Consider the following 57,671-nt stretch of genomic DNA (forward strand, 5'->3'; position numbering starts at 1 on the left):
CAATGTATTCTTGTTTATTGTAAACTTCTCCCTTATGTGACAAACCACCTTCTGTTTAAATCGTTTTTCTCAAAAGGAATTGCAGACGTACATCCACAATTCCCATTTAAACATATGTTTTTAATTCTCTGTCATTCCAAGGTGTACGTTTATTCCACCTTATGTCTGTGCAGTTCACCGTCCTTAATGATTACATGGTAATCCTCAACCTTATACGGTTGAAATATGTCATTAAAATATTCATGTCTGTCATAATACTTTACTCTTTCATAAAAATCCAAGTCTTTTGCAGGAACAAATATTGTATCATCTCCATCATATACATGTTTAATGCCTAATGCTTTCATTGTCTCATCATAGTCTGTGTTATCCATGCTTGTCGGTGCTATTGCCATTTTTTCAAACAGTTTACTTCCTCTTAATTCCACTTTGTATCCCTTATATATTGCATATGGTGTGACACTATAAACCTCACTTACTTCATCAGAAGTTATGGGACGAATTACATATCCGTCTTTCTTAATGCATTTATCATCCATATCCTCCTTATCATGAATGTAAATATATTCTCCATCTCTGTCCAGCCACCTATTAATCTCATATACTGTATTTCTATATACTGTATATATACCACTTCTTAATATCATTTTATTTTTATCCATTTTTTGTTCTCCTTCACATATTTATACTGTTTCACTATCTTTCCATTTTCAATCTTGGTTATAAGTGCATTATCATCATACCTTAGCCCCTCCGTTTTTAAGTTCCACTCCGGTATTACCTTTCCGTTCTTTGCGCCTGTATATCCATTTCTTGTACATGGATTTATATCTTCATTCAGGCCTCCAAATTCTTTCCCATATGTATTGTCCAAATTGATCTTTTTCAAATCATCCGGTATAGTCTTAAACTCCATCTTCCAGTATGACTTGTCTGTTGAATGATATGGTGTATCATTGTAGTCCAAACGAAATGTTTCAAAGATATCCTCAAAGTCACCAACATCATTGTAATCCTCTGCCCTTGATATGTATCCTCGTACAGAAGTATATTCTCCACTTATGTACTTTCCTGCATCTTGTGGCTTAATTATTCTTCTAAGCAGTGTATTCTTATTTATCGTAAACTTCTCCCTAATAGACTTAATTATCTCCTTCTCTCTTTCCGTGTATGTTCCATTATTTAATGGTTTAAGCTTAAGTTCCTGAAACCTGCCTATGCTTATTTCATTCTCTGTCATTCCAAGGTGTATGTTTATTCCACCTTATATCTGTGAAGTTCACCGTCCTTAATGATTACATGGTAATCCTCAACCTTGTATGGTTTTCCTGTCCCATTAAAATATCCATATTTATCATAATACTTTACCCTTTCATAAAAATCCAAATCCTTGGCTGGCACAAATATTGTATCTTCTCCGTTATATTCATGTTGAATGCCTAATACTTTCATTGTTTCATTATAGTCTGTGTTATCCATGTCAGTCGGTGCTATTGCCATTTTTTCAAACAACTTACTTCCTCTTAATTCCACCTTACGTCCTTTATATATTGCATATGGTGTAACACAATAAATATCACCTATCTCATCCGGTGTGACGGGGCGAATATAATATCCCCATTTATCTTTTATGCACTTATCATCTAAAAGTTTATTGTCATCAATAAAAATAAACATGCAATCATTATCCATCCTATGAAGACTATATACTCTTCTTTTATATACTGTGTATCTTCCTCTTCTCAATGTCATCTTATCTTTCTCCATTTTTTACCATAAAACTCATATTGTTTCACTATCTTCCCGTTTTCAATTTTTGTTATTAACGCATTATCATTGTACTCTATTCCGTTTTCCAAGTTCCACTCCGGTATGACCTTTCCGTTTTCCGAACCTGTGAATGCGTTTTGTGTACATGGATCAGGCAACGTATTACTGCCTCCAAATGCATCACCATATGTGTTTTTCAGGTTAATCTTTTCCAATTCACCATATAAAATCTTAAACTCTATCTTCCAGTATGACGTCTGGGTCGGACTGTAATCATGAACTCCACCCTTTGGTGGGTTATAATCCAGTCTGAACGAATAATATATGTCCCTAAAATCACCAACATCACTGTAATCCTCTGCCCTTGATATGCAGCCTTGTACTGAAGTATAGTCTCCACTTATGTATTTTTCCACTTGTTCAGGTTTGATGTATTTTCTAAGCAGTGTATTCTTATTTATTGTAAACTTTTCCCTAATAGACTTAATTATCTCCTTCTCTCTTCCTGTGTGTGGTTAATTTTATAGAAAAGTATCCAGATTTATATTTCACTATGCTTAATTAATTATTCTGTACTTAATTTTATTATTTTTTGCATACTCCTGTGCCACCGTTTTATTTTCACAGTAAATGACGAGGTTATCACAATGCAAAAATATGTTATTACACATTACAATTGCATTACCTGTTATTGTAACTTTTTTCATTCCACTACAAAAAGCAAAAGCATTGTTTTCAATTCTATTTACACCAGAGGGTATATCAATCTCCTTTAATTTGTAACAACCTGAAAATGCTCTATCTCCTATCTGTTTAACAGATTTAGGTATAATTACTTTTTTCAGATTCGAGCACCCCAAAAACACTTCTTCCGTTATTTCAGTCACATTTGATGGAATCCTAACTCTACTAATGCCTGCATTATTATAAAATGCCTGCTTTCCAATTATTTTCAAAGCAATGGGCATGTTTATTTTTTTCAAATTTATGCAAGAGTAAAAGGCTCCTTCACCTATTATCTCCAAATTTTCAGGTAATCTGACTTCCTCCATTGCTCCACATAGTTCAAATGCACGTTCACCAATTTCTCTTACCTTATCAGAAATATTAATCCTCTTTAAACTACTACAGTAACTAAAAGCTTCTTTTTCAATGCTTTCCAAACCATCCGGTAAATTGATATATTCAAGGTTGCTACAATAACTAAACGTACCCTCTCTTATCTCTTTTACCGCATTGGAAATGTTTATAGATTTTAGTAACTTACACCCCCAAAAGGCATTTTTCCCGATATACTTAACGCTTTCCGGAATTGTTATTTTTTCTAAATTTTCACATCCGCAAAAAGCATAATCTTCTATCCTTTCAATTGTACTTGGAATAACAATACTCCTTATTGTATGACACCCACGAAAAGAACTATTTCCGATTATGTTAACTGTCAAAGGTATTATGCTTGTCTTACAGCCTAAAACGAGTTTCCTCTCTTTCTTGTCTATAATGCAATTTTTACCTTCGCCATCACTATATCTTTTATTATCACTATTAACGGTTATTGTTTCCCCATTAAATCCATATGTCATTCCCATTCCTATATTTTCAATATTTTCCGGAATATTTACGCTTTTTAGTTCTCTGCAATTATAAATTGCCCTTTCCTCAATGGATTTTACTGTGTTTGCAAAATTTATTTTAACCACCTTGTTACATTTGACAAAACTGTTTTTCAGTATATTTTTTACGCCTTCAGGTACATCTACAACCGTCTCATCACCTTCATAGTATAGCAATTCACTCTTAACTATTTTAAAATTTCCCATTATATTTCCTCCTAAGTTGTTTCATTAAACAGAAAAATCTATTAATATCGCGTATTGCACCCCATAAGAATGAATTTGTGTCAACGATATTTTTAAATTATCATCTTTTCTAATATATCGCTCAATCCATTTTTCTGCTGCATTCCTGTCCGGAATAATATTAAATTTTTCCGGCATTTCCATAAAGCAACTATAATCAGGCCATATTTCCATGCAACGAATAATATCATCCCTGTTAAACCTGATTTTATATACCTCATCCCGTTCAGTCCTGGCAATAATCATTTTAACATCATCATTCACAATTTCTACATTCTTGCTTCTTCCAGCATATATCTCCCTTATTTCCCTAAAGGATAGATGACTATTTATTTCTATGTTGTCTATCTGCATTTTCATTGTATCTCCTATTTTATTTCTATTATTTTTTCAAACCACTTTGTTTCATATTTTGCATATGGAAATGCAAACTGTACTCCACCACCCAACGTTTTTCCCCAACTTTCTTGAGGTCCTACAATACTAACCTCTAATATTGTATTCTTAGGTAGTTCAACAATTACTAACTTATCTGGTATATTTTCTAGTGCAAAAAAATCTTTTATTTGTTTAGCAGACATTTTTAGTTTCCCTTCTGAATTGAACATACTCTCTCCATCAGAGACAAATAGTTGTTTTCGTATATCTTCTCAGTTTCATTTTACTCTCTCCATTTTTTCACGTCACTTTATTAAGTCTTTTATATTTTTTCAAAAATGTTTCTAGAAATTGAAACAACTTTTTTCAAAAGTAATTGTGGCTACATAGCCACAATTACTCGAAGAATCAATCTTATTATTCAATTGTCTATATGTACCTTCTAAAATGTAAGTCTATTCCACCTTATGTCTATGTAACTCACCGTCCTTAATTATCACATGGTAATCCTCAATCTTGTATGGTTTATATATTCCCTTAAAATATTCGTATCTGTCATAATACTTTACTCTTTCATAAATATCCAAATCCTTGATGGGCACAAATACTGTATCTTCTCCATTATATTCATGTTTAATACCTAACGCTTTCATTGTTTCTTCATAATCTTCATCATCCATACTTGTCGGTGTAATTGCCATTTTTTCAAACAACTTGCTTCCCCTTAATGCCACCTTATGTCCCTTATATATTGCGTATGGTCTGACACTACGGATGTTTCCTATCTCATCTGGTGTAACGGGGCGAATGTAACCTCCCCACTCATCCTGTATGCACTTGTCATCTATAAAATCGTCATCATAGAGTGGAATTACTAATTTATTAATAACACCATCTCTATACAACAATGTTTCTTTCCCATTGTAAGTTATGTAGCTACCCCTTCTCAATCTCATTTTATTTTCCTCCATAAATTTTCTTTTTGTACGTACCTATACTGTTCCACTATCTTTCCATTTTCAATCTTGGTCATCAACGCATTATTATCATATCCTACTCCATCTTTTTTTAAGTTCCATTCTGGTATGACTTTACCATTTTCCGATCCCGTAAATCCATTTCTTGTACATGGATTTTCATCTACATTACCACCTCCAAATTCTATTCCATATGTTTTGTCCAAATTAATCCTCTCCAAATCATCTGATATAGTATTAAATTCTATCTTCCAGTATGACTTGTCTATTGAGTGATATGGTGTGCCTTTGTAATTCAGACGAAATGTTTCAAAAATATCCTTAAAATTTCCAACATCATTATAGTCTTCTACCCTTGATATATACCCTATTACAGCATTATATTCTCCACTTACATACTTTTCAACATCTTCCTGCTTAATATATTTTCTCAGCAAAGTACTCTCATTTATTGTAAACTTTTCCCTAATAGACTTAATTATCTCCTTCTCTCTTCCTGTGTATTTTTCACCCTTTAACGGCTTAAGCTTCAATTCCTGAAATTTATCTATAGTTATTTTATTCTCCTTAAGTCCTTTACATAGCGTCTTACTTAATGACAGAGTGTTTTTATTTTTCAACAATTTCACCGCGTCATCAAGGTAATCTATCATTAACTGAATGCCCTTCTTTTCATCAGTTTCCGGCAGACTGTTGATTACATCAATTACATCGTGAATGTTGCCATTTTCTTCATATCTCTTTATTAATGTTTGTCCGTCTTTTCCAAAGGGTTCCAGTTCATTGGCGAACTTGTCCCCATACTTATTCTTTATACCATACCAGTAATCATCTATGGCTCTGTTTCCGCCTGTATCTTTTCCCCCTCCTGTACCCCCTGTACCTGTATCTTTTCCTGAGCCTCCTCCTATCTCCGAATCGCTTTTTCCTACTCCCGGATCTGTTTTTTCTCCATCTTTTCCGGAGTCGTCTTTTCCTATTTCCGAGTCGCCTTCTTCGGATCCTGAACCACCTGAATCTGAATCTCCTCCTGTTCCGTAATCATCTTCTCCTGTTCCTGTATTATCTGACCCTGAACCTCCTTCTGAGCCGGAACCACCGTCTCCCGGTCCCGGTTTATTCTCTCCCGGATCAGCAGGATCCACGTCCGGTTTATTCTCTCCCGGATCAGCAGGATCCACGTCCGGTTTATTCTCTCCCGGATCTGCTGGATCCACATCCGGTTTATTTTCTCCCGGATCTACCGGATCCACATCCGGTTTTGATGGTTTGACATCCTTCCCTATGTCTATTACTTTCCATTTTCCATACTTTTTAGATATAAATTTGAAAAAAGCTGACTCATCGTAACTTATGCCCTCCATTATTTTAGGCATTGCGTAGTCAAATACGAGTACCATCACCCAGGCTTCCAAAGCCTTCTCAAGTATCTTTTCTGCCGTTTCACGGTTAGGATTTTTCACATAATCCGACGTCCATTCCCCTACATTAATTATTTCCTTTCCGGCGTAATATGCCCCTGTTACACTAAGTATTATCACACATATATCCAAAATGCTGATTCCTGATGCTAAGGATACCAACACATTCATCAGTGCTTCCAATGCGCATAATGCAAAATACTCATATGTGGCTATTGCAAATACCGCTGCGATAGCTACCAACACTGTGAACAGCACCAAACTAATTTCAGATGAACTTTGTCCTCCGCATAAACCACCTGCAATCATGTAAGAAGCTGCACCATTTTCGGTATTTAATACAATATAACCGGTTCCCCGCCAATCGTAGTAAGATATTTCTTTCTCTGGTACTATTACTAGTTTACCATTATTTAGTGCCTTTTGAATTTCCTTTTTGGTATTTTCGTTAATTGAAAGACTATTTAACTTATCCGTATCTTCATTTGCCAAAGTAAGAACGTCTATACCTCTTTCCTTTGCCTCCTCAATAACTGATATGGAAGATATTCCCTGAGTGTCTGTTGCTTCACCTATTACATATCCCTCTAAATACGAACCTATCGCTCCACTTAGCATCATAAAATTCTTTACGTCTGCATTTTCTCTGATAGCTTCATCTTTGTTTTCAGATTCATCCTGCTTCGGTGCAACCCCTAATGTATCAGTATCCACGTCAATATATAATGAACCGTCACTAATGGCAACAGGCATTCCCATCATCCTGCTTACCTTCGGCATGTACCCCACTATGCATTGGCTGATACACCTTGCCCACTGTACCCCGGCCGCCTTTGCCGAGAGCTGTGTGTATAAATCAAGATACCCGAAATACTCCTGACCCACGGTACATGTCAAAACTTCCATTGCCTGAATCAGATTTCTTTTTCCACTTTTAACCTCATCAACACAGGACTGAAGCTCTTCATATTTTGTGTCAAAATAAGTGCTGTTTATGGTATTGTAATCAAATACAATTCCATAAATCCCACCTGAAACAAGGGGATTTTCCACCTTTACTTCATCAGTTCCTGCCTCAGCTATATTCATTACAAGGTTCGTGTATGTACCCGGAATCTGTGAATTACCTTCAAGAACCTTTTGCTCATCTACCTTTATTACCGGCTTCACTCTTACCAGATATGATGGTGTTGAAAATAAATCACCATACCTGTCTATTATTTTTTCATCCTCATCGGTTGCAGGCTCATAACTTAATGTTACATTATGTCCATATAAATCCGCCGTATAAAATGTAATGCTTGCATCCGCAGTTTCAGCAAAGGTTTCCCCGTACAGTGCATTATTAACTGCCAATGTGATTTTATCCATAAAATCATCTGTAAGGTAATTTTCTTCATACGTTATGCTTACTACATGGTAAGGAAGACTGTTAGGCAGATATCCGGTTTCTACCTTCTTTATATTTCTTATTCCTACTGCATCAGCAACTTCCTTTAATTCTATATCATTATTATTTATAAAGTCCTTAAGTTCACTTTGCTTTTGTGATACTTCATTTTCGCTATTTTGAATATCCCCGTTGAATATATCTTTGTAATCTGAATTGATTAGTGCTTCTTCCAATTTTTCTGTACTAGAATAAGTAACGTTTTTTTCTGTATCTCCCCGCAAAAATTTCTCTACCCTATTATCTTCCACCTCTTCTTCATACTGTTTAAAGGACGGGTCAACATCTACCCATACCTTTTCTCCACTAACTTTTCCTGCACCCCTGTATGAATCATATGGAACCAGCACCTTTACCCAGGCATGTTCTATTCTCAATTTAGTAATCTTGCCTTTTCCATTAATTCCATAATTAGTTGAGACTCCCAGCATTGACATTGCATTAACAGCTGCTTTTTCTGTCTTAACTCCAAGCCAGTTCATTGCCTTATTTATTTCAATATCAACATTGCCTGTTACAAACTTTGCTTCATATCCCTTATATCTTAATAATGCAATCAGTAACGCCGCCTGATCCAGATCATTTCCTGCTTTTTGCTCATATGTTCCTATGGCACCAAGTCTTAAACCGGTATACTGCCTATACTGAATATTGTTTCTGACATATTCATATATTTCTGCCGGTGTTTCCAATGAATCGGCTATTTTTTGTATACTTTCGTTAATTTTAAGATATGACTCGTTGGCAGCTTCCGTAGAATCAGCACTATAATTTATGTAATTAGACTTAACCATCTGCTCACCAATTATTTTTTCTGATTCATACCCCGTTGCCCTTCCATGAGCCTCATCGTCATTATCCACCTTTGGCTCATCATACTTTTGCATATCTTCTATTTCAGATTTTATTGATGCAATCTCAACATTAACTTCTTTTTCCGAAACAGTACCTGATTTCATTTTTTCAGACAGCTTTTCAATTTTTTCTGAAACCCTGTTAAGACCATTCATTGCCAGTTTTTCATAGCTGTCGGCTCTTTTTATTATTTCTTCCGATGTTGTATTTTTCTTTGCGTTCTTAACTTCCTTTTTTACTGTTTCCTCTGTATCCTTTATTAGTTTTCCAAGATTATTCAGTGTGTCTTTTTGTTTTTCTCCCTCTGTTGAACCTTCTAATTCTTCCATCACTTGTGAAATATCGCTATATTTCTTTGCTGAAGCCACCCTTATCTGTGGTTTTTCCCCCTTCATCTCATTACATGCAATTGTCTTATCCGACTTACTTTCTCCCGGCAAAATGTCCGGTGCATAAGTAGATACTACCATTATTGCAACAATAAGTGACGCTGCTATTATTGTATTATATAATTTATTTTTAAACATGCTTAATGACATTACTGTACCCCTTCTTGTTCTTTCCTGTTGTTTTTCTTCAATGCTACGCAAATGATAATTAAAGCTATACATTGTATCAGAATCATTATCCTAATATTATCCCTGGTAATAAAATCACCTGTTGTAGGACTTAATATGGACTTACCGTTTTCCATATATTTCACTGACTCTGACTCTTTTTCTTCCTTAACACTTCTGTTATCTATACTTGCAACATTGTTTTTTGCTTTGTTACTATGATTTAAATCCGTCTTAGAACCACCCCTTTTATTGGCAGTTTCTTCTTTGTTTTTGTTATCTTTGACAGTATTTTTATCATCCTTACCCCTACCCGCATTTTTCTCTTTCACAAACACTGCCTTTATTCTTACGCCTTTATCCGGCATAACTATGTTTATTTGTGAACTATTTACCTGATTAATGTCCAATGATATATCTTCACTTACCCACTTATCAAATACATATCCCTTATTGGCTTTAGCATTTAAGGTGACTACTTTGTTCTTCTTGTATTCCCCACTTTTATCCTCTACATTTCCTCCTGTTCCTGCCGTAACTTTCAATATATATATGTGTTCCAAAATATCTATTCCTGCTACATCAAGGGCTGTCATTTCTCCATTAATCTCCGCCATATATATGGCAATATAACTTCCCTCTTCATAGCTCTTAGTTTTAACAGTTATCTTTTCACCAGCTTCGTTACTACCTGCAAGTTCCATCTCACCGTCAGTTATGTAAATTCTGTTGGCATCATCCTTATTGATTAATACAATTCTTGTATTTGTTTTTTTCTTTTCTAAATTGTTATAATCAGTTAAATTAATATCTGCCGTAATATCATCCCCAACATATACTCTATTGTCAGATAATGACATTTTTCCTGTGACTTGTCCCTTATTTTCATCCATTATTGTTTCTTCCGGTTTATTGTGGGACAATATACTGTTTCCTTCTTTTTTCTCGATTTTAACAGTGCTCTCATCCTCACTTTCATCTTCATTTTTTATATCCGGTATAGCTGAACTTTTATTGTTTGAAACACCAATCTTTATGTCATCTAAGTTAATTTCTATGTTCTCATCATTTTCATCAACGTAAGAAAATTTTATGTCTTTAATTAAATTTATATCTTTCTCAAAGAACATATTTGAAATGTCATATTTAATGTCTAAATTCCGGTCCTCCCCCACTCTTAAATAATTTCTATTGTAGATTACTGTTGTTGTACCATCTTCATTTTTTATCACTTCATCAGGTTTATTATCAAAACTTATTTTTGAAAATGGAATATCATTTTCCAGTGTCATGGAAAGTTTCACATTTCTTCCTGCCATTTTGAAAATATCTCCCAGTAATTCCCTAACACTACTGATAATTTCGCCGTTATCCTTTGAATTAACCCAGCGTCCTCCACCTACTTCTGTGATATACTCCATTATTTCCTTTGCTTCTTCGATTTTTTCCATCGAATAATCATTTTCCAGATAAACACCATAAATATTAATATTCTTTTCTCTGATTTTATCTTCATCAAGTGTCTTGCTATCTATCCCTTGACTTCTCGTTCCATCAGTAAATAAATATATTACCCTGTCTCTGTCATCTTCGTCAAAAAAACCTGAAAAATAATTTATGGCATAATACGTGAATGTTCCACCGTTCGGTTCTTTGCCATAGGCTCTCTCAAGCCCCCAATTTATTTCCTTTTCATTATTTGTAAAATCTCCAATGTATCTGTTCAAAGTAACATCAAACATTGCCACTCTGTCTTCCGGCTGCTTGTTATCTATTATTAATTTCGCACCATCTACCGCTTTCTTCCAATCCTCTTTTGACATGCTTCCGGAACTGTCAAGCATTATCATTATGTCCATTGGTTTTCTTTTAATTGTTTCCGATAAACCTTTTCCTGATAATGAAAAATCAACATTTATGTTGTCCGTTGTGGTGTCAATGAAGTTACTGCTAACCTTATAATCTATGTCAATTCTATTTTCGTCTGTGGATGAATATATCTTCACATAATTGTTTTTGGTCTTTTGCTCCACACCTTTTCTTAATATTTTCGTTTGAACCCTGACAATGGTTGTATCTTTTATATCCGGAACATATGTAAAATCATCAAAAATAACTTCCTTTAAATTCTCTCCACCAATTTTTTTATTTTCCGCCTTGTATAAAACCTTTTCATTGTCCCCAATAATACTTACCTCTGCGGTTATTTCATCACTTACATTTGATAAAACATATGCTGACGGCTGTATTATTATTTTTTTACCTGAATTAATTTTATATGCTTTTGGAGAAATATTACTATTAACAGATTGAACTTCAAATGTTTCTAATACTTCAACAGCCTTTAACCTGCTTGCTATAACCTCTCCTTTGATGTTATCAACTATTGAAACTAGAACTTCAAAAGTACCAATATTATTTTCTGTATTCCATAAATAGGTATTGTTCCCTTCTGTATTCAACATTTGTGAATAACCTTCTTTTCCTGATACAACAACAATTACCTTATAATTGTCCTTCATTCCTATAATATCAGGTGTTATTTTAACTTCTGAATAGGCGCCTATTCTTTCCTTCTCAGAACTTATCTTTATTCCTTTTATTAATACATTACCTGTATTTAGCTTTCCGGCTGCTTCTTCATACTCATTTACCAAACTAATGTAAAGACTTGTAAGTTCTATATCTTCAAATAAACTGCCATCTTCAGCCACTTTATTTGAGATAACTGAAATTCTGTTTAATGTATCATCATCATCCTCCGCCAGCGCCAGTGAACACATAAGTGAATTTTTCATTGTTTCCTCATCAGTTCCCCACAGTGTGTTATCTTTTTCGTTACTTTTTATGTACTCCCTGCATTTTTTTAATGTTTCTTTTCCTGCCTTGTTAAATGAAGCTGTATTTCCCTTAATAACCCTGTATACCAAAGCTGTAAGGTAACTGCTGGATTTTTCTCCCGAAAAAGCAAATCCACCATCTTCATTTTGGCAAAGATTAAGATAATTTACAGCTTTAGTTATTTTTTCACTATTATCTTTTTCGCTTTTCTCCATACACTCCACTGCAAGAATAGTGTCTAAAACATCACTTTTATAATCTTTTGAAATTCCAAACCCGCCATCTTTATTTTGGAGCTCTGCAAACTCTATTTCTTCCTGATTTTTATTTACTAATTTATTATTTTGGGTAATTGCTAAGAATTTTCTGAATATGTCATCGTTACTTTTAGTTTCAGATTTTTTAAGCCATTGTAACGCCTTCTCTTTTTCATCTGCTAAGCTTTCCTCATAAGCTAAGTTTTCCAATATTTGGGATGTTTCATAAAGTTAAATGTTATCACCAAAACTTCCATCCCTGTTTTGTTCTTTTTTAATCCACTTAACTGACTGACATTTTAATCTGTCCATTTCAGCTAATGATATCGTTTCAATTGAAAAAGCACTTATATTTATGTTCATGACTGCCAGTTCCACAATCATCATAAATACAAGTGCATGTGCTAAAAATTTTAATGCTTTGGTATTCATTGGATAAGTCCTCCCCTTTGTTTTTCGAATAAAAACATTATAGAATTTATAAAAACATTTTTCAAGCTTTTCCAGTAACTTTGTATAATACTTCCAATAATATCATATTATTACTATTACATTACAGGCAATTTAGCATAAAAAATATCCGGCAGGATTTCCTGCCGGATAAAAAAATCATATTATTTTATTTTATCATCTGAAAACTTATTCAAAATAAACTGTTATCTTGTCTATTTCACCGTTTCTTACAGCTTCAGCCTTTTCTCCCACAATCTTTGGTTCTGTTGAAACAACTTCTCCATTGATTTCAATCTTAGATACCTTAGCTGCATCCTTTCCAAATGTATTCTTGCCTGTGTTATTTACATATGTAACATCACATGTTGAAAGCAATCTGAAGGTTGCCTTTCCTTCATCAAATAACCAGTTAGCAAGTTTTGGTTCAAAATTAAGAACTAACTTTCCATCTTCGTATGTAAATACCTTGTCACCTATAAACATTTCAATCCACATAGAAATCATTTCTGTTGTAGAACCTGAAAGTCTTGCAACAAATCCTCTTCCATGAACATCCGGATTAGGATTTGCACTTGATGCAAGGAAAGAAGAATTTTCTAATGTGCTTCTTCCATACATATTCGGATCAAGGAACGGTATAAGTGCTCTTGTTATTGTGTCATAATATTCATCATATAAGCCTGCCTTAAGCATAGCAAGAATATATTTATATTCCATATGAAGGAATACATTTTCTCTCTCCTGCCATCCCGGTGTAAATGCACGGCAACGACCATTTTCCATGGAGCATCCTTCAATTGATGCAGATGTTTTGTACATGGCAAGTTTCTTGTCATAAAGATCTGTTTTCTTTACCTTGTTGAACATATCTCTTGCTGTGTCAACATCAACATATCCCATCATTCTTGCAGGACCTTCAAGGAAATACGGAAGAGGAACCGCTTTAAATGCCTTAACCTTTGCCTTCTGTAATCCGTAATGACTAATAACCGGCTCACCATTTTCATCTACTACAGGTTCAAAATCTACGGCTTCATGAGTAAAGTATGTAGGAACAAGACCATTTCCAATTTCTACAGCCTTCTCAATACCCTTTTCAATCTTCTCTGCAAATGCTTCAAAAACTTCAACGATGTGTGCCTTAGATACTGAATCCTTATCTCCACTAAATTCCAGCTTAGTTGCAGCTCTGTAAGCTTCTCTTACTGATGCAACAGCATCCCAATATTCAAAGTCATTAAGGGTTCCTGCATTATATTTGTCCAGCTCTGCCTTAACTGCATCTAAATATTTTGATATTTCAACAGGCATTACTACAAATCCGTCACCACCGAAATTATCTGTAATAAACTTAACAAGTCTCTTCAGTTCAAAAGTTTCAGGTGTTCCTGAACCAAACAATCCCGGAAGTCCATTCATTGCATCGTTCCAGCCAGGCTTTCCACCTTCCATTTCAACACCAATTCCATCCATATCCATCTGGGCGAACTTGCTAAGTGCCAAAATAATCATCTTAACTGCAAGGGTTGTATGAACAGTCTTGCCGTCCTTTTCCTTTAACCAGTTAGTTGCCCACTTGTTAAATCCTTCTCTTGCAAGTTTCTCCTCATCTTCAACTTCCATGCCGTACTGACGTACATCACCCTTTTTGTTAATTACATATTTCTCATCTCTTGGAACAACATATGCAACGCTGTCATAGAATTTATATGTATCATCTCCAAACAGGAACTGATCCTTTTTGTCAGGGAATACTGATAAATAATTATCCACAAGATCCATATTATAATCCCAATGGTCACTCCAGTATCCTTCGCCAAAACCGGCTTCTATATTCTGATTGCAGTTATTTAAAATATTGGCAATAAATTCACCATCATCCACTTTAAGATTTAACTGTAATCTTGCGATTGTATTGGAAATCTGTCCCGGTGTAAATTTACCTTCCACTATTTTAACAATGGCAGATGCATCACCATCAATGCTTTCCTTTACATATGCCTTAACTTCTTCCTCTTTTCCTTCAATAACATTGAAAAGACTTGGACGTACCTCTAACGGATTGTATCCGTCTGCCTGAACTAAACTAAAGAAAGTCTTTACGTTAAAGTCCCCAACATCTTTATTAAAGAACACGTCATTTCTTCTATTCTGTGAAACATCACGGAAGTTACCATTACCCTGAGAATAATACTCTGCTGCAATTGAGAAGAAATTATAATCTCTTTCAGGATCACCATGTTTACGGCTAAACAGGTGAATAATTGATTTATTTCCGTCTTTATTAAGTACATATGGATATCCTCCACGAAGGAAGTTATCTAAATAGCACTGCTCAATATACTGGTCAAACTTGCCTGCTGCAGTATGTGTTTTAACATCTGAAGTAAAGCTTTCAGCTAACTCTTCTGCTTCCACAAATTTGTCCTGTAAATATCCTTCTTTACAGAATGTGTCTATCTTTGCGTTAATCTGATCTACAGAACCTGCAAAGCCCATCATTGTATCAAAGGAGAATTCTTCTCCGTCATCTAACTGTGTCTTAAATGGTGTAAAACCACAAGGTACCTTGTTAGCAAAGCACTGTTCTTTTCCAAGAACATTATCAATGCCACCATCAATAAATCTTACCGGTGTCATAAGGGATAAATCATAACCAAACACTGTATCAACGTCGTAAATTACATCCTGTAATTTTCCGTCCTTAACTGTAAGATAATAGTAACCACCCTCTACATCTGATACCTCAGCTGAATCCTTTGTTGAAGCTCTAAGTGTATAATAAGGAACTTTGTTATCAATATTTTTGATATATGCCCAGCTTTTAAATAAGTTTGACATTTCCTTAAATTCACCATTAGAAATACCATATGTAATAATCTTTGGAAGTCCGTCAATTATCTCTATGTTCTTTTTCTGTCCACTTATGTTTTTAATTGAAACCTGTCTTACTAATGCTCCAATGCTTTCGTTTGGTAAAACATAGTAATTAACTGTTATTTCAATTCCGTATTTTTCATTTCTTTCGATTACTTTAAAACTATTCTTATTCATACGAATCTGACGTTTTGCATCATCTTCATATTTGAAGAATGGTTCATAATATTCTCCGTCTATGGTTAAGAATGTTCTAAAGCCTTTTACTGTTGTATTTTCAAATGCTGTATTTGCTGAATTGAACTCCATAATGGCATTTCCCTTATTGTCAATACCAAAACTGTTCATTCCCTGACCTCTGTTGGTGTAAAAAGTCCACATTGGAATACCTTTCACACCTGCAAGACCAGGAAGAAAACTTGAGAATGCAGGTAATCTGTCATAATCATCAATTACAAAAGTCTTACCTTCAAGTCTGTAATTTTCCATTATAATCTCCTTACGAATATATCTATTTTTTACTTGTTACACTTTCCACATGAACTTCTGTAGACCATCTTTGGAGAAAGCTTAGTTACAGTACCACTCTTATCTCCCTCATCATTTAATAATCTGAAAAGTTCATTGGCACTGGCACTGCCCATTTCTGTAATCGGATTGTGAACTGTTGTAAGTGGAACTCCGTAATAAGCACTTAATGTGCTGTCATCATAACCTATTACGCTTACCTGTTCCGGAACTTTAATTCCCACATCCTGCAATGCCTGTATACATCCCCATGCCATTTCATCATTGGCACAGAACATTGCGTCCGGCAGTTCTACACCGCTAGAAAGCAATGAGCGCATTTCACTATACGCTAAAGATTCTTCATAATAACCTCTTAAAACAATGTTTTCGTCTATAGGGAGATTGTTCTTTTCCATCATTTCAACGTAACCTTCGTAACGATGCTTGTCATCTCCCGATTCATTTCCATGCATATATCCGATTCTCTTGTGACCAAGTTTAATTAAGTGATCAACAGCCATTGTTGCACCTAACTTATCATCTGATAACACACCTGAAATATTTCTTCCTTTGCTGGCCCTGTCAAGGAATACCATAGGAATATTAACTGTAGCTATTCTCTTAACATAATCACCTGTTAAATCTTCATGATAGATAATTGCCCCTGCTACTCCTGATGCAATAATCATTCTATAGATTTCGTCCGGTGAGTTTCCGTTACTTACATAAATATTTAACATATAGTTATTTAATTTACACTGTAAGTGAACAGCCTGTATTAATACCTTATAGAAGTCTCCCTGCAAACTTGTTAAAAAGAGGCCTATTGTATTTTTTCTGTTAGACTTAAGTAATTTTGCATTCATATTTGGAATGTAATGCAATTTTTCTACTGCCAATAATACCTTCTGCTTTGTTTCCTCACTTACGATATCAGCTCTGTTAAAAACATTTGAAACTGTTGAGATTGCCACTCCTGCTTCCTTGGCAACATCTTTTATTGTAACCATACAATAACCTCCATTTTTCTTTAAACATATTTTCTATCCGGCAAAGAGTTTTCCTTCTCTTCGCCGGACAAATCTTTTATTGTTTTACTGGTATACCCTTACATAGTCAACATACATATAATCCTGATATGTTTGTCTTATTCCTGAATTTGTATTGTATTCATTAATCTTTGTCCAGTACTTCGGCGTTACATCTCCACCAAGAACCCCACCTATAGCACAGTTAATGATAAGGTAGAAATCTTTATTATACGGCCATATTGCAGGAACGTTTACACCCTTTCCTGTAGCAACGTACATATCCGGATCATAAGTCCATGTTATTTTTCCGTCAAGGGTAAATGTAACTGAATCAGGTGTCCACACAACACCGTATGTGTGGTATGCACTTGTTGCATCCTTTACAATAGCATTTTTGTACTTATTTCCTGAACTTGTTGACATTCCGTTAAATCTCTGACAATGGATAGACTGTGGTATGGTTGTTTTTGTTTCATCTTTAGTTGATTCAAAAACGTCTATCTCACCACACATCGGCCATTTTCCATATCCTAACATCCAGCCTGCTGCCCATGTTCCCTGACCTTTTGGTAATTTAGCTCTAAACTCAACTTTACCATACTTTAATGAATACATATCCTTAGTCCATATTTTAGTTGAATAATAACGATTAGGTACACATGATTTAGTTTCAGGATTATACTCAAACTGTGGCTTAATAATCAGATTTCCATCTTTTACTTCACTAAATCTCATTTGATAGTTCTGAAGTTCCTTGTTTCCGTATCCGCCGGCACCTGTTGCACCATTATTATTCCATTTTGTTGTGTCAAGCTCTGTTCCTTTAAATTCATCATTCCAAACCATTTTACGAACCTTATCGCTTACAACTCCTGAATATTTGGCACTGGTGTATATTTTCTTACCAACCTTTGAGTATGCCTTGACTTTAAAATAATATGTTTTGCCTACTGTTAAATTGTCAATTTTTGTTCTGCTTACATTACCAACTTTTACAGACTTAAAACCGCTTTTAGCATTTGTGGAGTAATATACATAATAACCTGTTATATACCTGTTACCTGATTTTTCCCACATTACTTCAATACCCTTGTCTGAAGCATTTTTTGCCTTGTCAATTGTAATGTTTGGTGGTGTAACAGTTACAGGAACACTTTTCTTGCTTTTTCCAACTTTAACCACAATTTTACATGCTCCGGGTCTTTTGGCTGTTACTTTTCCCTTTTTAGTTACAGTTGCAATTTTCTTATTGCTTGATGTGAATTTTGCACCTTTTTGTTTTACCTTAATTGTTGTTTTTTTGCCTACGGTTAAAGCAATCTTCTTTCCGGACTTAATAGTTACTTTAGCACTTGCGTCTACCGGATTTACAGCAATAATCGTGGCCACCATGGCTACTGCCATTACAATTGAAGTGATCTGCTTAAAAATCTTCATATTTTTTTGCCCTTTCATTAATATTAATATAGTTATGGGAAAGGTCACATGCATGACCTCTTCCCTGTTGCTTTATTCACCTGTAATACCGGTATTTTCAATACCCTCGATAAACTGTTTCTGAACGAGAGCATATAATACTAATAATGGTGCTATTGCCATAAGTGTGGCTGCCATTCGGTTAGCTTCATTTACCACATTTCCCGTACCACTTGCAGCACCGTTATCAAACAATGCCAGTTTTCCAGGAAGTAATTCTAATGCATCACCCAACATAATATTTGTTGTGTAAGTTTCATTCCAGTTAAATACGAATGAAAACAGGAATACAACAAGTATAGTTGATATTGATAATCTGATTGCTACGTGATAGAACACCTTAAATGAGCCGGCTCCATCAATCATTGCTGCTTCATCTAATGATTTTGGAATCATGTTGAAGAAGTTATAAAATATCAAAATTAACATTGTGGAATAAGTTCCCTGGCCTAACAAAGCCATTAATATCTGAGGAATAGCTGTGTTAATCATCTTAATTCCAATTGCACTTTCTAATGTTCCAAATAACATAATTCTTGGAACTGTTAAAAGTGGAACCGGAAGAATGAATGCTAATATAAGCATTACAAACCAGAAATTATGTCCCTTAAATGTATATCTTGATAATGCAAATCCTGTCATTGCCGACACCGCTGTCTGTGCTATGGCAAGCACTGCTGAAAACAAAATCGAGTTAATCAGTGACGTTGGTATGTTAAGTGTTGATATTGCATTTTTAAAGTTATCCAGTGTAGCATGTTTAGGTATCCAGCTTATTGCCGGGTCAATTAAATCCTTAGATGTCATAATTGCTTTTGAAATCATCTCAAAAATCGGCTCTAAGAAAATAAATCCTATGCATATAAGTACAAAATATATTGCTACTTTAGAGATAATTGCAACACCTTTTAATTTCTTTAATTTGGCAAAGTTGATTTTCTTTATAGCTGACAAATCAATTTTCTTTGCACTTGTATCTTTATTTGCCATATAACTTTGCCTCCTTTGCCTGATGTCTCTTTTGAGCTGCAAGTCTTCTCTTCTGCTGTTTGTCTAACTTCTTTAACTTCTTTTCCTGTCTCTTTCTCGCCTTTATATCCTTTGGCTTTCGCTCTCTGAATAATAAGAATACAATTCCTACGATAATCAAAACAATTACAGTGTATATCCATGCGTAGGTTGCCGCATAACCTAATCCGCTTCCCGTTTCACCGGTCTTTTCTTCAATCAGTTCATACAACGGATTAATTGAATTAAACATACCAAGCTGAATAACTGTAAATATCGTGATAATAAGTCCAATCTGCTTTAACATTGGAATTGTTATCTTCCACATTATCTGCCATGCATTAGCAGAATCAATTCTTGCTGCTTCATAAATGCTTGTATTGATTTTCTGTAAACCGTTTATAAACAGTACAATAGGAATACCTGTAAACCATAAAATTATTGATAACTGGTCAAATATTCCTGCCAATGCTGATGCTAAAGCCGGTGAATAACTGTCAATAATCTGCATTATGAAAATGTTTGAATAAGCATTTGCCTTTTCCACTGCCGCATTGATTTTATCTGCTGCTGTTGCCTCTGCACTTTGAACCTGCATAATCTGTGTCATAACCGGTCCTGACATAATTACAACCGGAAGGAAATAAATTGTTCTAAGTATTCCCTTACCTGTAGTAATCTTGCAAAGGAGATAAGCAATGATAAATGATAATACTACTACAATAAATGTATACGGTACAATCATCTGTAAATACTTAATCAGTGCCGGAAGGAAATCCGTACTTCCTACAAAGGCTTCAATGTAATTGTTTATGCCTGTAAAATGGATTTCATATCCTAATGTTGTCTTTTTAACATTGTTAAAACTTAAGTAAATTGTAAATATGAACGGAAAAAGCGTAAATGCCAGAAATCCGATAATCCATGGAGCCATGAACATATAACCTGTTCTGTCCTGTCTCTGCTGATATGTACGCATTTTCTTTCTTTTCTTAGGTTTTGCCTGTGTCTTAGGAGTTGTTGCTGACTTAATCTTTTCTTCTGCCATTATTTAACACCTCCCTCTATAACTTTTGCACTCATGGCTGCTACTGTTGTATTTCCTACAGTAACATCTTCATCAGTGTAATTTATAACAATACTCTTTTGGCTGCCATCCTTTGAATAGCTGTTTTCTATTACACCATCCTGTAATACTTTTCTTCCATCCCAGTTGTATCCTGCAACCTGTGATAAAGGCTCGTTTACAACCTTATAAATATTCTGAATCAACTCTTCATACTGTTCAAACTCTGTTGAATAGTAATCTGAAGATGTAGTTGATGCTAATAAGTAAGATGGCTGCTTAGTTAAAACAAATGACGGTGAAATGTTATAATCAATCATTCTTAACTGGTCTGTTGCTGAGTAGAATGAGAAGTTAGCATATGGTGCGTAAACTTCCATTGTACCGTGAAGTACCATTTGTAAGAATGGAACCGTATCAGTTTCGTAAACATACTGTGATGTTCCAACCGGTGACTGTAAATATCTGTCCGCATACTTCCATAAGTAAAGATTTGGATTTACAAGATTAACCTTTGTTCCTTTCTTTGTTATGTTTTCAATTGTATCCTGATATAACTTTACAGCCTGAGATACTGTTGTTTCAGCTCCATCACTGTTATATGTGCTGATTAATACATTTGAAGCACCTTCTATTGTAAATGACGGGCTTAAATCTCCCAAATCATCATACAAATCCTGAATCCACTGCGCAGTCTTTTTAGGTGCTGCGTATCCGTATTCCGTTACCGGAACATTCTTTGGAAGAACTTCTGATTTATCCAGTTCAAGATACCGTGTATTCAAATGCTTTGCTGCATTGTTATAGTAACTTACCATATCTTCATTAATTGTAGTAAATTCTCTTGAGAATGAAATATCTACATTCTTCTTGTTAAAGTCTGACATAAGGCTTTCAAAAGCACCCTTCTTTCCAATTGAGCCAGAGAACTTAGTGCTGTTTGGTTTTGCCAGCGTCTGTCCGCCACTTTGCCATCCTATTAATCCTGAATTAATGTTGCTTATTCCATCATCTAAAATTTTGTCCAAGATACTTCTTACATCATCAACTGTTGTAACATCAACTTCCTGTGTTGAGAATACACCCTTCTTAGAATCTGACATAAGGAAGTCAATTCTAATTGGAATATTTCCATCTGCTGTTTTTTCAGTTAATGTTCCATTGTCAATTAAATGCTGTCTGTATGCCTTAGCCATTCCTGTATAGTCTGCTGCCGGCTTTCCGTCGCTGCCGTCACCACTTAAAAACTGATATGTCATTGATATATCAAACTTGTTTGGCTCATCCTGAGTCTTTCTGTATGACTCACCTGCCTGATTTATAACCTGATAAAATTCAGAGTTGAATTTGAAGCTAGGGTATGCATATGTATATCTTACTTCACCTTCTCCTGATGATGAAGGTGTTGCATTAATTGACATATATTCATCACCACTGTCCGCATAAGCTACAAATGCTGCCTGGGTTCCGTCACCATGGGAAATACCAAATACCGGCATTGTAGGATTCTTTACAGGAACTGTATCTCCTAATGAATCATAATATGTAAGCTGTGTTGCAGGGTCTTCCCCATAAACCTTACCTTTATAATCACTGAATTTTGTCTTGTTGTCTTCAAATCTTACCAATGCACCGCTTCCATCAGGAATTAATGCATAACCCGGTGTAATTTCTTTTCCCTTAAGAGTTACCCAGTCCTGCTCATCTTTGTCATATGCTAATGTTGCGCCACCACTTGTTCCTAAGAACGGTGTAATAACAATGTTGCATATTTTATCAATGGCTTTTCCTGTAATTTCTTTATAAGGAATGTTGTATGTTATGTTTCCGTCATCTCCAAAAGTAATATATACATTAATGCCTAAATCTTCTTTCTCAATTTTAAATAAGCATTTTAATACATATTCACCTTTTTCCTTGTCTACTGCTTCAAGTCCTGAATTGCCTTCATCTTCATCATATGATGCTGATGAAACTCTTGAAGTCTTCATAGCCTTACCTGAGCCTGTGTAGTACTCAACAGTAAGAAGCGAGTTTGCATATGCACCATAACGGTCATTAGTAAAGGATGAATCCTTTGGTGTATTGGCAATTGTCTTTACGTCTGCCACACTAATTCCCAAATCATCTGCATAATCTTTAATTTCTGACGGGTCATTATCTTCCTTGGCACTGTTTACCACATCAAAAGCTTCTTCTATCTCTGATGGAAGTGCTATGTCAACACCTGTTTTCCAGATATAACCTGTGTTCTTGTTTTCAATTAAGATAATATCCCTGTCATCTCTGAAATAATATCTGTAATCTCCTTTTTCACAAAGAAGTTCATAAGCATTTGTTTTTTCAAGTCCCGATTCAACCTTTTCAGGAGCCGGTCTTGTATCTCTGTTTGTGTTAAGGAACGCAGCTGCTACCGCAACTCCAAGAGAAAGGACACATAAGAGACATACAACAAGTGCTGTTATTTTTAACTTTTTATATTTAGCGGCCTGTAACATTTCTTATAATCTCCTTTCCTACTGTTAATAAGAAGTCATACAACTGTTCCCACATGATAATAACTACCAGAACTACTATAGCTGCAATTAACATAAACACTGCTGTTATCAGTAAACTTACCACTGTATTTTTGAAATCATAATCATGTACAGTTGAAAGTCCCTCAAATATAACTGCTATGCTCCATACAAGTCCGATAATCATTATTACTGTAAGAATAAATGACTCATTATATGTCAATACATATGACATTCCGATAGTTGCCAACATGCATATCATAACCGGCATTAATCCGTAAGCCGGAATCATGTATACCTGTTTTAAGGTTCCGTCACCATCTGTAATTGATGTTACAAGATAGTTACATACAATAAAGAGAATCAATATTGCAAAGAAACCAACTACCACTGCTCCCATATCCATATCTTCAACCTTTGTATACTGGTAAATAAATCCTTTTGATGTCTGATACAGCATATATACACCGAAAAATACAATGTAAATAATTGTTGCTGCTATCATTGAGCCGTTTTTATGTACCCTTATATCATAGTATCTGTCAATAGGATGCTTTGCACATTTGAAAGCGTATCCGATTTCACCAATAACCGGTGTATTCTTTAATACCTTTCCTAATGCACGTTTCTTTTTCTTAATAATTTTATTCTTATCAATAAATCCAATAATAACCTTAAGTGCAATTAATATAATAAGAATAACAAGAACTGTGCCAAGCCATTTCTGAATTGACTTATTTCTTACTTCCCAGAATGCATCTGAATATCCGTCTCTGTTTCCGGCTATTTCAAAATGTTCCATTGCCTTATCATATTTTTCTGCATTGAAGTATGCCTTTGCTACACCATTGTGTGCTAAAACCGACATCTGGTTAAGCTGTAATACATAATTCCAATCTTTAAGTGCATCATCGTAATCACCGTTTTCGTATTCGTCTAATGCCTTAAATATTGTTGTTGCATATTCTGTAGGTGTGAAGGACTGTAAGAATCCTTTCTTTCCGTCAGCTGTCCAGATATTTCCGTCCCTATCTACTGCTATTGTAGTAAGGGATGAGAACAAACCTGAAATATCAGTATCCTCTGCCTGTTCACCTAATGAGAATATTACTTCTCCTGAGCTTGTGTATACCCAGATAAATCCTTTAGAATCACTTGCGTAAATAATTCCATTATCATCAGCAGTTACATCGGTAAAAGCATCTGAAGATATTATTGCACCATTAAACATATTTTTTCCGTTTGTACTATGTTTCTTTAAAAGGTCACCACCCTTTCCCATACAAACTGAGTAAGCTGTTCCCTTCTTATCAACATATACATTAGAGAATGTTGATGGCAAAGTGTTTAACGCTGCGGATTTTTTCTGCTGTTCTTTTGTATAAATAATTTTTAAGAACACCTGCTGTGGTGTTAATGTAGCTTTGTTTGAGGTAAAGTAACCTAAGAATTCCCCTGTATTAGCCAACTGAATAATTCCGGCATATACACCTTCTGATACGATGTATAAGTTATTTCCGCTATCTACTGTCACTTTACTAGGTTCGTAGTTTGTATCTGCAAAAATCGGTGCCGTTGGTCTGTCATATCTTCTTACATATTCAAAGTCTTTTGTGAATCTGAATACTGTTTTGGCTCCGGTATCTGCAACATATATTTCTCCTTCGTTTGTTCTAAAAATTCCCTTTGGAGTATCAAATCCCGTAAAATCTTTAGATTCAACTGTCTGTTTATTTATGACCTTTACAACTTTTTCTGTGTTTAAGTCAAAAATTACAATTCTTCTGTTTCCGGTGTCAACGATGTATGCCTGATTGTTATCATCAATAATCATGTCCTCCGGATCTGAAAGACCTAAGTCTGTTATGGTTCTGTCCGGCAGGTAAGCATCCTGTGTTCTTACCATCTCACTTTGGTCATCCATTGTATATGTATAACTGGTTGCCTGAGAAGCTGCCACAGGTAAAACTGCCATAACCGTAAATATCAATGCCAGAAACAGAGCCGATGATTTTTTCCATAATTTTCTCATTTATCTGCCTCCTTACTTGATACCTGAACTTGCCATTGTGTTCATAACCTTTGACTGCATGCATATGAAAATTATAAGGTTTGGTAAGAACAGGAATAAACTTGATGCTGCTACCATACCTGCTGCCGCCACCGCATTATTTACACCAATGGAGTTACAATAATATGTTAATGTTCTTAACGCTTCGTTTGTAATGTAGTTGTTTGATGTTTCAACGTTATTCCATACCTGCTGGAATGTAAGCACTACTGATGTTGCAAGAGCCGGCTTTGTAAGTGGAACAATTACCTTTCTTAAAATGGTAACATCTCCTGCACCGTCTACTACAGCTGCCTCAATAAGTGCATTCGGAATACCGTCAACAAACTGTTTTACAAGGAACAAACTTACAGGCATTGCAATAAGTGGAAGAACATGTGCAAACCATGTGTTGTATGCTCCGATTCTTACTATAATTAAGTATCTTGGAATAGCAACCGCTGTGGCTACAAACATAAGTGCCATCTGGTTGACTTCCCATAAAGCTCCCTTTAATTTGAACTTCTTTTTAGAGAAAACATACGCAGCCATAATTGTAATGATTATTCCAAGTACAACTGTTAAAAATGCTACTATAAATGAGTTCAAAAAATATCTTGACATTGGAATACCTGTTGCACCTGATAAGCTAAACAGGTTTTTAAAGTTATCCAATGTAGGATTTTGTACAAAAAGTGTAGGTGGGAATCTAAACAATTCTCCTAAAGGTTTAAATGCATTATTTATCATAAATATTACCGGAAGGATCATAAATATTGATAATGGTAATGCAACTACATGGAACTTAATCTGTCCACGGGAAAATCTTGTAGGATTAATTCTGTTACCTTGAAAATTTGCCATTTATGTATCCTCCTTTCTAATATTCTTCTTTTTCAGTAAATAATGTATTGGCTACCTTACTACATACCCATACGAGACATAACAGTGCAACAGATACTGCCGCCGCATAACCCATCTCGTATCTTACAAATGCGTAATCATCAATGTGGTTGGCTATCAGCTGTCCGGAATATCCCGGTGTCGGGTTTGCTCCTGCTAACTGTACACCAATCCAACCCATGTTAAATGCATTTACAATAGACATAACCGCACCGAATAACATCTGTGGTTTCATTGAAGGTATCGTAATGTATATAATTTCCTGGGCTCTGTTTTTGATACCGTCCACATAAGCCGCCTCGTATAGTTCCTGATCTATGTTCATAATACCTGATATCATAGATAAGAATCCGATACCCATTGAAGACCACAGGGATATAAATATCATAATTCCCATAAAGTAATCTGACGAAATCAACCACTGTATAGGCTGATTAATAAATCCAAGTTTCTGCAGCCATGCATTAGCAAGACCGTTTTGGTCACCTGAGAAGATTGTCTTCCAGATGTACTGAATCATAATCTGACCTGCCATGGAAGGTGTGTACATTGCCAGGGCATATAATGTTCTTGCCCTTGGTGTAACCTGTGCTAATATCCATGCCATTATAAATGACATAACGTATCCGCCTACACCTACTACTATGGCATATAACACTGTATTTGGAAGAACGTATTTCATAAATACTTCATCACCTGTGAGAAGTGTTACATAGTTAGTCATTCCTGCAAACTTTGGTGTATTAATAACGTCAAAGTAAGTGAATGATAAGCCTATGGCAATTATGATTGGTAATAAAATAAATGTAAAAAACAATAATCCGTACGGAAGTAAAAGTAAAAACGAATGAAAGCCTTCTGTCTGGTAAAACTTTTTACTGCTTCTTACTTTTACCTTTTTTGTAGCTACGGCTGTATTACTCATTCGAACTTACCTCCTCTCCCGGATCTGCTTTTGCCTTATCCTGATTTTCTTTTATCCAGTCATATCCCTGGAGTTTGAATTTCTTAACCATTTTTCCGTTTTCATCGTAATAGCCAAGTTCCTTCATTTTACGAACAATTTCTTTATTAACATCATTCTTTGCTTCATCTACTGCGACCTGACCTGCAGTACCGTCAAATACCATTGTTGTCCAAATATTAGAAATAGTTCTTTCCAGTAAATACTGTCCCGGTGTTCTTGTAACGTCTGTTACATAATTAATCTGTTCTGTAATAATCTTCTTGTCAGCTTCATCCATAGGGTTATTTTCCAATGCTGCCCTGTTAGCTGATAACCAGAAGAATGTCTTTCCATATGATGAGCGAAGTGTGTATGTATATTCTGTCTGAACGCTCTTACTTGTCCACCACTTAAGGAATTCCCATGCTTCCTGCTTCTTATCAGATGTGTTAAAGATTGCTCCACCTGTACCGTTTGCAACAAAAGTTCTGTTGACTGTTCCATCTTCCTGTTTTGTACCAAGATACTGTGAAATAGCCCATTTACCGTCTAATTCTTTTGCTCCGTTTTTAATAAGTGTGTAATCTTCCATTCCTACGATACCAATAGGTAATACTGAATATCTGAATGAGTTAAAGAATGTCTGCACTGATGTATCAAGAGAATACTTAGTAAACAAATCACCAAGTAACTGTAATCCCTTAACTGATTTCTTAGAATCAATACCTGTTGTAATCAGTCCGTTATCATCCTGAGTGTATAACTCTCCACCATTCTGTAATATCATTGGCGCTGTCTGATAGAACCACTTATAACCTGTTGTTCCTAAAGAAATGTTGTGATAGAAGTTCATTCCATATCTCTGTAATGTAGGAAGAATTTCAATTAAATCATCCCATGTATTAGGAACCTTTAACCCAAGGTTTTTAAATATATCCGTTCTGTAAACGATTGCATTAAAGTCTGTTGTTTCAGGTATAGCATACATTCCTTCATTATATACATATGATACAAATGAACCTGTAGGGAATCTTCTTGCTACAGTCCAGAAATCATCAAACTTAGTCAAGTCATATAAAGCACCACGGCTTGATAAATCAAATGGTACATATGACATAAGTCCCAATGCCACATCAGGTGTCTGGTCAGCTGCAATAGCCAGTGTCAGTTTGCTGACATCAGGCATTGTTGAAACCTTAACCTTAATATCTTTTCCGGTCTGTTCCTTATAATATGGAACAAACTCTGTATCTACCATCTTCTGAAGTAAGTCAACGTGAGTAATTGCTCTGTTTACCCAGATAGTAAGAGTTTTGCTGTCCTCTTTTGCTCCTGTTGCATATTTATCAGAAGTAAAAGTATTTACCAGTGATCTTACACCTGTCCACATTGAACTTGCCAATGATGGATTTGCACTTTTAATCTGATTCTTTTCTCCATAGATATAGATTCTGTCTAATGTAAATTCATTAGATGTTACCTCTGTTGTAAAGTTACTAAGTGAAACTAATATAGAGTTTTCAGCACCTGTTAAATCTTTAGTATGAAGTGCAATTTCATCAGGATATTTTTTCATTGTCTTAATAAATTGCTGTGCTTCATCAAGATATGCCAATATGGCACTTGAATTTCCATTTGGTGAATAATCCTGAAGCAAATATCTTATATGTTTAATAATTGTTTCGTAAGCATTAAGGTAATCAGAGATTTCCGGAATGTACTTTGTCATTTTCCAGTTTCTCTCTGTATCAACATCACTACCCGTAATTTTTGTAATTTCCAGCTGGAAATCTGTAAGATGCTGCTGTAAAAGAAGAGCATATCTGTATGCTTCCATTACCGGCTCATTTTCCTGCTTAATTGCGATAGTGTGTTTGCCTTCTGTTAAATAGAAATTGTAATTGTTTCCATCTTTGTCTGCCAATGTCACATTTTCATAGCCTGATGATACAGGTTCAAATGCGTAATTGTACATTTCCTCAAATGGAACTTCCCCATCTATTTTTATTGTTTCAAATGACTGGAATTCTTTCTTTCCATTGTCATAGTGGAATGCAATATTGTAATTTCCTGTTTTCTTTACATTAAATGTATATACAATTTCGTTACCTGCTGAATTCCACTGTAATGTATTTAACTTTTCGTGATCTATGTTGAATCTTGTAAGTGATGTATTTGTATCGGTTCCATACACAGCGTCTGTTGAATTTTTCTGTGTATAATAAACTGCATCAATTTCTAGCTGATCATCTTCCGCTGTTACTAACTCTGCATCCTGATGCTGTGCCGCATAGTCTTTATATGATGCAACATTTGTTTTTGCTTCCTGCGCCATTAACTTGCCAAGAGCTAATCCACCTGATGAAACATTTTCGATATTGATTTCATTTTCTCCCTTTTCTAAATAGAAACATAATGGTGTGCTTGATACATATGTATTGTTGTATAAGTATGTATTGGTCCATTTCTGTATTCTGTTCTGACTAGGTGCCATTTCATCACCATAGCTGTCTAAAGGAAAATCTTTCTTTTCGTCGCTTCCTACATATTTGTCAGTATCTACGTCTGTCCATAAAATAGGAAGTGCAATGGTATTCATTTCTGAATACTGCTGTTTTCCATTAATGGTAGCACTGACGGTGTAATCTGATAAGGACTCACCTACTGACATATAATCTATGTTTAAATAATATAATCCGGATTTTTCTACGGATACTTTATATTTGGCAACATCTGTATAGTCTAATTCCACCATGTCTGAATCATATTCTTTAACAGCTTCAGGCGTGGTGTCATCTGTGTTTTTCTTTTTCTCAGCGTAATATACCTTAGCATCTTTGCCGTTTTCTAAAACCGCCTGATGATTTCCCTCACCGATTTCTTTATTTGTCTTAATAAAGTCTGTATAGTAAACCTCTGTTTTTTCACCATCATCAAGGTACGCATTAGCCAATAAGTCATAAGCCTTTTGGACTTTATGATTATCTGCATCCTTTATGTAAGTTACTTTTGTACTAAATACAAACTGATTAAGGCATACAGCTGCAACAATGACACACACTATACCAATTATAATAGCAATAACTTTTCTTTTCATTGTTGTCCTTTCCTTTTTATAAAAGCGGAACTACGTTTTTGTAGTTCCGCAATTACTTATGTATTAATTATTAGTTACGATTATTTTAAGTCTGCGTCCTCAAATCCGTAATATTCTTTTAATGCATCTTTTAACTGTTTCTGTGCTGTCTGAATACGCTTGTTGCATGAATCATTCCAATCTGATAATCTTGACTTAACATTATCTGCCCAATCCTTATCAGTAAACCATGCTCCGGCAACATTTTCCTGTCCGCAGTTAATCCATTCGTAAAGTGTCTTTGTTGTGTCACCGTTTTCTGAAATTGTGCTAGTCCAGCATTTGTCAATGTAATCCCATGTCTTTCCTTCTTTCCAGATTTCAAGAACTTTCTGGAATCCTTCTTTATCAGCATATGCTTTATGAGCGTCAAGCTTGTTCCAGATTTCCATCTGTGCATCGTAATCATCACCTGAAACTACAGGGAATGTATCACCTGCTGCTGACTTAAGCTGACCATTGTCTGACCACTTCTGATCAAATATTGCCTGTCTTGCTGCTGTACTTGCTGTCCAGAATGAAGCAAATGTATATGTAACATCAAGTTTCTGTTTTTCTTCATCACTCCATTCAGATTTCTTGTCATCTAATGAATAGTTGTGAAGACAAATAGGATCCATAATTACCTTAATTGTATTTTCACAGTAGTCTGTTGATGGGTATGGGTAAATGTCCCAGTCAGCTGACTTAATATAAGCGTCGCTATCCTTTGCTGATTCATCAGCACCTGCTGTAAGGAACCAAGGATCTTCAAAGTTTACAAGAGATCTGTTGTTTGTGAAGTAGTACCAGCTATATGCTGAACATTCTTTTACAATATCCTTTGTAATCTTTCCAGCACCTGCTGCAACGTCAATAGACTTTTCAGCCCATTTAGGGAAATACTTAAGAAGTGATTTTACTTCATCACTATTTAAGTCAATTTTGTTTTCTTCCTTAATCATCTTATTAATAGTTGTTGTTCCAAGGTTTACAATATCAACAGGTGTTCCCTTTGAACCCCAGAATGTTTTTCCATCCGCCTTTGAAACAAAACGTGTATATTCATCAATGCTCCAGTCAGGCTTTGGAACGTTAATATTGTTATCTTCTGCTAATGCCTTGTTAACCCAGATTCCACCAGGAATTGTGTATGATGGAAGTCCTGCCTGGAATCCATAATAGTTAAGATTGCTCATAAGTGTTTCGTTATACTTCTTATATGTTGCGTCATCCTTGTATGCTGACAAATCAGCAACTAAACCTTTTTTAATGTCGTTTATTACGTTTGTTGATCCCCAAATATCAGGATACTTTTTGTACTTCGCCTGGAAGTTTTCCATTTCCTGTTCCCATGATGCTGTGTTGTACTGATCAGGGTCACCAACTTTTGACCATAAATTAATCTTAATGTTAGGGTATACAGTGTGGAACTTCTGAGCCACTGCGTATACCTGTGCTACGTTCTGAGCCACAATCTTGCTAGGATCTGATAATTTCTTTCCTGCTGCGCTATCAGGATTTCCGATATCCTCATAGTATTCTCCATCACCGGACCATACCATAATAGATACTTCTCCCTTAGTGTCCTTTGCCAAACCTGTTGTAATGCCGAGATTGTCGCTGCCATCTCCGCCCTTCTTGCTCTCCTTAGAGCTTCCACAACCTGTTAATGCCATTGAAGCACCAAGTGTCAATGTTAATGTTAAAGCTAATGCTTTACGGCCTAATTTTTTCATTTTAATATCCTCCTTCATTTTGAAAAAATTTAATCACCTACATTAGAAACCACATAGTGATTTTCTTTAAAACGATTTTATCACAAGAATATGTACAAATCAACAGTAAAAAACGATTTTACAATATTTTTTATTGTAATATTTTAACAACGGATTGAAAACGCTTTTCATAATTTTTTACTATATTTTCCAATATAATTTTGTATACTTATCAATAATCCCAATATTTAGTGAAACGTTTTCACTAAAACGCCCTATTTGGTGGCTAAAGATTTATTTTTTTTATGAAGTGTCTTATTCATTAATTTCTATTTTTCCGACAAATAAAAAAAGCAGCCACCAACTAAAAGTCAATGACCGCTCTTTTCAGATAAATATTTTATTTTAATTAAGCTTCTTTTCTTTTTCTTGAAAAGACAACGATAACTGCTGCTGCTGCGATAGCTGCTACTGCACAAGCGTAAGGTCCGAAATCTCCGGTTGCTACTGTTGTTGTATTTGTAGCAGGCTGTGTTGTATTGCCACCATTGTTGTTCTGCTGATTGTCACTTGCTGCTGCAGGTGCTGCTAATGAATAATCTGTACATGTGATTACTGTAGCCTTTGCAGCCATATCTCCATCACCGTCTGAAATAGCTGACTTTCCGCCTTCAGCCCATGTGTACAAATCTTTTTCATCATCTCTGTCACCAAAATCTCCACCTAATCCAAAGTAAATTGAATTAGCATCACATTTAGCTGTAAATGTTTCATCAACTGTTACTGCCTGATTTTTTGGTAACTTAACCCATTTAGCAAATGCAATATTTTCCTTAGTTGCAATCTTAATTACAACCCATTTGTCCATCTTAGTTGATTTCAATGTACACTTTAATGTATACTGCTCACCTTTTTTAATATCAACTTTTCCTTTGCCTTCCTGGAATACCTGGTATCCCCAAACACCACCCCAACCGATAGTGTCCATGTTAGCTGTCCAGCCTGTAGCTGAATTTTCCTTAAATGAACCTTCTGATGCTTCGTACCATACATTACCTTCTGAGAAACCTATGTAATGTCCCCAGGTACCTGCTGCGAAACAACTTGCGCTCATGCCTGCAGTTAATGCAACTGTAGCTACTACTGCCGCAATTCTTTTTAATACTTTCATTTTATTTCCTCCTTTATTCAGATAAATATACCCGATATATTGTGAGTATAGCACGAAGAATACCGTAGTTCAATAAATAAAATCATTTTTATTATCCTTTCTAACAATTTTTACAATCTTTTATGTCTTATTCTGTACATTGTCAACAAAGTTGTTGTTTCTGCAATTTTAAACTTTTTTCCTTTGCATATTCATTTTTACCTATAAATATGTTACTATGTTTAAGGCTGTTTTTTAATAGTTTTATCATAATATGAAATCAGTTATTTTTATCTGATTTACATTAAATATAGGAGGTTATTATGATTCGTCTTATAGGAGTTTTTTTATTCCTTGTAGTTTACTTTATTATATCATTACCAATACAGTTAGCTGAACTTATTATTCAAAAATTTAATATGGATATAAGAAATAAAAGCAGTCTTTCTTTTGTACAATGGGGATTGAAATGTGTAATGTTTATTTCAGGAGTAAAACTTGAAGTTACGGGATATGAGAATATTCCTAAGGATACTCCTGTTTTGTTTGTAGGAAATCACAACAGTTTTTACGATATTATTGTTACTTATCCGTTGATGGAACGACCAACAGGATTTGTTGCAAAAAAGGAAATAAAAAAAGTACCATTTCTTAGCTGGTGGATGTATTTTGTAAATTGCATCTTTTTAGACAGAAGTGATCCAAGAGCCGGGCTTAAATCTGTTTTAGATGCGGCAGGTCTTATTAAAAAGGGCATTTCTGTATTTTTGTTTCCTGAGGGAACCCGTTCAAAAGACGGAAATATGCTGGAATTTAAGGACGGTGGTTTTAAAATTGCTACTAAATCAAAGTGTCCCATTGTTCCTGTAGGAATAACAGGTTCTGCAGATGTTTTTGAGAATCATTTTCCTCTTATTAAATCAACTAAAGTAACTGTAACCTTTGCCGAGCCTATTTATACCGCTGATTTATCCAGGGAAGAAACCAAAGGACTTTCCGCAAGGGTTAAAGGAGAAATTCAAAATATTATTTCTAAATAATAACTTTTTGTTTTTTGATGTTTAAAAAATTTTATGCCAATGGGGGTAAGCCATGGGTTTTGACCAATGAAAATTTTACTTTTAACCCTCTCATCTTAATATTTTATTGTAAATTTTTCTGTTAAATGATAGAATAACACAAGAGACAAAAAAGTGGAGGTACATAATGAATATTTTAAACAATATTTCACCAATTATGGCACTTAGCGGACTGACAATCGGACTTATTGTGGTGGTTGCAGTTTTGTTAGTAGCTGTTATTGTTCTTTATTTTATAGGTCGTAAAGCCGAAAAGAAACAGGCAGAGCAGGAAAAGACCATGAAAGAAAATGCTCAGACAGTCAGCCTGTTTGTTATTGATAAGAAGAAGTTAAAACTTAAGGATTCAGGACTTCCGAGTATCGTTCTTGAGCAGACACCTAAGTATGCCAGACGTGCAAAGGTTCCTATTGTAAAAGTTAAGGCAGGTCCAAGAGTTATGAATCTGATTGCAGATGCAAAGATTTACGATCAGATTTTACCAAAGCAGGAAATTAAAGCTACTGTCAGTGGTATTTATATCACTTCATTTAAAAGAATACGTGGTCCTATCTACGAACCGCCAAAAAAGAAGAAACATTTTTGGCAAAAAAGTAAATAAGACAGCACATAAAAAAAGTCCCGATACACCGGGACTTTTTTTATGCATTTTTTAGTTTCTAAGCTGTCTGCCTCTCGGCAAGCTGCCTCTTTAATTCCTCTATTTCTTTTTCATATCTTCTACGTTCTTTTTCTATTTGACTTTGCTTTTCGTCCAGCTTCTCCTGCATCCTTTTGCGTTCAGCTTCTCCTCTTGCTTCTCCTAATGCTTCCCCACTCATTCTTGCATCCCTCATCATGTCATCAATTGCCTTACACATATCCTGCTTTTCCTCCTTCTCTTCAATCTTTATGTTAATGTTTGCACATTCCCTGATTACCACCATGGCACCCCCTTCTTTTAATATTTCGAGATATATACTATTAGTTTTTTTAATTTCTTTATAGTATACACCGGATATAAAAAAAATACAATAGTGAGGATTAGAATCCACTTGCAATCCTCACATCACAGTATCTTTATTACATCTTATATTTATTATAGTATATATTATTTGTTGTGTTGTCAAGTCGTTTTTTAAATTATACATATTTTTTGTGTTTTCTTTGAATAGTTACCGGAAAATGTAAATTTCACCTACACCCGGCTTAAATCAATTTCAATTTCACTGTCCGATATTTTACTGTTGTTGGCATATAATTCATATGCAATTTTCAAATTAATTTTGTCTTTTTCTTCAACCACATTAATATCCTTAGTCAAAACCTCCATAAGTAAGTCACCATATGGCGTGCTGTGCAATGCCTGATTGTTCTTCCCTTTTTCAAAAATCATTTTTCCACTCATGAATCCTGACCTTTTAACCTCTGCAAAGGAATCGTTAAACTTAATTATATTCTTTGTTTTCACTCCGGTTTCATCATCAATGTCCTCATAAGTTACATAATGCTTGCTATTTCTTGTATAATATTTTCCCGGAGTTACGGTTTCAACGCTGTCTCCTGTTTCTTCCACTATCTGAAGTCCCTTTACTTTTACTATTACCTTGCTATTTACCATCCTAGTATTCCTCTATATTTATCTGATTTGCCTCGTCCACATCAAAAGGCATAATTGAATCTGCAAAACTTTCAAACCTGTCAGCAGCATCGCTTACATAAAAGTCACATGTAGGGTTAGCATTAATATCTGCTCTTATTCCATGCTGGGTTAAAAGCTCCCCTAAGCTAATGGCTGTCTCATAGGCAGGATTTACCAAATTAACATCCGGGCCCATTATTTTTCCTATGGTACTTCTTAAAAGAGGATAATGGGTACAGCCTAAAATAAGACTGTCTATGTTTTGTTCCTTAAGTTCGTCTAAATATCTTCTTGCAATCTCATCCGTCACTTCGTCATGAAGCATTCCCTCTTCTACCAAAGGGCAAAACAAAGGACACGCCTTTCCTATAACAATTATTTCAGGGTCAATGCTTCTTATATATTCAGTATATAATTTACTTTTAATGGTTCCTTCCGTTCCAATAATACCAATACGCTTGTTTTTGGTAGTTTCTATGGCAGCAATTGCTCCCGGTTTTACCACACCTATAACAGGTATATCTAATTCCTTCTCTATGGTATCAAGGGCAAATGCACTTGCAGTATTACATGCAACAACAATTGCCTTTACATCCTTTGTTCTCAGAAAATGTACTATCTGCCTTGAATATCTGATAATTGTATTTTTGGATTTACTTCCATAAGGAACTCTGGCGGTATCTCCAAAATATACAATGCTTTCATTAGGAAGCTGTCTTGTAATTTCCCTTGCTACCGTAAGTCCGCCCACACCTGAATCAAAAACTCCTATAGGTGCGTTATTATTTATTAATTCCATAATACATTTCCTCCTATACTTTGATATATTTTACCTTTTATCCCCCGTTATTTCAATAGAATTAAAAGCATTTGTATAAAAAGATTATAAGAGGCAATACTCTAAATACAACCACTAAAGTAAGAGACAAAAATTAACTATGTTTATTAAAAAAACGTTTCCGACACTTAGCCCTCCACCAAAGGGTGGGGCAATACATATTCTATAAGGAGATTGAACAATGAGAAATAAAAGAATATTTTTAAGTTTTATAATTTTTATTGCAGGTATTGTAATGTTTAACTTTTACAAAAGTTCTGAAACTACTGCTACGGTAAAAGCCCTGTCTGAAAGTGCCATACGCTTCCATGTCCGTGCCAACAGTGATTCCCAAGATGACCAGGCCCTAAAAATGGAGGTAAAAGAAAAAGTAGTTGACTACATATATAAAAATACAAAAACCTTAAATACCCTTTCCGAAACAAAGGATTTTATACTAAAAAACGATAATAAAATAAAAAAGCTGGCAACTGAGACTATCCGAAATTCAGGATATGATTACTCAGTATCTTCCAGCTTTGGAATGCAGGATTTTCCTGTTAAAACCTATGGTGATGTTACCTTTCCTAAAGGCCGCTACACATCATATACCATTTATATAGGAGAAGGCATAGGGCATAACTGGTGGTGCGTGTTGTATCCCCCATTATGCTTCGTAGATGCCTCCACCGGGGTAGTTCCTAACTCATCTAAAGAAATGCTTAAGGAATCCCTTACGGAAAAAGAGTATGACACCGTAGTTCAGTATCGTTTTAAATATCTTACCTTTTTTAACAACTTTATCAATTAATAAATTCCGTTAAGTAAAGCTGTTCCGTAAGATTGTTCTGCGTTAAATTTTCCATAACCTTTTCTGCCTTTTCAATATTATCAAAAAGTCCAAATACTGTAGGACCGCTTCCACTCATTATGGAATTTAAGGCACCTCCATTAATCATTATATCTTTTATTTGAGATATAACAGGATATTCAGGCACTGTCACGTCCTCCATTACATTATATAAAAGCTTTGACAGTGCGTACAAATCCTTGTTTCTAATGGCATCTGCCATTTTTTCAATATCCGGGCGTTTCTCAATTGAATCCGGCTTTATGTGTCCATAAACATATGCTGTAGATACGGAAACCGGAGGTTTTGCTATTATAACATGACACTTCGGTGGTGCCGGCAGTGGTGTTAATATTTCTCCAATACCTCTGGCAATAGCCGTTCCACCCATTATGCAGTAAGGGACATCTGCCCCGAGCTTTACTCCTCTTTCCATTAGTGCCTTTTCATCTAAATTGAGCTTAAACATCTCATTAATTCCCTTAAGGGTAGCTGCACAGTCTGCGCTCCCTCCTGCCATTCCTCCGGCAATAGGAATTCTTTTGTTAATTCTGATTTCAATTCCATCATTGATTCCAAATTCGTCAAATAACATCCTTGCTGCCATATAAGCCAGATTTCCCTTTTCATTTGACAAAACTTCTTTATCTGTAGTTACCTTTATTTCACCATTTTTTTCTGTTTTAGTTATAATAATATCGTCGTAAACATTTACCGTCTGCATAATCATGTCAAGGTCATGATATCCGTCAGGTCTTTTTCTTATAACATCTAATCCTAAATTAATCTTTCCATAGGCTTTTAATTCTATCTTATCTGACAACTTCCGTTCCTCCAAAAACTATATTCTCTTAAAGTATACTTTTTTTAACTGTTATTGACAAGATTTAATCAACAGCAGTCTGTCACCCTTTTTGATATGGTCAGTCTTTAATTCATTTACCTCCATAATTTTATCAATGGTAGTGAAATTCTCCTTTGCCAGCTTCCACAATGTATCCCCTGACTGAACCACATACCCTCTCATAAGTGGTGCTGCATTTACCTTTTCCAAATCTATGGATTCTTCTTTTATTTCAGTTATAAGAGCTTTTCGCTCCTCCCTAAAGGCCATTACCTCCATAGCCACTGTGAGCTTTATTTCCACCTCATCTGTGCCTGTCATGTTGCCACTTATCTGCTCCGTCCACCAGTTTACATAATATTTATCACCATTAGTTATTCCCTCTGCATCTATTCTGTGTTCAAAATCCATTTCTGCTGACTTGCAGCATATTGGATTACTGTCTTCAGAGGATATATACATAACCCATGCCTTTATTTTCCCAATAGCCTTTAAGCCATTGTCACTAACTACAATATTTTCAATTTTAATGTCTGCACTATTTCCACATATTTGTAAAATATGTCCCTTGTCGCTGTCTACCTTTATTTTCACTACATTTTTCGTTCTTGAAGCATTTTTTACAAGAAGTCTTTCACATACCTGTTCTGTTTTTATTGGAACGAGATTAATTTCCGGTGCGTACACATCCTCTAACACATCTACCGGCTTTTCCTCATAAATCTTAATGTTCATTTTCAGCAATGCATTAATGTTAATTTCCCGCATTTCATTATCCTGATTCATTTCTGCATCTACCGTAATATTATGAAGCTTTGATGTTATGTAGGAAATTAAATCTTCTCCCGCTTCATTTATTTCCAAAGTTCCACCAAAGTTAACGGTGGTATCTATCCACTGGATTGGAGCACTTTCTTCCTCCGGACTATATAGCAAAAATACCCCCAGTTCTCCGGTAACAAGTACGGCACTATCCGTCATTTTTTCATTAATGTTTTTTATCCTTACATCCTTCCACAGTATTCTTTCAATAGGTGGTTTAGATGAAGGAACCGACAGCTGTTCGTGGATTCTTAAATTATCTGATTTGTCTGCCACAATGGATATTCCGTCAATATGACCGTATTTAGTCATCATGTTTTCCCTGTCTGCTCCTGTCACTGCCTCCACATCTTCTAATTTTTCCACTGTAACATATGCCATTATCTGTATTTTATATATGTAACTTCTATTATCAATCATTTTGACAGAAGATGACATAACCATTAGTTTTACATTTGCATTTCCATCTTCATCTATATCCTGGGCTTTTACAATTTCCTCAAAAGGAATTTCCCCTTCTAACCCATTTACCCTGCCATCATCAGCTCCATAGTAAAGCATCTGATAATTTATTGTTCCATTAATAACAATCTGATTATTTCTCACGGAAACATTATCAACTGTGGCTGTCTCACTTTGATTAATAATGGTTCCTACTTCCGGATATGCCTCTGTAACCCTCTCTTCGTGGTTTACATAAAAAGTTTTTACCTCGTTTTTTAATATTTTACTCATATGAATATTGCTTTTTATTAATTCCATAACTGCCCCCTGACTTTACTATATTCTGTATACCTTCTATAACATATGAACAACCTGATATATTTATTCTACTTTTTAATTGTCGGTAAATATCACGTTTTTGTCATTGTATTTTATTTTAATTACAATAACCGGGTATGTTTTTGTTTCGTTATTGGTGTATTTCTTTGGTCCCAAAAACTCCGTTCTAACAAAAATTGCATTTGAGCTTTCAAATAGTTTCTTTACGGTAATGCTGTACCCTTCATACTTTTGTTTTCCATAACCAATTATAATGTAAGTGTACTTATCATCTGAATATGTTACCTTAAACTCCTTTTCCTTACGTTCCTCTATTATTTGTTTTACCTCCTGTGGCACCTCTGCTTCCGTCACTACAGTAAAATCTATATCCTTTATTTTTTTTCTGTTTATTTTCTGAATACCGCATGAAGACGTTACTACTATGCATATAATAAGAATTAAAATCAGTCCTGTTTTATTTTTCAGCATAATAAATACACCACAATATATCTTTATTAAAATATATTATGGTGTATTTTATTTATGCCCTGTTTTTAAATATTAAAGCATTGAATTTACTAAATTAATCATATATTCGCCAAGTTCCTTATCCTTAGCTTCTGCATCTGCAAAATCCTTACCCTTAACTCCATAGTAGAATTTAAGTTTTGGTTCAGTACCTGATGGTCTTACACAAACCCATGCACTGTCACTTAAATCATAGTAAAGAACATTTGACTTTGGAAGTCCTGTACCTGTAACTTCTCCTGTTTCCATGTTTTTAACTGTGTCAAGTTTGTAGTCTCTTGCTGAAAGAACTTTATAGCCGGCAATTTCTGTAGGAACATTCTCACGAAGCTTCTCAATTGTATTCTTAATCTTTTCAATTCCTTCCTTGCCCTTTAATGTAATAGACTGAACACCGTCACTCCAGTATCCGTATCTCTCATACATTTCAATCATCTTATCCCAAAGAGACATTCCCTTTGTCTTGTAGTAAGCTACAGCCTCGCAAAGTGCCATAGTAGCTACTACTGCATCCTTATCTCTTGCATGTGTTCCAATAAGACATCCGTAGCTTTCCTCAAAACCGAAAGCATAATGACCTTTCTTAGTGGTTTCAAAGTTAAGAATCTGCTCTCCAATATATTTAAATCCTGTAAGAACCTCAATAAGTCTTACGTTGTAATATTTTGCAATATCATTTGCAAGATTTGTTGTAACTATAGTTTTAATTAATGCTGCATCATCAGGAAGCTGTCCTGCTTCTTTCATCTGACTGATTTCATATTCTGCCAATAAGCATCCTGACATGTTACCTGTAAGTACATGATATTCTCCTGTCTTATCATCTCTTACATATACACCAAGTCTGTCAGCATCAGGGTCTGTGGCCAACAAAATATCTGCATTAATTTCATTTCCCATTTTAACTGCTAACTCAAAGGCTTCTTTTGATTCAGGATTTGGATAACTTACTGTAGGGAAATCTCCGTCAGGAAGTTCCTGCTCCTTAACAACATATACATTTTCAAATCCTAATTCCTTAAGAACTCTTCTTACCGGAATATTTCCTGTTCCGTGAAGTGGAGTGTAAACAATCTTAATGTCCTTCTGCATTGCATCAATGGCATCCTGATGTTTAACCTGTGACTTAAGAGCTGCTATGTACTTGTCATCTACTTCTTTTCCAATCTGAACATAGAGGCCTTCCTTAACTGCTTCATCCTTATCCATTGTCTTTACAAGGCTGTAATCACTAATGGCTGAAACAGCATACATAATACCTGTGTCGTGAGGTGGTGTAATCTGTGCTCCATCCTCCCAGTAAACTTTATATCCATTGTATTCTGCCGGGTTATGGCTGGCAGTAACATTAATACCTGCTATACATCCTAATTCCCTAACTGCAAATGAAAGCTCCGGTGTAGGTCTTAATGAATCAAATACATAAGCCTTTATTCCGTTTGCATTAAGGCAAAGTGCAGCTTCATCTGCAAATTCCGGTGACATATGTCTTGAATCAAAAGCAATTGCAACACCTTTGTCCTGACCATTCATCTTTATAATATAATTTGCAAGCCCCTGTGTAGCCTTTCTTACAGTGTAAATATTCATTCTGTTAGTTCCAGCGCCTATAACTCCTCTAAGTCCTGCTGTACCAAATTCAAGTTCAGTGTAAAATCTGTCTTCGATTTCCTTTTCATCACCTTCAATTGCCTTTAATTCAGCTTTTGTTCCCTCGTCAAAGTATGGACTTTCCAGCCAGTTATTATATAACTCTCTGTAACTCATAGTAAACCTCCATTAAATTTATGCTATAAGTATTTTAATACAAACTAACCCCAAATAAAAGACCAAATATATTTTTTTACATATTTTCTATAAATTTGTGTCTTAGGTTTTCCTGTTTTAGAAATTGTGTCAGTTTTTCCTCGTTTTTCTCCGAATACCACGCCTTGTTAGAGTTGTAATAGTAATTAATTATTTTCCAAAACTTTTCCGGATAACTTAGCATGATTTTAAGGATGGTATATTCTTCACTATTTAATGGATTAATTTTGTTATATTCTTCTATGATTTTGTTTCCAAGAGAGATGTTCCAGTTGTTCTTTTCCATTACCTTTCTAAGCCAGTCGTATAAATCCTGAAGCTGAGGTGCGTAATTAATTTTTGACATGTTCACCATAATTATTCCTTCCCCATCAAATAAAATATTGTGGTGGTTGTAGCACCCGTGATTTATTGTCTTCATTAAAACTGCCTCTTCAAACCTTGAGGCATAGGTGGATTTTAATAAGTTATCCGTAGCAATAACAGCCTGTTTTTTGTACTCATCCATTATATCCTGTAGGGACATTTCAAAGAAATTCTTATTTTTCCTCTTCTTTATGTAATTTTTTATGGTAGTAATTTCCCTGTTGTGCCTTTCAAAAACCTTTTCCATGTTTTTTCCCGGATGAAATGCCCTGACATCCTTTAATAGTTCCCTGTTATCCCTTAATATGTTATGAAAGGCTGCCAGTTTTTTTGTTCCTGCTAATATGCTACCTTCATTATTTACATTACATTCCTCTGCATTAAACCATTTTTTTAATATATATGTATAGCCGTCCTCGCTAATGGTAACATAATTTCCCTCATTATTTTCTATTACACAATCACATATAAAACCCTTGTCTTCCATATAGTTGTACAAAATTTTCATTGCCGCCATTTTTTCATTGCTGTTATTGTACTCCTGAAGAATATATTTTTCCTTTTCCACATTACACCCGTAATTTCCCTTTATTCTGTAGGTACTATTTATTTTAAGGTTGTATTGGTCAAATACCGTCAATGCTTTTTCATTCATAAAAAACCTCCTCTTTAAATGGGTAACGTCCCTCCCTATGGTGGAGAACCGGTCATTTAAAGATATGAGGTTTTCTTACTTATTAGAACATTTTTGACGCAATATTAAGGAGTGTTTCTCTTTCATTTAACTGAGGATTGTCTAACACCTTTGCCAAAAGTTCATCTAACACTGTTCCTATTATTTCTCCCTTAGGACAGCCTATTTCAATCAGGTCTTTTCCTGACACTGCCATCTCTGCCTTACATGTACATATGTTATTGTCCATAATGTATTTAAACTGCTGACAGGTATAAAGATATTTATCAAATCCCTTTTTTCTTCCGTAATCGCTTTTTCCCTGAAAATCTGCATATGCCAGTTGGAGATACTGTTCATAAATATCCTTCCCGATTTTATGAACGCTCCATCTTACGGAAGCAGGACTCATTTCCCCGGAAGCAGTTCTGTCATCGTGACATTCAACTAAACGGATAACAAGCTTTATGGTTTTATTATCCATTTTCAGCCTTTTCATAATTTCAGGTACCATAAGGCTTCCCACCTTGGCATGACCATAAAAATGAACCAGGTTATTATCCTTTTTGTCCATTGTCATGGAATCAGGTTTTCCCACATCATGTAAAAGTGCCGCCCATCTCATAACCTTTGTGTCAGGGACATTTTCCATTACCTTAATGGTATGTTCCCCTACGTTGTACATATGATATGGTGTGTTTTGAGGGCATTCCATCATTCTGTCAAATTCTGGCAAAACCACTTTGGTAATTCCTGCTTTATAGGCTGTAATCAGCTTATCAGGGTGATTAGAAGTAATTAGTTTTTCTAATTCTACCCGGATTCTTTCTGCACTGATATTTTTTAAAGTATCTGACAAATCCTTAGCTGCTGCTAAAGTCTTATCTTCTATATCAAATCCCAGCTGAGCTGAAAATCTTACGGCACGTAAAATTCTAAGGGCATCTTCACCAAATCTCTCTTCTGCCACCCCTACACACTTTATAATCTTTTTTTCTATGTCTCCTATTCCGTCAAAGGCATCCACCAGCCCTACTGTGGGATTATATGCCATGGCATTAATTGTGAAATCTCTTCTTTTTAAATCCTCTATCAGATTAGAGGTAAATTCCACAGTGTCAGGATGTCTGCTGTCATTGTATTCGCCATCAATACGGTATGTGGTTACCTCATACCCCACTCTGCTCATCATTACCGTAACTGTTCCATGCTGTATTCCCGTATCAAGGGTTTTGTTAAATAACGCTTTTACCTGCTGAGGCAGAGCCGACGTTGTAATGTCCCAGTCCTGAGGCTGTCTGCCTAAAATGGTATCCCTTATACAACCGCCAACTGCAAATGCCTCATAACCGTTTTTTTCCAAAATAGTTATTATCATTTTTACACTTTTGGGAATCTCTATATTAAAATCTTTCCTTACTTTATAATCATTCATTAATTTCTGTCCTTCTTTTATATGATGTAAGTTTTAAAAGTATTAATTAAGTCTGTTTACAATGCCTTGTTCATTATATCGAGGGCTTTCTTTAACTTTTCCTCTGACACGGCAGAGTAGTTTATTATGAATTTATGATTAAACTCCTCTAATTTATTGTAACAGTAATCTGACACACCGGATATGTTTATATTATTTTCCCTTAAAACTGCCTTAAAGCTTTCGTCATCTATGTCCTTTTTGATTCCCAAAATAAAATGAAGTCCTGCATTTTCTTCTTCTATGGTAACCTTTTCATAAATATCCGACTGCTTTATGGCACCAATTATTTTGTTTCTGTATTCCCTATAATAATTTCTCATTCTGTTAATGTGCCTCTCGTAGTAACCCTTGGAAATAAAATTTGCCAGTGTGTACTGCTCAAATCCCGACACCGTTCCGGAATAAAATCCCAATTTTTTATGATACAAATCCATTAATTCATCCGGCAGTACCATATAGGCAATTCTAATGGAAGGAGCCAGAGTTTTTGAAAAAGTATTCATATATATAACTCTTGTACTGTCCATTCCCACCATGGTTGGTATTGGCTTTCCCGAAAATCTGAATTCACTGTCATAATCATCTTCAATAATCAAGCCATTATTTTCCTTTGCCCATTTTAAAAGCATTTGTCTTCTTTGTACCGGCATAACCCTTCCTGTTGGGAAGTGATGGGAAGGCGAAATATGGACTGCTCCTGCACCGCTTCCTGTTAAATTCTCAGGATTTATTCCCATATTATCAATTTTTAAATGGAGACATTTAACTCCGTTACTTTCATAAACCTTTCCGATTTTTTTATATCCCGGATCCTCTAAGGCAATAACCGTGTTGCGACCTAAAAGCTGAACAATAATGCTGTAAAGGTATTCCGTTCCCGCACCTACAATAACATTGTCAGGGTTAATTTCCATTCCTCTAAAATGTGCCAAATGGTCTGCAATGGCATTTCTAAGTTCTGCCACCCCATTAGGAACAGGACTTGTAAGGAAGGAATTTTCCTGGTCTAAAAGGGTCTGCCTCATTATTCTTGACCATGTTGCAAAGGGAAAGTTATCGTACATTATATGATTAGAGTTAAAATTAACCAGCCACTGTTTTTTATGTTCTACGCTTCTTGCCATATTTTTCTTTTTAATATTTTCACCCAGATAATCACCACTTATTCTGCTGGCATAATATCCACGTTTTTCCTTTGTGAAAATATATCCCTCCACAATAAGCTGGGCATAGGCATTTTCCACAGTTATAACACTTATGTTGTGATTTTTTGCCATTTCTCTTTTAGAGGGAAGTTTCTCCCCTGCCTTAATTTTTCCTGACAAAATATCATCCTTTATGCATTTATACAAATATTCGTACAGAGACATTTTCCCTCTGTTTTCAAAATCATAGGTAAGCATTGTTTCCCCCTGTTTTATAATGAAATTTGAGTTATTCTAATTTTTCATCATATTAATAATTACATTTTTAACATTCTGGTATTAAAAAAAAATCATAATATGATATTAACAACAAGACCATTACTGGATTATACTTGAAAAACATGTAATTGTAAATACACGGATTCTTAATTGCCGCTGACCGCAGGGAGTGGACAATTAAAAATACAAGGAGATTTTTTATGAAACGAGTAATGAGTATTCAGGACATTTCCTGCCTTGGGAAATGTTCTCTTACTGTAGCACTGCCTATAATATCTGCCATGGGTATTGAAACCGCCATTGTACCTATTGCGGTGTTATCTACCCACACTAATTTTGATAATTTTACCTTTAGGGATTTAACTGATGATTTAATTCCAATTAAAATTCACTGGTTAAAAGAAGGTTTTAAATTTGATGCAATTTACACAGGTTATCTTGGTTCAAAGGAACAGGTGGATATTGTATCGGAATATTTTGATGCCTTTAAAACTAAAGACAACTATATAATTGTTGACCCTGCCATGGCTGACAATGGTGAAATGTATTCAGGCTTTACTCCTGATTTTGCTCTTAAAATGACTGCACTTTGCAGCAAGGCTGATATTATTCTCCCAAACATTACTGAAGCAAGCCTTATGCTTGGAGCCAAATATCCGGGAGAAGACGCCGATGTGGATACCATTAAGTCAATGCTTCTACAATTATCCAAGCTGGGTTCAAAAAATGTTGTTATTACGGGAGTTAAAACTAATCCCGGACAGTTAGGTTTTGTGGGTTATAATTCTAATGAAGACAGCTTCTTTTGCTACTCTACAAAGGAAGTTCCAATTAAATCCCACGGAACAGGAGATGTTTTTGCCAGCACCTTCACCGGTGCATTAATGAACGGCTACTCTATATTTGGAGCTTTAAAAATTGCTGCGGATTTCACTTACAAGTGTATACAAAATAACTATAACGACAAGGATTCCGTGGATTACGGAGTGAATTTTGAGGCAGAAATTCCTTCGCTACTTAGAATGATCGGAAAATAATGTGTAATATTAATTAAAATGAATTTCCTTATGTAACCCATATCGCTTTTAACCCGGCATATCATTCATTATGCCGGGTTAAATCAACAAAATGGATATAACAAATATATTTACCCAAACTGCCTTTTATTTTTCCTTTACACTTTTTTCCAAAGCTTCAACTACAGGTTCTAATATGTACTCTATTATTCTCCTTTGACCAATGTTTACATCTACAGTACATGTCATTCCATTCATAAGATTTATTTTTTTATTATCATATTTATTAATCTTTATTTCCGAGGCAAAGCAATAATCTTCCTGTGCATTCAGTTCTGCAACTCTATTAATTTGGATTACTTCCCCTTCTACCATTCCATAATCACCATAAGAGTATGCATCAAGCTTAATATTTACTTTGTCCCCCAATTCAATATCTGCAATATCCTTGTTAGAAATATTAATCTTAACCTTATAATCGCTGTTATTAGGTATTACTTTTAATAATTCCTGATTCATTTGTACTGCAGAACCAACGGATAGATCCGACATATTCGTAACTATTCCTTCTTTTTCTGAATTGATTTCTATTACTTTTCCACTTTCGTCAACTAAATCAAGTATTTTATCTCCCCTTTTTATTGTATCATCATCTTTTACATATACTTTATCAATTCTCCCAGTATAATAGCTAACAACAGATGTTAATCCTTTTGAAGAAGCTACAACACCTCTGCATTCATTCACAACGTCTACTTTACTAAAATATGACCAAATCAATACCGATATAATCATCAAAAAACTTGTCCATATAACGACCATTGCACCCTTATTTGTCGGTTTTTCTATAATTTCAATCAATCCTGGCATAAAATCATACTCTAACTTTTTCCTATTCTTTTTTGACTGTTTTACTAAATACTCAAGTCTGTCATTATCCATTAATATCACCTCGCAGTTGCATATTATATAATTTACAATATATACCTTTTTCCTCCATTAAATTTTCATGCGTATCAAACTCAACCACCCTCCCTCTATCAATAGTCATAATTCTATCTGTGTTTTTCAAGGTAGATATTCTATGAGCAATGATGATTACTGTACGACCTCTACATATGTCTTCTATATTATTCTGAATAATACTTTCCGATTCATAATCAAGTGCAGATGTAGCTTCATCAAATATCAGTATTCTAGGATTATTTACTATAGCTCTAGCAATAGCTATTCGTTGCTTTTGACCTCCAGACAATCCAACGCCTTTCTCTCCAATTATAGTATCATATCCATTTTGCATCTCCGATATAAATTCATGAGCACCGGCAATTTTACTTGCCTTTATTATTTGTTCCATTGAAGCTTCAGGACAATGAATTGATATATTGTATGCAATAGAGCCTGTAAACACAAAATTTTCCTGTAAAACAATTCCAATCTGTCCTCGTAACCACGCTGTGTCTACCATTGAAATATCATACCCATCAATAAGTACTTTCCCTTTTTCAGGAATATACATTCTCTGAAGCAATTTAGATACGGTACTTTTTCCAGAACCGCTCTTGCCTACAATTCCTATAACCTCACCTTCATTAATTCGAAATGACATATCATCAATAACTAACGGTGTATCAATTCTATATCTAAATCCTACATGGTCAAATACAATTTTCCCTTCAATATTGGGCATGGAAACTGTATTTTTAACAAAATTTTCCCGTTTAGCATTAAATATATCTCCAATTCGCTTTACTGAAAGAGACGCCTGTTGATACTCCTGCCATAACTGCACAAAACGTAGTATCGGCTCACTTACTCTACTTGCCAGCATCCTAAAAGCAACTAACTGTCCAACTGTGAAATTACCATCCATTACTTCCAGTGCTCCTAAAAATAGTATTAATAAATCAAAATTTTTTTGTATAAATCTGCTTAAATTATTGGCAACATTGGCAATCATAGAAGTCTTATAACTTGCTTTTACATATTCAGCCTGCAAATTACCCCATTTTTCTTCCAGTTTTGGTTCTAAGGCAAAAGATTTTACAGTTTGAACAGCGGATACACTCTCTACTAAAAATGCCTGTGCATCAGCCCCACTATTGTATTTTTCATCCAGACTTTTCTTAAACATTGGTGTAATGACTAAAGAAAGTATTGCAAAAATAGGTAAAGAAAATAAAACAACCAATGATAATTTTGTACTATAAATGAACAATACAACAATGTAAATAATTACGAAAAATAAATCTATTAGTGATGACAATGGCGTACCTGTTAAAAAACTTCTTATATTTTCCAATTCTCTCACCCTGGCAATTGTATCACCTACTCTCCGACTCTCAAAATATTTTAAAGGGAGAGCAAACAAATGCTTAAATAATCTGTCACTTAGTACAACATCTATTCTATTTGTTGTATGAGTAAACACATAATTTTTCGTTAAATTTAGTACAAGTTCAAATATATAACTTATTGCTAATCCCACGGTTAAAACATATAAAGTCGACTTACTAAAATGAACAAGAACCTTGTCAACCACAATTTGCGTCATCATTGGTGATAACAATCCTAATAATTGTATAATTAATGCCGCTACAAGTACACTTATAAGTTGCCCTTTAAATTTATATATTGTAGGCAAGAACCACTTGAAACCAAATTTAATTTTTCTATTTTCTTTTCCCTTTTTCGAAATTATTATTGCTATACCGCCCCAATTTTCATAAAACTCTTTTAGCTCAATTAATTTTGTTTCCTTAGTTTCAGTATTTGAAATCATAATATGATTCTTGTTCTTCGTTATGATAACAAAATTATTATCCTTCATCTTAGCAATAATAGGAATATTTAATTTATCTATATTATTTAACTTTTTACTCTTAATTAGTTTGCATTTAAGATTTAAATATTTTCCCATACCAAGAATTTTTTCCTCATCAAAGTTCTTATTTGCTGTATTAGTCAAATGCTGAATTGTCTCATTATTCATCTTTATTCCCCAATACTGAACTATTGTTATAAAGCAAGTTAATCCACTGTTATTCATTTTTTCCTCCAAAACTAACCCACAACAATAATGTTGTGGGTCTTATAAAACTTAAGCTTTTTTTATCCAAAAATTATCTGTGAAAATTTTTATATCATCGTTATTTGCACCATTCTTCAATTGTGCTATTCCAGCTTCATCAGACAATGTAGACCAATTATCAACTAATAACTGCGCCATATTACTATTGAGAGAATTATAAATAACATCTCCCGCATCCGATATTTTGGATTCGTCAATCATCGCACCCTCCATTTTATATCGATTATTTTTCTCGCCATATGGTTCAACTAATGATGAGAACGGTGCTATCTTATCTCTATCCTTAATAATATTTCGGAATTCATCTGCGTTCAAAACAGTTCCGTCTGCAAATTCTGCAGAAAACTGTCTGGCATATGAATTCTTGTTATAATTCTTACAGATAATAATTTTATTTGTATTAGCATTTTTTATAATAAGGTTATCCAATAAGCTTTCAAAAGTGACGTCATTTAAATTTATATTACTTTCAAATTTTAACGTATTATACCCCTTTTCATCAGCAATAACTGTTATTCCATCTGATTTGTCTATTACATAAATGTCATTTCCGTTTCCACCTTCTACATAATTACTTCCGGCATTTGGATAAATTATATCATCACCATTCTCACCGTATATTTCATCATTTCCGGTTCCACCATAAATAGTGTCATTGTCATTTCCACCATATATTAAGTCATCTCCATTTCCTCCATTTATGTAATCATCTCCATTTCCTCCATAAATACAATCATTTCCTTCATCACCTTTGATTGTGTCATTACCATCTCTTCCATATAACAGATCATCTCCGGCTCCACCTGATAATGTATCATCTCCAGCTCCAGCATCTATCTTGTCATAACCATTACCTGCATATAACGTATCTGCAAGGCTACTTCCATAAATAACGTCATCACCCGATTTTGCATCAATACTTCCTCCCGGAACAGCAACATATAGCGTTTCTGCTTCATTTGTTCCTTCAAGGTTTCTGGCTATTCCATTTTGATCCAAAATATCAATTACCTCATCATTTGAAAATTTCAATTTGAATTTTCTATGTCTTTCCTGATAAACAAAATTACTTAAAACTACTCTTGTATTGCTATCCTTAATATTAATTATAAAATCTGCAGACGCTGACTCACATTGTAATTCATCCATAGAAATATCATCAATAAATTCAAGCGTATTAATACCATTAATATCCGAAATGTACACCGTATCATAATTTCTTCCTACTATGTATACATCATCTCCATCATTTCCATTCAATGTATCTGTTCCAGCTCCGGCGTCAAGAACATCATTTCCATTTCCCCCATTTATACAATCATCTCCACTATCTCCAAATAGGTAATCATCTCCATCACCACCGTGTATGATATCATTTCCATCATCACCATGAACTATATCATTACCTGCATCTCCATATAATTTATCATTATCATTTCCTCCGTATATTTCATCATCACCACCATTTCCACTAATACAATCTTCTCCTGAATCTCCATATAATACATCCATAAACGCCGAACCATTTACCCTATCATCGCCTCCATTACCATGTATCGTACTTCCATCAAAAATAGCTGTCATAGTATCTTTTTCTTCGGTTCCGAAAAGAGCCTTAAGATAACCTTCTTCCCCGTTTAAATTAATCTTTGTCCCATCATTAAGCATTAATGTATACATCCTATATGTCTCATCGTAGCAATAGTTAGAAATAATCACCTTAGAATTATTTTTGTTACACTTAATAACCAAATCATTTAATACACGTTCAAATATCAGATCATTTATTGATATTTTATCCAAATATTTTATAAAGTTACTGCCTTTATTATCTGAAATTGTTGTAATTTGACTGCCCATTATTTCATATATATCATCTCCGGATGCACCATTAAGTCTGTTTGTTCCTGAGGCTCCATTTAGAATGTCATTTCCTTCTTCTCCAAATAATATATCATCTCCTGAACCACCATAGAGTTTGTCATCCCCTGCACCTCCATAAAGCGTATCCTTTCCAACATTTCCGTATAATGTATCATCATCCGCCCCCCCGAATAATATGTCATTTCCCAGTTCTCCGTATAGTATATCATCTCCTGAATTTCCATCTAACGTGTCATTTCCCAATCCTCCATAAAGTATATCGCTACCATTTGTTCCATACACCCTATCGTCTCCGTCTCCTGCATTTACTATTGAATTGTTAAAGATTGAATGCATCACATCTGAATCATTTGTTCCCACCAAATTTCTAAGAATGCCATTCTCATCATTTAATGAAATTTTTTCACCATTGTCAAAAAACAATGTATAGTTTCTATAGTCTTGAGAATTTACAAATCGTTCAATAGTTATAGTATTTTTTCCCTTTACATTAATTATCAAATCGGAATTTGTGGTTTCATATTGTAAATCCTCCTTTCTTACACTCTTAGGCAATTTTATTATATTTTCACCTGAATAATCCGTTATTTTATTAACACTATTCTCGTCTAAAATAATATATGTATCATCCCCCTTATCTCCAGACAAATTATTTTTACCACTATCAGCTGTCAATATATCATTTCCATATCCGCCTGAAATAGTGTCATTCCCACTTCCACTATATAAAATATCATCGCCTGCTTCACCATACAACTTATCATTACCTGCTCCACCATACATAACATCATTATCTTCCCCACCGTATATAACGTCATTATCTGCTTCACCATAAATTGTATCATTTCCATATCCACCTGAAATAATGTCATTTCCGTTTCCACCAAAGATACGGTCATCGCCTTTACCCGAATTAAGTTTATCATTACCTTCTCCTCCAAAAATAACATCTTCATTAACACTGCCAACTACTGTGTCATTTCCAAGGTTCCCCTTTACAACTGTGTTTTTGTTTTCAATAGTGATAATATCATCTTTGGTTGTACCATCCATAATCACTTCATCTCCATTAATAGTTGTTGTGACCCCATCTCCATTAATAGTTAAAACGTAACTCTCTAATGTTCCCATTAATATATCTTCCAAACGGATATTAACATCATTGTCAAATTTTAATACGTAATTAGCATTTTTTTCCGAACCAATACAGTCATTAATTCTCATATCTATATCCGTGCTTTTTGCACTTATATACAAATGGTTTTTATCTTTTGTAAAGGTTAAATCTTCCAGTGTTATTCCATCTACAAACTGTATTATATTTTCCCCAACACTGTCTGACACATATACTTTATTTGACGCTTTTCCAATTACATAAGTATCATCTCCAGCTTCTCCTTTCAATGAATTATTACCGCCCTGATCATATAGAACGTCATTACCGTTACCTCCATGCAATGTATCTGTTCCCAAACCACTATAAAGTATGTCGTCTCCATCATCTCCGTATAGTTGATCATCTCCAAGTCCACCGTATATATTATCATTTCCATTCTTTCCATTTAGCGTGTCATTTCCACTGTCACCATATAGAACATCATTGTGATTATTACCTTTCAGAACGTCATCGCCCATTCCACCATATAAAGTGCTTTCAACTTCAGCTGCATACAAGTAATCATCCTCATCAGATCCTCTTAAAACTCTTACAGGAGCATCTTTTTCGTTTAGATTAAGACTTGTTCCGTCAGCAAACTGTAATGTAAATTGCTCTAACATACACCCTTCTTTAGAGCTGATAATGTCATTTATTGTTATGGTTTCACCTGTTTCTTTGATTGTTATTATAAAATTTCTGTTGGTATCGCTAAACATCAAGTCTCCGACTGTTATTCCTTCAGAAAATTTCAAGACACTATTTCCTGCTGCATCATTGATGACCTTATCGCCATTTCCTTTTGTAATGATATATACATCATTTCCGGCTTCTCCATTTAATATATCATTACCGGTTTCTCCGTCTAATATATCATTTCCTTTTCCACCATTTAATGTGTCATCTCCTGAACCTCCATAAAGAATGTCTTCTCCATCATCCCCATTCAATTTATCATTTTGTGCACCGCCATAAAGAGTATCATTCTCAGTTCCTCCGGACAGGTAATCATTTCCATCGTTTCCATAAAGGATGTCTGAACCGGCGTTTCCTCTCAGTTCATCACTCCCTTCACCTCCATAAAGGATGTCTTCGCCTTTATTTCCATATAAATAGTCATCTCCGGCATTACCATAGAGTTTTGTATCCATTTCACTTGCATAAATACTTTGTCCCTTATCACTACCCTCTAATCTTCTGATAGGGCCATTTTCAGAATCCAGCTTAATCTCTGTTCCGTCAGCAAACTGTAACATAAATTGCTCTAACATACACCCTTCTTTAGAGCCGACAATGTCATTTATTGTTATGGTTTCACCTGTCTCTTTGATTGTTATTATAAAATTTCTGTTGGTATCGCTAAACATCAGGTCTCCAGTCAGCAAACTGTAACATAAATTGCTCTAACATACACCCTTCTTTAGAGCCGATAATGTCATTTATTGTTGTGATTTCACCTGTTTCTTTGATTGTTATTATAAAATTTCTGTTGGTATCGCTAAACATCAGGTCTCCGACTGTTATTCCTTCAGAAAATTTTAAGACACTATTTCCTGCTGTATCATTGATGACCTTATTGCCATTTCCTCTTGTAATGATATATATATCATTTCCGGCTTCTCCATTTAATATATCATTACCGGTTCCTCCGTCTAATATGTCATTGCCTTTTCCACCATTTAATGTATCATCTCCTGAACCTCCATAAAGAAAGTCATCTCCATCATCTCCATATAATGTATCAATTCCTTCCCCTCCATATATAGTATCATTTCCGGCATTACCACTTAATGTATCTCTACCACCTTCACCATAAAGTATATCGTCATCCTCATTTCCTCTAATATCGTCATTAGAATCCCCACCATAGATTATATCATTGCCTTCATTTCCAATAAGTGTATCACTACCTTCTCCGCCATAAATCACGTCGTCTCCGGCATCCCCTCTTATATAATCCTTGCCATTCTCACCAAAGAGTTTATCGTTTCCCTGTGCTCCATAAATACTATCTCTTCCCTCTCCGCCATGAATGACGTCTGCCTCTTTTGATCCATTTATTATGTCATCGCCTGAACCTGCGTTTATTTCCTCTCCATTTGCAGAAACAGTAATTTTATCATCATATTCCGTTCCTTTTGTCCTATCCTTAACTAAATCTGTATCCATTGGGTTTATTTTTGAGCCATCTGAAAATTGGAAATTTATTTTTCTATAAGATGAGCCTGAAACAAAATTTTTAACTATAACTTTATCCTCACATTCTTCTACACTAATTTCCAGATCTGTCCCGTTGATGGAACAATTAAGATTCGAAAAACCAATTTTCTCCCCAAAAAGAATTGTTTCCTGACCTTCCCAATCATCTTCAATAATTGTTTTATCTCCCGAATATAAATTATATACATATGTATCATCACCTTCCCCACCATACAATGTGTCGTTGCCAGATCCACCATCTAATATATCATTCCCATGATTACCATAAAGCACATCATCATTTTCGTCTCCATATAACTTGTCATCCCCAAATCCACCAGATAATGTATCTTCTCCTGAACCTCCATATAATATATCATCTCCATCATACCCATAGACCAGATCATCACCACCGTAGCCGTAAAGGATATCGTCCCTATCAGTTCCCTTTATTAAATCATTTGATGCACATTTTACAATGGTTTCGTAATCTTTCCCTATTCCTGACACTTTTTTAATAAAGCTGTCCATATTTTCTTTGGAAATCATTCCTGAACCATATAATGTATCCATAAAATCAGAAAGCTTTTTCTTTGCCAACTCCGGATTCTTCTCATTAATTTCTTCTACAATATCTCCAATACCCGCATAATCAAATACAAGTTCCTCGTTTTCTTCATCATAATCAAACGTCACACCAACAAATAAATCTTTATAATCACACTGCAACTTTAACTGATAATAATATATATCAACTAATTGACTATATGCTTTTTCCAATTTTTCAGCTGCTGCTTCAACCGGATTTCTACCACCTACCTGATGTGTAAATTCCTGACCTAAAAATTCCTCAATTGCTTCGAGTCTTCTTGCATCTTTCATTTTGCTTCCCCTACTATATGGGTCAACATCATAAACTCCTGACCATCTCATAACCAATTCAGATACAATCTGTCTTCTTGTTATTTCATCTGTTTCATTTGCAAATCGTTTCACGAGATTTTGTAACTTTCCCGTTTTTTCCCTAAGCATTGCCTGATGCAATGTATTTACTTTACCTGTTCCTTTTAATTCAGGTAATGCAAAAACATCTTTTGTCTCTTCTAATATTACATAATCATCATTGTGTATTACTGTGTCAACACTATCCATTTCAAACCATACATCATGTATATCAAACTCTTTTCCGTTAAAATCTGTATATGTACTAACCTGATTATGTTCATTTCCCATATCATCCACAGCGTATTGTTCTGAATAATTTAAATTTATAGATTTGATTCCTGCCTGTTTTAATGATAATAACTCTCCGTCTTCTGTTTTACCATTGCTGTTTACATCCCTCCATACCTGTATCTTTGAATACATAGCATCTTTTTCATCCATCACTCCATCTGCATTGTTATCATAATTTGCAAGAGCTAAGAATCCATTTGCTGCAATTTCATCTTCTGATATGCTTGACGCATTACCAAATAACTCATTTCCTCCATCAATTTTGCCATTACCATTTTCATCAAATACAAGAAGACCATCATCACTGCCTACCCAGCCCATAGCCTCTGCACTTTTATCTCCATCAAAATCAAAATGGACGTTGTTCTTTAATGATATTGTTTCTATACCATCACCATCCAAATCAACAATTAATGGATCAACACGCTGAGCAAGTGCCTCCTTGAACCAATCAAAAATACTGTACGCCATGTCATTCACACATTCTCCAAGTTTAGATCCCACCCAAAATTCAAATAATTCTAATGTAACAAATGCGACAACACCTGCAGCCGGACAGATTGCTGTTCCTGCTACCATTGCCAAATATAGGTTTGCCGGTTCCATCAATCCTGTAATTACAGAACCACCTGCTATTTCTGCAAAAAAGCCTGTTATTTCTTTACACGCTTCCTCCTTTTGACCATTCTGATATTTTTCTGCTGCACTGATTATCGTAGATGCTCCCCATGCAACAAAAAATACTGTGCCCGCATATTTTACCGCTTTACTCACTTTAGAAATTCCGGATAATGTCTTCTCTATCTCTGCTATTTTAGTTGCATATTGTTTGC

Annotated in this window: 41 protein-coding genes (1 of these 41 running past the window's edge); 4 read left to right on the forward strand and 37 right to left on the reverse strand. The window is 34.9% G+C overall.

What is annotated here, in order from left to right:
- Positions 1-149: 149 nt before the first annotated feature.
- The 23 genes from DWW68_RS10125 to DWW68_RS10235 all read right to left on the reverse strand — a co-directional run bounded on the left by DWW68_RS10125 (position 150) and on the right by DWW68_RS10235 (position 33,205).
- The gene (locus DWW68_RS10125; protein WP_118594994.1) at positions 150-662 is read right to left on the reverse strand and encodes a hypothetical protein; all 513 of its coding nucleotides are present in this window, start codon (positions 660-662) and stop codon (positions 150-152) included.
- A complete protein-coding gene (locus DWW68_RS10130; RefSeq protein WP_118590028.1) occupies positions 644-1,240 on the reverse strand; it encodes a hypothetical protein in 597 nt (198 codons plus the stop codon). The genes DWW68_RS10125 and DWW68_RS10130 overlap by 19 nt, the downstream gene beginning before the upstream one ends.
- A gap of 14 nt (positions 1,241-1,254) precedes the next feature.
- Positions 1,255-1,752, reverse strand: coding sequence for a hypothetical protein (locus tag DWW68_RS10135; RefSeq protein WP_118590026.1), 498 nt, complete (start codon positions 1,750-1,752; stop codon positions 1,255-1,257).
- A complete protein-coding gene (locus DWW68_RS10140; protein WP_118590024.1) occupies positions 1,749-2,186 on the reverse strand; it encodes a hypothetical protein in 438 nt (145 codons plus the stop codon). The genes DWW68_RS10135 and DWW68_RS10140 overlap by 4 nt, the downstream gene beginning before the upstream one ends.
- Before the next feature lie 141 nt (positions 2,187-2,327).
- Positions 2,328-3,590: a leucine-rich repeat domain-containing protein gene (locus tag DWW68_RS10145; RefSeq protein ID WP_118590022.1), complete on the reverse strand. Its 1,263-nt coding sequence runs from the start codon at positions 3,588-3,590 to the stop codon at positions 2,328-2,330.
- A 24-nt stretch (positions 3,591-3,614) separates the two neighbouring features.
- Positions 3,615-3,989, reverse strand: coding sequence for a hypothetical protein (locus DWW68_RS10150; protein WP_118590020.1), 375 nt, complete (start codon positions 3,987-3,989; stop codon positions 3,615-3,617).
- Between the two features lie 8 nt (positions 3,990-3,997).
- On the reverse strand, positions 3,998-4,237 hold the full coding sequence (locus DWW68_RS10155; RefSeq protein ID WP_118590018.1) for a hypothetical protein: 240 nt from the start codon (positions 4,235-4,237) through the stop codon (positions 3,998-4,000).
- 225 nt (positions 4,238-4,462) lie between these two features.
- The gene (locus DWW68_RS10160) at positions 4,463-4,963 is read right to left on the reverse strand and encodes a hypothetical protein (RefSeq protein WP_118590016.1); all 501 of its coding nucleotides are present in this window, start codon (positions 4,961-4,963) and stop codon (positions 4,463-4,465) included.
- On the reverse strand, positions 4,960-9,249 hold the full coding sequence (locus DWW68_RS10165; protein ID WP_158576879.1) for a transglutaminase-like domain-containing protein: 4,290 nt from the start codon (positions 9,247-9,249) through the stop codon (positions 4,960-4,962). The genes DWW68_RS10160 and DWW68_RS10165 overlap by 4 nt, the downstream gene beginning before the upstream one ends.
- The gene (locus DWW68_RS10170; protein WP_118590012.1) at positions 9,249-12,575 is read right to left on the reverse strand and encodes a VWA domain-containing protein; all 3,327 of its coding nucleotides are present in this window, start codon (positions 12,573-12,575) and stop codon (positions 9,249-9,251) included. The genes DWW68_RS10165 and DWW68_RS10170 overlap by 1 nt, the downstream gene beginning before the upstream one ends.
- Before the next feature lie 21 nt (positions 12,576-12,596).
- The gene (locus DWW68_RS10175) at positions 12,597-12,797 is read right to left on the reverse strand and encodes a hypothetical protein (protein WP_118590010.1); all 201 of its coding nucleotides are present in this window, start codon (positions 12,795-12,797) and stop codon (positions 12,597-12,599) included.
- Positions 12,798-13,004: 207 nt separating this feature from the next.
- The gene (locus DWW68_RS10180) at positions 13,005-16,184 is read right to left on the reverse strand and encodes a cellobiose phosphorylase (RefSeq protein WP_118590008.1); all 3,180 of its coding nucleotides are present in this window, start codon (positions 16,182-16,184) and stop codon (positions 13,005-13,007) included.
- A gap of 29 nt (positions 16,185-16,213) precedes the next feature.
- Complete coding sequence (locus tag DWW68_RS10185; protein ID WP_021952102.1) at positions 16,214-17,215, reverse strand: LacI family DNA-binding transcriptional regulator; 1,002 nt, start codon at positions 17,213-17,215, stop codon at positions 16,214-16,216.
- A gap of 84 nt (positions 17,216-17,299) precedes the next feature.
- Complete coding sequence (locus DWW68_RS10190; RefSeq protein ID WP_158576881.1) at positions 17,300-18,673, reverse strand: family 16 glycosylhydrolase; 1,374 nt, start codon at positions 18,671-18,673, stop codon at positions 17,300-17,302.
- Positions 18,674-18,745: 72 nt separating this feature from the next.
- A complete protein-coding gene (locus DWW68_RS10195) occupies positions 18,746-19,702 on the reverse strand; it encodes a carbohydrate ABC transporter permease (RefSeq protein ID WP_021952100.1) in 957 nt (318 codons plus the stop codon).
- Positions 19,692-20,768: a sugar ABC transporter permease gene (locus DWW68_RS10200; RefSeq protein WP_118590004.1), complete on the reverse strand. Its 1,077-nt coding sequence runs from the start codon at positions 20,766-20,768 to the stop codon at positions 19,692-19,694. Before DWW68_RS10200 ends, DWW68_RS10195 begins: the two co-directional genes overlap by 11 nt.
- Positions 20,768-23,284, reverse strand: coding sequence for a DUF5696 domain-containing protein (locus DWW68_RS10205; RefSeq protein WP_118590002.1), 2,517 nt, complete (start codon positions 23,282-23,284; stop codon positions 20,768-20,770). Before DWW68_RS10205 ends, DWW68_RS10200 begins: the two co-directional genes overlap by 1 nt.
- Positions 23,268-25,334, reverse strand: coding sequence for a YIP1 family protein (locus tag DWW68_RS10210; RefSeq protein ID WP_118590000.1), 2,067 nt, complete (start codon positions 25,332-25,334; stop codon positions 23,268-23,270). The genes DWW68_RS10205 and DWW68_RS10210 overlap by 17 nt, the downstream gene beginning before the upstream one ends.
- A gap of 12 nt (positions 25,335-25,346) precedes the next feature.
- Complete coding sequence (locus DWW68_RS10215) at positions 25,347-26,216, reverse strand: carbohydrate ABC transporter permease (protein ID WP_021952096.1); 870 nt, start codon at positions 26,214-26,216, stop codon at positions 25,347-25,349.
- A gap of 16 nt (positions 26,217-26,232) precedes the next feature.
- Complete coding sequence (locus DWW68_RS10220; protein ID WP_118589998.1) at positions 26,233-27,180, reverse strand: sugar ABC transporter permease; 948 nt, start codon at positions 27,178-27,180, stop codon at positions 26,233-26,235.
- Entirely contained in the window at positions 27,173-30,298 is a 3,126-nt protein-coding gene (locus DWW68_RS10225; RefSeq protein WP_118589996.1) for an extracellular solute-binding protein, read from the reverse strand. Before DWW68_RS10225 ends, DWW68_RS10220 begins: the two co-directional genes overlap by 8 nt.
- Positions 30,299-30,378: 80 nt before the next feature.
- Entirely contained in the window at positions 30,379-32,055 is a 1,677-nt protein-coding gene (locus DWW68_RS10230) for a hypothetical protein (RefSeq protein ID WP_118589994.1), read from the reverse strand.
- A gap of 388 nt (positions 32,056-32,443) precedes the next feature.
- Positions 32,444-33,205 (reverse strand): hypothetical protein, encoded by a 762-nt coding sequence (locus DWW68_RS10235; protein WP_118589992.1) that lies wholly within the window; start codon positions 33,203-33,205, stop codon positions 32,444-32,446.
- Positions 33,206-33,507: 302 nt separating this feature from the next.
- On the opposite strand from DWW68_RS10235, the gene DWW68_RS10240 reads away from it, so the two are divergent.
- Positions 33,508-34,224: a lysophospholipid acyltransferase family protein gene (locus DWW68_RS10240; protein ID WP_021952092.1), complete on the forward strand. Its 717-nt coding sequence runs from the start codon at positions 33,508-33,510 to the stop codon at positions 34,222-34,224.
- 166 nt (positions 34,225-34,390) lie between these two features.
- Entirely contained in the window at positions 34,391-34,864 is a 474-nt protein-coding gene (locus tag DWW68_RS10245; protein ID WP_021952091.1) for a hypothetical protein, read from the forward strand.
- Positions 34,865-34,922: 58 nt separating this feature from the next.
- Here DWW68_RS10245 and DWW68_RS10250 read toward each other — a convergent pair whose 3' ends face one another.
- The 3 genes from DWW68_RS10250 to murI all read right to left on the reverse strand — a co-directional run bounded on the left by DWW68_RS10250 (position 34,923) and on the right by murI (position 36,683).
- Positions 34,923-35,189 carry a hypothetical protein gene (locus tag DWW68_RS10250; protein ID WP_118594996.1) on the reverse strand — a complete coding sequence of 89 codons (267 nt, stop codon included), beginning with the start codon at positions 35,187-35,189 and terminating at the stop codon, positions 34,923-34,925.
- 251 nt (positions 35,190-35,440) lie between these two features.
- A complete protein-coding gene (locus tag DWW68_RS10255; RefSeq protein WP_118589988.1) occupies positions 35,441-35,863 on the reverse strand; it encodes a DUF1934 domain-containing protein in 423 nt (140 codons plus the stop codon).
- A 1-nt stretch (position 35,864) separates the two neighbouring features.
- The gene (gene murI, locus DWW68_RS10260) at positions 35,865-36,683 is read right to left on the reverse strand and encodes a glutamate racemase (RefSeq protein ID WP_021951818.1); all 819 of its coding nucleotides are present in this window, start codon (positions 36,681-36,683) and stop codon (positions 35,865-35,867) included.
- 220 nt (positions 36,684-36,903) lie between these two features.
- Here murI and spoIIR point away from each other — a divergent pair, with 220 nt between their 5' ends.
- Positions 36,904-37,512 (forward strand): stage II sporulation protein R, encoded by a 609-nt coding sequence (gene spoIIR / locus DWW68_RS10265; RefSeq protein WP_118589985.1) that lies wholly within the window; start codon positions 36,904-36,906, stop codon positions 37,510-37,512.
- Here spoIIR and ispE read toward each other — a convergent pair.
- The 7 genes from ispE to DWW68_RS10300 form a co-directional block, all read right to left on the reverse strand.
- On the reverse strand, positions 37,505-38,374 hold the full coding sequence (gene ispE / locus DWW68_RS10270) for a 4-(cytidine 5'-diphospho)-2-C-methyl-D-erythritol kinase (protein ID WP_021951816.1): 870 nt from the start codon (positions 38,372-38,374) through the stop codon (positions 37,505-37,507). The genes spoIIR and ispE overlap by 8 nt on opposite strands.
- A gap of 51 nt (positions 38,375-38,425) precedes the next feature.
- Positions 38,426-39,979 (reverse strand): SPOCS domain-containing protein, encoded by a 1,554-nt coding sequence (locus tag DWW68_RS10275; protein ID WP_118589983.1) that lies wholly within the window; start codon positions 39,977-39,979, stop codon positions 38,426-38,428.
- A 75-nt stretch (positions 39,980-40,054) separates the two neighbouring features.
- Positions 40,055-40,471 (reverse strand): protease complex subunit PrcB family protein, encoded by a 417-nt coding sequence (locus DWW68_RS10280; RefSeq protein WP_118589981.1) that lies wholly within the window; start codon positions 40,469-40,471, stop codon positions 40,055-40,057.
- 72 nt (positions 40,472-40,543) lie between these two features.
- Positions 40,544-42,277, reverse strand: coding sequence for a phospho-sugar mutase (locus DWW68_RS10285; protein WP_118589979.1), 1,734 nt, complete (start codon positions 42,275-42,277; stop codon positions 40,544-40,546).
- A 76-nt stretch (positions 42,278-42,353) separates the two neighbouring features.
- Positions 42,354-43,337 (reverse strand): hypothetical protein, encoded by a 984-nt coding sequence (locus DWW68_RS10290; protein WP_118589977.1) that lies wholly within the window; start codon positions 43,335-43,337, stop codon positions 42,354-42,356.
- Positions 43,338-43,419: 82 nt separating this feature from the next.
- Positions 43,420-44,790, reverse strand: a complete 1,371-nt coding sequence (locus DWW68_RS10295; RefSeq protein ID WP_118589975.1) for an HD domain-containing protein — start codon at positions 44,788-44,790, stop codon at positions 43,420-43,422.
- 56 nt (positions 44,791-44,846) lie between these two features.
- Positions 44,847-46,235: a PLP-dependent aminotransferase family protein gene (locus DWW68_RS10300; RefSeq protein ID WP_118589973.1), complete on the reverse strand. Its 1,389-nt coding sequence runs from the start codon at positions 46,233-46,235 to the stop codon at positions 44,847-44,849.
- Positions 46,236-46,456: 221 nt separating this feature from the next.
- Between DWW68_RS10300 and DWW68_RS10305 the strand changes: the two genes are divergently transcribed.
- Positions 46,457-47,293 (forward strand): pyridoxamine kinase, encoded by an 837-nt coding sequence (locus DWW68_RS10305; protein WP_118589971.1) that lies wholly within the window; start codon positions 46,457-46,459, stop codon positions 47,291-47,293.
- A gap of 126 nt (positions 47,294-47,419) precedes the next feature.
- Here the strand turns inward: DWW68_RS10305 and DWW68_RS10310 are convergent, their stop codons facing one another.
- The 4 genes in view from DWW68_RS10310 to DWW68_RS10325 are tightly spaced (at most 39 nt apart) and all read right to left on the reverse strand, a layout consistent with a single transcriptional unit that may run on beyond the window.
- The gene (locus tag DWW68_RS10310; RefSeq protein WP_118589969.1) at positions 47,420-48,214 is read right to left on the reverse strand and encodes an HlyD family efflux transporter periplasmic adaptor subunit; all 795 of its coding nucleotides are present in this window, start codon (positions 48,212-48,214) and stop codon (positions 47,420-47,422) included.
- Positions 48,207-50,333, reverse strand: coding sequence for a type I secretion system permease/ATPase (locus DWW68_RS10315; RefSeq protein WP_279220125.1), 2,127 nt, complete (start codon positions 50,331-50,333; stop codon positions 48,207-48,209). Before DWW68_RS10315 ends, DWW68_RS10310 begins: the two co-directional genes overlap by 8 nt.
- A gap of 39 nt (positions 50,334-50,372) precedes the next feature.
- Positions 50,373-54,770, reverse strand: a complete 4,398-nt coding sequence (locus DWW68_RS10320) for a calcium-binding protein (protein WP_118594998.1) — start codon at positions 54,768-54,770, stop codon at positions 50,373-50,375.
- A protein-coding gene (locus DWW68_RS10325) for a calcium-binding protein (RefSeq protein WP_118595000.1) crosses the window boundary here: on the reverse strand, positions 54,763-57,671 show its 3' portion. 979 nt of this gene lie beyond the right edge of the window; the window shows 2,909 of its 3,888 coding nt (coding positions 980-3,888); its start codon lies beyond the right edge, outside the window; it ends in the stop codon at positions 54,763-54,765. Before DWW68_RS10325 ends, DWW68_RS10320 begins: the two co-directional genes overlap by 8 nt.

The sequence above is a fragment of the Eubacterium sp. AF16-48 genome (assembly GCF_003479405.1).
Lineage (GTDB): Bacteria > Bacillota > Clostridia > Lachnospirales > Lachnospiraceae > Eubacterium_G > Eubacterium_G segne.

Coding starts and splice junctions, on each gene's coding strand:
- DWW68_RS10305 (WP_118589971.1), top strand. CDS start 46,457: ATGAAACGAGTAATGAGTATTCAGGACATTTCCTGCCTTGGGAAATGT.
- DWW68_RS10245 (WP_021952091.1), top strand. CDS start 34,391: ATGAATATTTTAAACAATATTTCACCAATTATGGCACTTAGCGGACTG.
- DWW68_RS10160 (WP_118590016.1), bottom strand. CDS start 4,963: ATGAGATTGAGAAGGGGTAGCTACATAACTTACAATGGGAAAGAAACA.
- DWW68_RS10185 (WP_021952102.1), bottom strand. CDS start 17,215: ATGGTTACAATAAAAGATGTTGCCAAGGAAGCAGGAGTGGCAATCTCA.
- DWW68_RS10295 (WP_118589975.1), bottom strand. CDS start 44,790: ATGAATGATTATAAAGTAAGGAAAGATTTTAATATAGAGATTCCCAAA.
- DWW68_RS10310 (WP_118589969.1), bottom strand. CDS start 48,214: ATGGATAATGACAGACTTGAGTATTTAGTAAAACAGTCAAAAAAGAAT.
- DWW68_RS10230 (WP_118589994.1), bottom strand. CDS start 32,055: ATGAAAAAATTAGGCCGTAAAGCATTAGCTTTAACATTAACATTGACA.
- DWW68_RS10155 (WP_118590018.1), bottom strand. CDS start 4,237: ATGTTCAATTCAGAAGGGAAACTAAAAATGTCTGCTAAACAAATAAAA.
- DWW68_RS10250 (WP_118594996.1), bottom strand. CDS start 35,189: ATGGTGGTAATCAGGGAATGTGCAAACATTAACATAAAGATTGAAGAG.
- DWW68_RS10125 (WP_118594994.1), bottom strand. CDS start 662: ATGGATAAAAATAAAATGATATTAAGAAGTGGTATATATACAGTATAT.
- DWW68_RS10130 (WP_118590028.1), bottom strand. CDS start 1,240: ATGACAGAGAATGAAATAAGCATAGGCAGGTTTCAGGAACTTAAGCTT.
- DWW68_RS10300 (WP_118589973.1), bottom strand. CDS start 46,235: ATGCTTACCTATGATTTTGAAAACAGAGGGAAAATGTCTCTGTACGAA.
- DWW68_RS10255 (WP_118589988.1), bottom strand. CDS start 35,863: ATGGTAAATAGCAAGGTAATAGTAAAAGTAAAGGGACTTCAGATAGTG.
- DWW68_RS10225 (WP_118589996.1), bottom strand. CDS start 30,298: ATGAAAAGAAAAGTTATTGCTATTATAATTGGTATAGTGTGTGTCATT.
- DWW68_RS10215 (WP_021952096.1), bottom strand. CDS start 26,216: ATGGCAAATTTTCAAGGTAACAGAATTAATCCTACAAGATTTTCCCGT.
- murI (WP_021951818.1), bottom strand. CDS start 36,683: ATGGAATTAATAAATAATAACGCACCTATAGGAGTTTTTGATTCAGGT.
- DWW68_RS10150 (WP_118590020.1), bottom strand. CDS start 3,989: ATGAAAATGCAGATAGACAACATAGAAATAAATAGTCATCTATCCTTT.
- DWW68_RS10145 (WP_118590022.1), bottom strand. CDS start 3,590: ATGGGAAATTTTAAAATAGTTAAGAGTGAATTGCTATACTATGAAGGT.
- DWW68_RS10200 (WP_118590004.1), bottom strand. CDS start 20,768: ATGGCAGAAGAAAAGATTAAGTCAGCAACAACTCCTAAGACACAGGCA.
- DWW68_RS10240 (WP_021952092.1), top strand. CDS start 33,508: ATGATTCGTCTTATAGGAGTTTTTTTATTCCTTGTAGTTTACTTTATT.
- DWW68_RS10195 (WP_021952100.1), bottom strand. CDS start 19,702: ATGGCAAATAAAGATACAAGTGCAAAGAAAATTGATTTGTCAGCTATA.
- DWW68_RS10165 (WP_158576879.1), bottom strand. CDS start 9,249: ATGTCATTAAGCATGTTTAAAAATAAATTATATAATACAATAATAGCA.
- DWW68_RS10220 (WP_118589998.1), bottom strand. CDS start 27,180: ATGAGTAATACAGCCGTAGCTACAAAAAAGGTAAAAGTAAGAAGCAGT.
- DWW68_RS10285 (WP_118589979.1), bottom strand. CDS start 42,277: ATGAGTTACAGAGAGTTATATAATAACTGGCTGGAAAGTCCATACTTT.
- DWW68_RS10180 (WP_118590008.1), bottom strand. CDS start 16,184: ATGGAAAATTACAGACTTGAAGGTAAGACTTTTGTAATTGATGATTAT.
- DWW68_RS10210 (WP_118590000.1), bottom strand. CDS start 25,334: ATGAGAAAATTATGGAAAAAATCATCGGCTCTGTTTCTGGCATTGATA.
- DWW68_RS10235 (WP_118589992.1), bottom strand. CDS start 33,205: ATGAAAGTATTAAAAAGAATTGCGGCAGTAGTAGCTACAGTTGCATTA.
- DWW68_RS10280 (WP_118589981.1), bottom strand. CDS start 40,471: ATGCTGAAAAATAAAACAGGACTGATTTTAATTCTTATTATATGCATA.
- DWW68_RS10135 (WP_118590026.1), bottom strand. CDS start 1,752: ATGACATTGAGAAGAGGAAGATACACAGTATATAAAAGAAGAGTATAT.
- spoIIR (WP_118589985.1), top strand. CDS start 36,904: ATGAGAAATAAAAGAATATTTTTAAGTTTTATAATTTTTATTGCAGGT.
- DWW68_RS10175 (WP_118590010.1), bottom strand. CDS start 12,797: ATGAATACCAAAGCATTAAAATTTTTAGCACATGCACTTGTATTTATG.
- DWW68_RS10320 (WP_118594998.1), bottom strand. CDS start 54,770: ATGTTTAGCGATACCAACAGAAATTTTATAATAACAATCAAAGAGACA.
- DWW68_RS10205 (WP_118590002.1), bottom strand. CDS start 23,284: ATGTTACAGGCCGCTAAATATAAAAAGTTAAAAATAACAGCACTTGTT.
- DWW68_RS10190 (WP_158576881.1), bottom strand. CDS start 18,673: ATGAAGATTTTTAAGCAGATCACTTCAATTGTAATGGCAGTAGCCATG.
- DWW68_RS10275 (WP_118589983.1), bottom strand. CDS start 39,979: ATGGAATTAATAAAAAGCAATATTCATATGAGTAAAATATTAAAAAAC.
- DWW68_RS10290 (WP_118589977.1), bottom strand. CDS start 43,337: ATGAATGAAAAAGCATTGACGGTATTTGACCAATACAACCTTAAAATA.